General features: G+C 68.2%; 48 protein-coding genes (1 of these 48 running past the window's edge). 26 read left to right on the top strand and 22 right to left on the bottom strand.

The window, feature by feature from the left end; translation table 11 throughout:
• Positions 1-67, top strand: partial view of a hypothetical protein gene (locus K2R93_01480; protein ID MBY0488486.1) — the end only. Its footprint begins 542 nt before the window's first position; 67 of the gene's 609 nt are visible here — the last part of the coding sequence; its start codon lies off the left edge, out of view; its stop codon occupies positions 65-67.
• Between the two features lie 24 nt (positions 68-91).
• On the opposite strand, the gene K2R93_01475 is transcribed toward K2R93_01480, so the two are convergent.
• The 8 genes from K2R93_01475 to K2R93_01440 all read right to left on the bottom strand — a co-directional run bounded on the left by K2R93_01475 (position 92) and on the right by K2R93_01440 (position 11,595).
• Positions 92-2,107 carry a S9 family peptidase gene (locus tag K2R93_01475; protein ID MBY0488485.1) on the bottom strand — a complete coding sequence of 672 codons (2,016 nt, stop codon included), beginning with the start codon at positions 2,105-2,107 and terminating at the stop codon, positions 92-94.
• Positions 2,108-2,226: 119 nt separating this feature from the next.
• Positions 2,227-3,984 carry an amidohydrolase gene (locus K2R93_01470; protein ID MBY0488484.1) on the bottom strand — a complete coding sequence of 586 codons (1,758 nt, stop codon included), beginning with the start codon at positions 3,982-3,984 and terminating at the stop codon, positions 2,227-2,229.
• A 128-nt stretch (positions 3,985-4,112) separates the two neighbouring features.
• Positions 4,113-5,360, bottom strand: coding sequence for an MFS transporter (locus K2R93_01465; protein MBY0488483.1), 1,248 nt, complete (start codon positions 5,358-5,360; stop codon positions 4,113-4,115).
• Positions 5,361-5,363: 3 nt separating this feature from the next.
• Positions 5,364-6,242: an ABC transporter permease gene (locus tag K2R93_01460; GenBank protein ID MBY0488482.1), complete on the bottom strand. Its 879-nt coding sequence runs from the start codon at positions 6,240-6,242 to the stop codon at positions 5,364-5,366.
• Positions 6,239-7,354 carry an ABC transporter permease gene (locus tag K2R93_01455; protein ID MBY0488481.1) on the bottom strand — a complete coding sequence of 372 codons (1,116 nt, stop codon included), beginning with the start codon at positions 7,352-7,354 and terminating at the stop codon, positions 6,239-6,241. The genes K2R93_01460 and K2R93_01455 overlap by 4 nt, the downstream gene beginning before the upstream one ends.
• Positions 7,355-7,380: 26 nt before the next feature.
• A complete protein-coding gene (locus K2R93_01450; GenBank protein ID MBY0488480.1) occupies positions 7,381-8,919 on the bottom strand; it encodes an ABC transporter ATP-binding protein in 1,539 nt (512 codons plus the stop codon).
• Entirely contained in the window at positions 8,916-9,968 is a 1,053-nt protein-coding gene (locus K2R93_01445) for a BMP family ABC transporter substrate-binding protein (GenBank protein MBY0488479.1), read from the bottom strand. Before K2R93_01445 ends, K2R93_01450 begins: the two co-directional genes overlap by 4 nt.
• A gap of 106 nt (positions 9,969-10,074) precedes the next feature.
• On the bottom strand, positions 10,075-11,595 hold the full coding sequence (locus tag K2R93_01440; protein ID MBY0488478.1) for a hypothetical protein: 1,521 nt from the start codon (positions 11,593-11,595) through the stop codon (positions 10,075-10,077).
• Positions 11,596-11,708: 113 nt separating this feature from the next.
• On the opposite strand from K2R93_01440, the gene K2R93_01435 reads away from it, so the two are divergent.
• From K2R93_01435 to K2R93_01395, 9 genes are all read left to right on the top strand, one after another.
• Positions 11,709-13,232: an L-aspartate oxidase gene (locus tag K2R93_01435; GenBank protein MBY0488477.1), complete on the top strand. Its 1,524-nt coding sequence runs from the start codon at positions 11,709-11,711 to the stop codon at positions 13,230-13,232.
• 16 nt (positions 13,233-13,248) lie between these two features.
• On the top strand, positions 13,249-14,259 hold the full coding sequence (nadA, locus tag K2R93_01430; protein MBY0488476.1) for a quinolinate synthase NadA: 1,011 nt from the start codon (positions 13,249-13,251) through the stop codon (positions 14,257-14,259).
• The gene (gene nadC, locus K2R93_01425; protein ID MBY0488475.1) at positions 14,256-15,137 is read left to right on the top strand and encodes a carboxylating nicotinate-nucleotide diphosphorylase; all 882 of its coding nucleotides are present in this window, start codon (positions 14,256-14,258) and stop codon (positions 15,135-15,137) included. The genes nadA and nadC overlap by 4 nt, the downstream gene beginning before the upstream one ends.
• Before the next feature lie 5 nt (positions 15,138-15,142).
• A complete protein-coding gene (locus K2R93_01420; protein ID MBY0488474.1) occupies positions 15,143-16,084 on the top strand; it encodes a hypothetical protein in 942 nt (313 codons plus the stop codon).
• Between the two features lie 33 nt (positions 16,085-16,117).
• Positions 16,118-17,419, top strand: coding sequence for a fumarylacetoacetase (fahA, locus tag K2R93_01415; protein ID MBY0488473.1), 1,302 nt, complete (start codon positions 16,118-16,120; stop codon positions 17,417-17,419).
• Between the two features lie 56 nt (positions 17,420-17,475).
• The gene (locus K2R93_01410) at positions 17,476-18,864 is read left to right on the top strand and encodes a cytochrome ubiquinol oxidase subunit I (protein MBY0488472.1); all 1,389 of its coding nucleotides are present in this window, start codon (positions 17,476-17,478) and stop codon (positions 18,862-18,864) included.
• Between the two features lie 7 nt (positions 18,865-18,871).
• On the top strand, positions 18,872-19,924 hold the full coding sequence (locus K2R93_01405; protein MBY0488471.1) for a cytochrome d ubiquinol oxidase subunit II: 1,053 nt from the start codon (positions 18,872-18,874) through the stop codon (positions 19,922-19,924).
• Positions 19,925-19,989: 65 nt separating this feature from the next.
• Positions 19,990-20,685: a response regulator transcription factor gene (locus K2R93_01400; GenBank protein ID MBY0488470.1), complete on the top strand. Its 696-nt coding sequence runs from the start codon at positions 19,990-19,992 to the stop codon at positions 20,683-20,685.
• Positions 20,685-20,888, top strand: coding sequence for a hypothetical protein (locus tag K2R93_01395; GenBank protein ID MBY0488469.1), 204 nt, complete (start codon positions 20,685-20,687; stop codon positions 20,886-20,888). Before K2R93_01400 ends, K2R93_01395 begins: the two co-directional genes overlap by 1 nt.
• A 115-nt stretch (positions 20,889-21,003) precedes the next feature.
• Here K2R93_01395 and K2R93_01390 read toward each other — a convergent pair whose 3' ends face one another.
• Together K2R93_01390 and K2R93_01385 are read right to left on the bottom strand one after the other, a co-directional pair.
• Positions 21,004-22,875 carry an acyl-CoA dehydrogenase family protein gene (locus tag K2R93_01390; protein MBY0488468.1) on the bottom strand — a complete coding sequence of 624 codons (1,872 nt, stop codon included), beginning with the start codon at positions 22,873-22,875 and terminating at the stop codon, positions 21,004-21,006.
• Positions 22,876-22,961: 86 nt separating this feature from the next.
• A complete protein-coding gene (locus K2R93_01385) occupies positions 22,962-24,737 on the bottom strand; it encodes an Ig-like domain-containing protein (GenBank protein MBY0488467.1) in 1,776 nt (591 codons plus the stop codon).
• Between the two features lie 182 nt (positions 24,738-24,919).
• Here K2R93_01385 and K2R93_01380 point away from each other — a divergent pair, with 182 nt between their 5' ends.
• The 3 genes from K2R93_01380 to K2R93_01370 are packed head-to-tail and all read left to right on the top strand — an operon-like array spanning position 24,920 to position 28,334.
• Complete coding sequence (locus tag K2R93_01380) at positions 24,920-26,503, top strand: glycosyltransferase family 39 protein (GenBank protein MBY0488466.1); 1,584 nt, start codon at positions 24,920-24,922, stop codon at positions 26,501-26,503.
• A gap of 7 nt (positions 26,504-26,510) precedes the next feature.
• Positions 26,511-26,909 (top strand): fluoride efflux transporter CrcB, encoded by a 399-nt coding sequence (crcB, locus tag K2R93_01375; protein MBY0488465.1) that lies wholly within the window; start codon positions 26,511-26,513, stop codon positions 26,907-26,909.
• A 39-nt stretch (positions 26,910-26,948) separates the two neighbouring features.
• Entirely contained in the window at positions 26,949-28,334 is a 1,386-nt protein-coding gene (locus K2R93_01370) for a dipeptidase (GenBank protein MBY0488464.1), read from the top strand.
• 119 nt (positions 28,335-28,453) lie between these two features.
• Here the strand turns inward: K2R93_01370 and K2R93_01365 are convergent, their stop codons facing one another.
• Together K2R93_01365 and rho are read right to left on the bottom strand one after the other, a co-directional pair.
• Positions 28,454-30,640, bottom strand: a complete 2,187-nt coding sequence (locus K2R93_01365; GenBank protein MBY0488463.1) for a HAMP domain-containing protein — start codon at positions 30,638-30,640, stop codon at positions 28,454-28,456.
• A 235-nt stretch (positions 30,641-30,875) separates the two neighbouring features.
• Positions 30,876-32,837, bottom strand: a complete 1,962-nt coding sequence (gene rho / locus K2R93_01360) for a transcription termination factor Rho (GenBank protein MBY0488462.1) — start codon at positions 32,835-32,837, stop codon at positions 30,876-30,878.
• Between the two features lie 333 nt (positions 32,838-33,170).
• On the opposite strand from rho, the gene K2R93_01355 reads away from it, so the two are divergent.
• Entirely contained in the window at positions 33,171-33,764 is a 594-nt protein-coding gene (locus tag K2R93_01355) for a hypothetical protein (protein MBY0488461.1), read from the top strand.
• Positions 33,764-34,177, top strand: coding sequence for a carboxymuconolactone decarboxylase family protein (locus K2R93_01350; GenBank protein ID MBY0488460.1), 414 nt, complete (start codon positions 33,764-33,766; stop codon positions 34,175-34,177). The genes K2R93_01355 and K2R93_01350 overlap by 1 nt, the downstream gene beginning before the upstream one ends.
• 4 nt (positions 34,178-34,181) lie before the next feature.
• Here the strand turns inward: K2R93_01350 and K2R93_01345 are convergent, their stop codons facing one another.
• Positions 34,182-35,108, bottom strand: a complete 927-nt coding sequence (locus K2R93_01345; protein MBY0488459.1) for a polysaccharide deacetylase family protein — start codon at positions 35,106-35,108, stop codon at positions 34,182-34,184.
• A gap of 169 nt (positions 35,109-35,277) precedes the next feature.
• Between K2R93_01345 and K2R93_01340 the strand changes: the two genes are divergently transcribed.
• Positions 35,278-37,581 (top strand): PBP1A family penicillin-binding protein, encoded by a 2,304-nt coding sequence (locus tag K2R93_01340; protein MBY0488458.1) that lies wholly within the window; start codon positions 35,278-35,280, stop codon positions 37,579-37,581.
• Here the strand turns inward: K2R93_01340 and K2R93_01335 are convergent.
• Both K2R93_01335 and K2R93_01330 read right to left on the bottom strand, forming a co-directional pair.
• Entirely contained in the window at positions 37,478-38,755 is a 1,278-nt protein-coding gene (locus K2R93_01335; GenBank protein MBY0488457.1) for a DUF1501 domain-containing protein, read from the bottom strand. The two genes, K2R93_01340 and K2R93_01335, sit on opposite strands and share 104 nt — an antisense overlap.
• Before the next feature lie 16 nt (positions 38,756-38,771).
• Complete coding sequence (locus tag K2R93_01330; protein MBY0488456.1) at positions 38,772-40,535, bottom strand: DUF1800 domain-containing protein; 1,764 nt, start codon at positions 40,533-40,535, stop codon at positions 38,772-38,774.
• 100 nt (positions 40,536-40,635) lie between these two features.
• On the opposite strand from K2R93_01330, the gene K2R93_01325 reads away from it, so the two are divergent.
• The 3 genes from K2R93_01325 to K2R93_01315 all read left to right on the top strand — a co-directional run bounded on the left by K2R93_01325 (position 40,636) and on the right by K2R93_01315 (position 44,314).
• Complete coding sequence (locus K2R93_01325) at positions 40,636-41,121, top strand: hypothetical protein (protein MBY0488455.1); 486 nt, start codon at positions 40,636-40,638, stop codon at positions 41,119-41,121.
• A 194-nt stretch (positions 41,122-41,315) separates the two neighbouring features.
• On the top strand, positions 41,316-41,873 hold the full coding sequence (locus K2R93_01320) for a hypothetical protein (protein ID MBY0488454.1): 558 nt from the start codon (positions 41,316-41,318) through the stop codon (positions 41,871-41,873).
• Between the two features lie 344 nt (positions 41,874-42,217).
• The gene (locus K2R93_01315) at positions 42,218-44,314 is read left to right on the top strand and encodes an elongation factor G (GenBank protein ID MBY0488453.1); all 2,097 of its coding nucleotides are present in this window, start codon (positions 42,218-42,220) and stop codon (positions 44,312-44,314) included.
• 26 nt (positions 44,315-44,340) lie between these two features.
• On the opposite strand, the gene K2R93_01310 is transcribed toward K2R93_01315, so the two are convergent.
• The 5 genes from K2R93_01310 to K2R93_01290 all read right to left on the bottom strand — a co-directional run bounded on the left by K2R93_01310 (position 44,341) and on the right by K2R93_01290 (position 48,559).
• Positions 44,341-45,525, bottom strand: a complete 1,185-nt coding sequence (locus K2R93_01310) for a hypothetical protein (protein ID MBY0488452.1) — start codon at positions 45,523-45,525, stop codon at positions 44,341-44,343.
• A 166-nt stretch (positions 45,526-45,691) separates the two neighbouring features.
• Complete coding sequence (locus K2R93_01305; GenBank protein MBY0488451.1) at positions 45,692-46,819, bottom strand: hypothetical protein; 1,128 nt, start codon at positions 46,817-46,819, stop codon at positions 45,692-45,694.
• The gene (locus K2R93_01300; protein MBY0488450.1) at positions 46,816-47,754 is read right to left on the bottom strand and encodes a prepilin-type N-terminal cleavage/methylation domain-containing protein; all 939 of its coding nucleotides are present in this window, start codon (positions 47,752-47,754) and stop codon (positions 46,816-46,818) included. The genes K2R93_01305 and K2R93_01300 overlap by 4 nt, the downstream gene beginning before the upstream one ends.
• Positions 47,745-48,086, bottom strand: coding sequence for a hypothetical protein (locus tag K2R93_01295; protein MBY0488449.1), 342 nt, complete (start codon positions 48,084-48,086; stop codon positions 47,745-47,747). Before K2R93_01295 ends, K2R93_01300 begins: the two co-directional genes overlap by 10 nt.
• The gene (locus K2R93_01290; protein MBY0488448.1) at positions 48,083-48,559 is read right to left on the bottom strand and encodes a hypothetical protein; all 477 of its coding nucleotides are present in this window, start codon (positions 48,557-48,559) and stop codon (positions 48,083-48,085) included. Before K2R93_01290 ends, K2R93_01295 begins: the two co-directional genes overlap by 4 nt.
• Positions 48,560-48,817: 258 nt before the next feature.
• On the opposite strand from K2R93_01290, the gene K2R93_01285 reads away from it, so the two are divergent.
• Genes K2R93_01285 through K2R93_01270 form a run of 4 tightly spaced genes read left to right on the top strand, consistent with a single transcriptional unit; the run spans position 48,818 to position 52,849 of the window.
• Positions 48,818-49,369, top strand: coding sequence for a GspH/FimT family pseudopilin (locus K2R93_01285; GenBank protein ID MBY0488447.1), 552 nt, complete (start codon positions 48,818-48,820; stop codon positions 49,367-49,369).
• A complete protein-coding gene (locus K2R93_01280) occupies positions 49,366-49,743 on the top strand; it encodes a prepilin-type N-terminal cleavage/methylation domain-containing protein (protein ID MBY0488446.1) in 378 nt (125 codons plus the stop codon). The genes K2R93_01285 and K2R93_01280 overlap by 4 nt, the downstream gene beginning before the upstream one ends.
• Entirely contained in the window at positions 49,740-50,930 is a 1,191-nt protein-coding gene (locus K2R93_01275) for a prepilin-type N-terminal cleavage/methylation domain-containing protein (GenBank protein ID MBY0488445.1), read from the top strand. The genes K2R93_01280 and K2R93_01275 overlap by 4 nt, the downstream gene beginning before the upstream one ends.
• A 17-nt stretch (positions 50,931-50,947) precedes the next feature.
• Positions 50,948-52,849, top strand: coding sequence for a DUF4900 domain-containing protein (locus K2R93_01270; protein MBY0488444.1), 1,902 nt, complete (start codon positions 50,948-50,950; stop codon positions 52,847-52,849).
• A gap of 33 nt (positions 52,850-52,882) precedes the next feature.
• Here the strand turns inward: K2R93_01270 and thyX are convergent, their stop codons facing one another.
• Positions 52,883-53,650, bottom strand: a complete 768-nt coding sequence (thyX, locus tag K2R93_01265) for an FAD-dependent thymidylate synthase (protein ID MBY0488443.1) — start codon at positions 53,648-53,650, stop codon at positions 52,883-52,885.
• Between the two features lie 96 nt (positions 53,651-53,746).
• Between thyX and K2R93_01260 the strand changes: the two genes are divergently transcribed.
• Both K2R93_01260 and K2R93_01255 read left to right on the top strand, forming a co-directional pair.
• Positions 53,747-54,250, top strand: coding sequence for a MarR family transcriptional regulator (locus tag K2R93_01260; GenBank protein MBY0488442.1), 504 nt, complete (start codon positions 53,747-53,749; stop codon positions 54,248-54,250).
• A gap of 91 nt (positions 54,251-54,341) precedes the next feature.
• Positions 54,342-54,716 (top strand): nuclear transport factor 2 family protein, encoded by a 375-nt coding sequence (locus K2R93_01255; protein ID MBY0488441.1) that lies wholly within the window; start codon positions 54,342-54,344, stop codon positions 54,714-54,716.
• 24 nt (positions 54,717-54,740) lie between these two features.
• On the opposite strand, the gene K2R93_01250 is transcribed toward K2R93_01255, so the two are convergent.
• A complete protein-coding gene (locus K2R93_01250) occupies positions 54,741-56,402 on the bottom strand; it encodes an FAD-binding oxidoreductase (protein ID MBY0488440.1) in 1,662 nt (553 codons plus the stop codon).
• A 27-nt stretch (positions 56,403-56,429) separates the two neighbouring features.
• On the opposite strand from K2R93_01250, the gene K2R93_01245 reads away from it, so the two are divergent.
• Positions 56,430-57,494 (top strand): phytoene/squalene synthase family protein, encoded by a 1,065-nt coding sequence (locus K2R93_01245; protein MBY0488439.1) that lies wholly within the window; start codon positions 56,430-56,432, stop codon positions 57,492-57,494.
• Positions 57,495-57,671: the final 177 nt, after the last annotated feature.

Genomic DNA, 57,671 nt, shown 5'->3' with positions numbered 1-57,671 from the left:
CGAGGCGGTGAAGTGGAACGCGGTCGGCGCGCGCGTCGGTGTGCGTTACTGGGTGCGGGCGCGCTGACACGCGCGCCCGCACGACCCCGCATCAGGGCGTGACGCCCATCAGGTACTGCTTGTACCATCCGAGATAGCGCTCGTAGCGATCTTTCACGAAGCTCGGGCGTGAGATCCCGTGGAACTGCCCGGGATAGACGACGAGCTGCGTGGGCACGCCGAGTGACTTGAGCGCCTGATACATCTGCTCGCCGCCACCGATCGGTACGTTGAAGTCCTGCTGACCGCCAAGGAACAGCGTGGGCGTGGTGATCTTGGGCGCCTGATAGAACGGATAGCTCAGCTTCTCCCAGAGCTTGGGGTTCTTCCACGGCGCGCCGAGCTCGTTCTCGTACTGGTAGATGTACTGGTCGGTGCCGTACATCGTGGTCTGGAGCGCACTGCCGGCACCGCTCGTCGCGGCCTTGAAGCGCTGCGTGGTGGCCAGCGTGTAGTCGGTGAGGATGCCGCCGTAGCTCCAGCCGCCGATGCCGAGCCGGTTCGGATCGGCGATGCCGAGCCCGATGACATGGTCCACGCCGGCGAGCAGGTCCTGCACCTCCTTGTTCCCCCAGTCGGCGTAGATCGCCTTCTTCCACGCCTGCCCCTTGCCGCTGCTGCCGCGGTAGTTCACCGCGAGCACCACGTAGCCATTCGCCGCGAACAGCTCACGCTCGAAGTTGTAGAGGTGCTGGTCCTGCCCGTTCGGGCCGCCGTGAATACGCAGCAGCAGCGGATACTTGGCGCCGGCCTGATAGTTCGCGGGCTTCACGAGCAGGGCGCCGACCGTGAGCCCGTCCTTGTTCTTGAACTCGATGTCTTCGGTGGTGGCCACCTCGAGTGAGGCAAAGACGGCGTCGTTCACATGCGTCAGGACGCGCGGCGTGTCGCCCTCGAGCGCGTGGATCTCCGCCGAGCGCTGCGCCGTACCGGTGTTCACCACCATGCGGCCGGTCTTGCTCACCTCGTAGCTCGTGACCACCCGGCGACCGGCCAGCGGGCGCGTCACCGCGCCGCCGTTCACCGGAACGGTGGCCAGGTGCTGGGCGCGATCATCCCCCACGAGAAAGCGCAGCGCCTTGCCATCGGCCGTGAACGACAGCTGGGTCACATCACGATCGAGCTCCGTGGCCAGCAGACGCGGCGCACCGCCGCTGACCGGCACGACGGCAATGGTGTTCTGCGTGTAGGCCGACAGGTTGGGCGCACTCCCCTGCAGATAGGCGATGAACTGCCCATCCGGGCTCCACACCGGGCTGGCATCGGGGCCGCTCCAGGTGGTCAGCGCGCGCGGCGTCGCACCCGACTTGGCGTCCACGACAAAGATGTCGCTGTTGTTCGCGCGATCCGGGTCCTTCTCGCTCCGTTCACTGACGAAGACGAGCTTGGTGCCGTCCGGCGACCAGTGTACCTGCGTGTCATCGAAGTCACCGCTGGTGATCTGCTCGACCTTCCTGGTCGCGAGATCGAACACATACAGGTGATCGCGCCGATGGTCGAGGTAGCCTTCGACATCGCGCTTGAACGCATACCGATCGATGACGATCGGCTTGGGATTCTTGGTCTTGAGCGAGTCCGGCTTGGCGTCTTCGGGATCGGGATCGTGCGACACGATCACGAGGCGCTGCGCATCCGGCGACCATTCGTACTCGCCCACGCCGCCCTTGAGATCGGTGAGCCGCACCGCCTCACCACCCGCACGGTCGAGCAGCCAGATCTGGCCACCCTTGGACTCGTAGCGCCCCGAGACGAAGCTGAGATACCGATTGTCGGGGCTCCACCGCGGGTTGGACTCACTCTCCGGTGAGCCGGCCATCTTGAGCGTGCGCGTGCCATCCCAGCTGGTCATCCACACATCGCTGTCGCTCTTGTCCTTCGCCGAGTCGACGGTGGTGATGGTGTAGGCCACCCACTGGCCATCCGGACTGATGCGCCCGGCGCCGACGTCACGAAAGCGGTAGAGATCGCCGGGACGGAGTGGACGGCGCGCTTGGGCGTTGGCCGCGGAGAATGCGCAGAGCAGGGTCAGCAGCGCGGTGGCCGCTGAGCGTGAATGGGTTCTGGTCATGGGGAGGGGCTGGCTGGGTTGAACTGATCGCACAGAGGTCACAGAGGCACAGAGGTCATCGGAAAACGCCCCGGTGCTCTCTGTGTCTCTGTGTGCTCTGTGCGAGCAGTTCAAACAGATCAAAAACTCGCGTCGGTCTTGCGATATACCACGCGTCCATCAAACACCGTCATCAAACACGTCGCGTCCTTGAGCTGCGCCGTCGGTACGCGATAGAAGTCGCGATCCCACACCGCCAGATCGGCCAGCTTGCCCACCTCAATGGACCCGATCTGCGTCTCGAGGAACATCTGATGCGCCGCCCAGATCGTCACGCTCTTGAGCGCGGTGTGGACGTCCACCGATTCGGCGGTGCCGAACGGTGTCTTGCCATACGTGCCGAGCAGCGTTTCGCGGGCGACGGCGGACCAGATGCCGTAGCGGGCGGGGAAGGGCGTCACGCCAAAGTCCGAGCCGTTCGCCCAGATCATCCCCTTCTTGACGTAGGTCTGGAAGGGATTGAGCCGCAGGGCGCGGGCATCGCCGAAGTTGCCGGCGTAGGTGTCACCCAGCCACCAGTTGAAGGAGGCCGACGGTTCGGGATAGCCGGCGTCGAAGTCCTTCTGTAGCCGCGCCATCACGTCGATCGCGTGGTCGGTGGGGATGTTGGCGTGGATGATCCCATGCCGCAGCCCCTTCCTGGGGTTGGCGCGCATCGCCTGGTCGTAGCTGTCCACGACCCAGTCGATCCCCTGATCGCCGATCGAGTGCACCGACACGTGCATGCCGGCATCGTGGTACAGCTTGATCATCATCCGCAACGTATCCGGATTCGACGCCGGATAACCGTGGTTGTCGCCGTCCACTTCCTTGAAGTTCTTGCTCCACGGCTGATAGAGCCACGCGGTGCGCGCGCCGCCCGAGCCATCCACATAGAGCTTCACGCCACCGGCCACGACATGGTTGTCGCCCGTGCTTTCGTACGGGCGCGTGGTCGCGGCGCGCTCGGCGATCAGCTGCTTGGCGGCCTCCACGTTGCGGCCGCTGCTCCAGAGCGCAAAGATGCGCACCGGCAACCCACCGTCGGCGGCGATCTTCTTGTACAGATCAAAAGTGGTCCCGCTGATCCCCGGGTCCTTGGCGCCGGTCATCCCTTCGGCGACGAACGCCTTGGCCATCTCGCGAATCGCCTGCTCACTCTGTGCGGCCGTACGCGGCGGAATGAGGCGGCGCACCAGCCCCTGCGCGCCTTCTTTCAGCACGCCGGTCGGATTCCCCTGTGCATCGCGATCGATCGTCCCGGCTGGCGGGTCCTTCGTGTCCTTCGAGACGCCCGCGAGCTTCATCGCCAGGCTATTCGCCACGCCGTAGTGGCCGGTGGTCTGCGTGAGATACACCGGATGGTCCGGCGACACCGCGTCGATGTCGCGCGCGGTGATCAACCGCTGTTCGGCGAGCTTCCCTTCATCCCATCCGCGCCCGGCAATCCACGTCCCCTTGGGGAGCTCGGCCGCCTTCGCCTTGATCGCCGCGGCGACATCCGCCATCGACCTCACGGCGGGATAGCTCAGGTCGAGCACGAACAACCGGTCGGCGCCGCTCCCCGAAAAGTGCGCATGCGCGTCGAGCAACCCGGGCGTCATCGTGCGCCCCTTGAGATCCACGCGCTGCGTACGCGGGCCGGCGAACTTCAGCACCTCGGCGTTCGTGCCCACGGCGACGATGCGGTTCCCCTCGATCGCCACGCCCTGCACGACCCGATCCTTCGCGTCGACGGTAAGGATGCGGCCGTTGGTGAACACGAGCGTGGCGCGCGGCGTCTGCGCGCCAACGACCGCCTGGTGCCCGATCATCGCTACCGTGATAGCGGCGAGCACCTTCGACTTGAACGTGATCATGAGAGTGGGGCTGATTGAATGGAACAGCGCGCACAGAGCACACAGAGTCACAGCGATCACAGAAGAGCACGCCGCGGTTTCCTCTGTGACGCTGTGTCCTCTGTGCGATCAGTTCAACACACCATCAACTACGCCGGCTTCACCCGCGGCGAGTACTTCTCCAGATCGCGTCCCATCAACAGCGTGGAGAGCACGAGCGTCGCCGAGATCCAGAGCGGCGTCCGCTCGCCGGCGTACTGGAAGGCCGCGCCGAGGATCACCGGGAACGCCACGCGGGTGATGCCGCCGAAGGTTTGCTGCACGCCCATGTAGAGCCCGCGCTCGCTGCTGCTTACCACGCGCGAGAGCATCGCCGTCACGCAGGGGAACGTGAACGCCGTCCCGAGCGGCAGGAGCCCTACGGCCAGCGCGAGGATGACGTAGTTGGGCGCGAACGAGAGCCCCACGAGCCCCGTCGCGAGGAACACCAACCCCACGCGGCTCAGGCGCGGCTCGCCGAATTTGTCCACCACCTTCCCCAGGAACAGCGCGCGCACCACCACACTGAGGGTGCCGATGTACATGAAGAAGTAGCCGATCGTCGTCTCCGTCACGCCGAACCGCCACGCCAGGAAGAGCGCGAGAATGGCGGTCGTCCCTTGGAAGGCGCCGATCGAGATGGCGTAGATCAGAATGAGGCGCGACGCCGGTTCGCTCGGGTGACTGATCACCCGGAGTACCGCTTCGCTCGAGCCCTTGGGCTTCGTCTTGCCCGCCCCCGGCTCCTTCCGCACTTCGGTGAGGTACTTCCACGCGAAGGCCATGTTCATCACGCACATCGCCGCGGCCACGAGCCCCGGCGTATGTGGCCCCAGGTGACGCACCCAGCCGCCGATCACCGGGCCGAGGGCCACTCCGGCATTCGTGGCGGCCGAGAGCCAGCCGAGGCTCTTGGCGCGATCTTCGGGGCGCGTGGCGTCGGCCACGTAGGCCTGAATCACACTCACCGTGCCGCCACCCGCGCCCTGCACGATGCGCGAGAGGAAGAGCAGCCACAGGCTGTTCGCGTACGCGAACACGATGTACGCAATGGCACTGGCGGCGAGCCCCACCATGAGGGCCGGTCGCCGACCATGCTTGTCGCTGAAGCGCCCCCACATGGGCGCGCTGAGCAGCTGCGCCACACTGAAGGAGCTTACCAGAAACCCGACGACCAATCCGCCCGCGCCCAGGCTCTTCGCATAGAACGGCAGCAGCGGCAGGATCATCAACAGGCCGAGCATGTCGATGAAGGCCGTGATCATCAGCACGGCCAGCTTGCCGAAGGCCGTGCGACTATCCGGTGCAGCGTCGGGAGCGGCGGGCGTCGGAGAGACGGGAGTGGGAGTGGCGGTCACACGTTACTCGGTTTTGCCCAGAGCGGCCGGCGCCACACTGCGCCCCACCACGCCCGCCAGCGCCACGATCGTCAGCACGTACGGAATCATCTCCACGAACTGACTTGGCACGAGCTGAGCGCCCTGCAACTGGATCTGAAGTGTCTCGGCGCCTGCGAAGAGCAGGCAGGCCACGGCAACCCGCGTCGGTTGCCACCGGCCAAAGATCACGGCGGCGAGCGCAATGAAGCCGCGCCCCGCCGTCATGCTATCGGTGAACTGGTGCTGATCGAGCGACAGATACGCGCCGCCTAGGCTCGCGAGCGCACCGGCGATGTAGAGCCCCTTGAGGCGCAGCCCCATCACGTTGACGCCCAGCGACGCCGCTGCTTCGGGCTTTTCGCCCACCGCGCGGGCGCGCAGGCCAAACGGCGTGCGATAGAGCACCCACCCTAGCAACGGCAGCGCGGCCAACCCAATCCACACCACCGGATTGAGGAAGCTCGCCAGCATCGCATTCCCCGCGCCCTCGCCACCAAAGCCGGGCACGCGCGGCGAGTTGCTGGCGCTGTCAAAGACCAGGCGCAGGAAGAAGCGCGTCGCGGCCACCACAATGAGGTTGATGGCCACACCCACCACGACCTGGTTGGCCTTGAAGCGCAGCGTGGCGATCGCCAGTAGGCTCGTCACCACCGCGCCGGCCACCAGCGCGCCAATCAACCCGGCCCACGGCGTCTGGCCGTAGTAGCTGCCCAGCGCGGCGCCAAAGGCACCCGACAGCATCAACCCCTCGAGCCCCAGCGCAATTACGCCGACGCGCTCCGACATCACGCCGCCCGCCGCCGCCAGCAGATAGGGCACGGCGATGCGCAGGGCCTGGAGGATGAACGCCAGCACCATCATGCGCCGGCCCTCGTCTTCTTCACGAACGCGGCCGACATCCCGGCCGCGGCCTTGCGGAGCTGCTGCTGCACTTCGGGCACCGCAGTCGCCACCGCCAGAATCACCACGGCCGTCAGGATATCCGTGAGCTGCTTCGGCACGATGGCGTTCACCGCGAGCCCGCCCTGCGACAGCGTCGCAAAGAGCAGCGCCGCGCCAAGAATGCCGAACGGATGATTGCGCCCCACGAGCGCCACCGCGATGCCGAGGAAGCCCGCGCCACCGGCGAAGCCCTCTTCGTAGTAGCCCTTGTAGCCGAGCACGAAGTTGATGCCGCCGAGACCGGCGAGTGCGCCCGACAACGCCATCGTCACCAGCAGGACCCGCGACACCTTTACCCCGCCGTACTCGGCGGCATCCGGCTGCAGCCCCACCGCGCGCAGTTCATAACCGCTGCGCGTGCGGAACAGGTACCACCACGCGGCCACCGCCGCCGCCACCGCTGCGAGCAGTGTGAAGTTGGCGGCGCTGCCGGCAAAGACGGGGAACGCCTGCGAGAGCCGCGGCACGCCACCGGCGGTGACCGCCGGCGTGTGCAGGGTTTCCGGGACGTGGATCTTGGCGCTCACGAGCCAGTTGAGCAGCGCGAGCACGATGAAGTTGAGCATGATCGTCACGATCACTTCGCTCGCCCCGAAGCGCGCGCGCAGCCAGCCCGGGAGCAGGCCGATCAGCGCCCCGGTCGCCATCGCCGCGGCGATGCACAGCGGAACGGCCAACACCCCCGGCAACGCACTCGGCAGCAGCATGCCCATCACCGCTGCCCCGAAGCCACCGGCAGCGAGCTGCCCTTCAGCGCCCACATTGAACAACCCTGCGCGCCCGGCGAGCGCGAATGCGAGGCCGGTGCAGGTGAGGGTGGTCGTCTTGTACAGCACCTGGCCGATGCCGTACGCGTTCCCCCACGTGCCCTTCACCAGCAGGGCGTACACCGTGGCCGGTGCTTCGCCGAAGGTGAGGATGAGGAGGTCGCCCACCACGGCGGCGATGGCCAGCGCCACGATCGGCGGCAGCACCGCCTCCCATAGGCGTGACGGTTGCCGCGGGGCGGGCGCTTCGCTCGAGGCGCGCATTTCACTCGTCGTCTTGGCGGTGGCGCTCATGCGGCGGCTCCGGTCATGAACGGCCCCAGCAACTCGGCGGTGCACTCCGACGCCGGCAGCACGGTCACGAAGCGCCCACCGTACATCACGGCGATGCGATCGGAGAGCGCCAGCACTTCGGGGAGGTCCGCACTGACGAGCAGAAGCCCCTTGCCCGCCTCGCGTGCCGCGCGCAGCTGCTCGTGAATGAACTCGATGGCGCCCACGTCCACGCCGCGCGTGGGCTGCGCCGCGAGCAGCACACTGAACTCGCGCCCCATCTCCCGGGCGATGACGATCTTCTGCTGGTTGCCCCCCGAGAGCGCCCGCGCCGGCAGCTCGGCCATCGGCGGGCGAATGTCGAAGCGCTTGATCTGCTCACCGGCATTGGCCGCGATGCGCGCGCGATCGAGCGTGCCGCGCGACGCGAAGTGATGCTGCCGCCCGAGAATGAGGTTGTCGGCGATCGAGTACTCGAGCACGAGCCCGCGGCGATGCCGGTCTTCGGGAATATGCGACAGACCGCGATCGGCCCGCTCCCGCACCGACAAGCCGTTCAGGTCGTGACTGCCGAGCGAGATACGACCGCCATCCACCGCGCGCAGGCCGGCAATCGCCTCGAGGAGCTCCGTCTGGCCGTTGCCTTCGACGCCGGCGATCCCCAGGATCTCCCCCGGGCGGATGTCAAAACTGAGTCCCTTCACGGCCGCCGTTCCGCGGTCGCTCTTCACCGACAACGCGTCGACGCGCAGCACCGGAGCGATCGACGCGTCCGCGCCCTGACCCGCCCCCGCACGCACCGCGCCGAGGGCATCGAGATGCAGGTTCACGTCGCGCCCCACCATCGCCTTGGCGATATCGCGCGGCGTTACCCCCTGCGTCGGGAAGCGCGATACCGTTGCGCCGGCGCGCATCACCGTGATGGTGTCGGAAATGGCGATGACTTCGTCGAGCTTGTGCGTGATGAGCACCACGGTGCCGCCGTTCTCGCGCAGCGTACGCAGCACACCCCACAGCTCCTGCACTTCCGGCGGTGAGAGCACCGCTGTGGGTTCGTCGAGAATGAGAATCTTGGCGCCCCGATAGAGCGCCTTCAGGATCTCCACCCGCTGCGCTTCGCCTACCGAGAGATCGGCCACGACCGCCCGCGGATCGACATGCAACCCGCAGCGCTGGCAGAGCGCCTCCACGTCGCGTACGGCGCGCGCGAGATCGACCTGCAGCCCGTTGAGCGGTTCGCTCCCCAGCACGACGTTCTCGGCCACGGTGAGCGGCGGGACCAGCATGAAGTGCTGATGCACCATCCCCACGCCGGCAGCAATCGCGTCCGGGGTCTTCCACCCGGTCACGTTGCGGCCATTCACCGTGATGGTCCCCGCGTCCGGCGCATACATGCCGCTCAGCACGCGCATCAGTGTGCTCTTGCCGGCGCCGTTCTCGCCCACGAGTGCGTGAATCTCCCCCGCGGCTACGTCCAGCGACGCATCGCGGTTCGCGACCACGCCGCCGAACGTCTTCACGACCCCCGCTATCTGGACCGCCAGCGGCGCGCTCATCGCTTCTCCGCCTCACGCGTGCTCGGCACCGTGATCTTGCCGGCAATGATGTCGGCCGTGAGCGCGTCGAGCCGTGCACGCACGCTGTCGGGGATGAGTGCCTTGTTGTGCTCGTCGTAGATGTAGCCGACGCCCTTTTCCTTGAGACCGAACTGCTGCACGCCGCCGGTGAACGTGCCTTCCTTCACCGACTTGACGGCCTGGAAGACCGATTCGTCGATCCCCTTCACCATGCTCGTGAGCACGTACCCCGGCGCTTCGTTGTACTGATCGGCGTCCACGCCAATCGCCAGCTTGTTCGTGGTGCGCGCGGCTTCGAACACCCCGAGCCCCGTGGAGCCCGAGGCGTGGAAGATCACGTTCACGCCCTGGTTGTACATCGCCAGTGCCATTTCCTTGCCGCGCCCCGGATTGCGAAACGCTTCGGGCGTCACGCCCGCATAGGCGGCGATCACCTCGCAGTCGGGGCAGACATGCTTCACGCCGGCGCGATAGCCCGCTTCGAACTTGTGAATGAGGGCGATGTCCATCCCGCCCACGAAGCCGACCTTCTTGCTCTTCCCCACGAGCGCGGCGAGCGCGCCGACCAGGAACGACCCCTCTTCTTCGCGGAACTTGAGCGCCTTGAGGTTGGGCGGCATCGGCAGCGGATTCCCCACGCTGTCGGTCGCCACGGAGTAATCGACGTCGGCGAAGCGAACGTTCGGATACTCCTTCGCGAGCGTGTTCACATCGTCGGTGAAGATGAACCCGACGCCGATCACGAGATCCATCCCTTCGGCCGCCAGTAGGCGGAGCCCCGCCTCGCGATCAGAGCCTTCACCGGGCTCGATGTAGGTGACGCGCGCGCCCAGCGCCTTGGCCGCCCGGACGCCGCCCAGATAGGCGCCGTCGTTGAACGACTTGTCGCCACGGCCACCGACGTCGAACACGATCCCCACGTCGAGCCCCTCGGAGGAATCTCCAACGGTGGCGCCGGCGGGGTGAACGGTCAGAAATGCGAGGTGGGCCGCAAAAAGCGCCCCGATCAGGAGGAGGGTCCGACGCATGACCCACAAGGTTCGCCGCCGACTGGCTCAGTCGGAAGGGGTAGCCGACGTGAAAAAGCCCGGGGCACGAACCGGTTGGTCCGTGCCCCGGGCTGCTCGGAGGCGCTTACTTCAGCGCCTTGTAGCGGAAGCCGGCGATGTTCTTCCCGGCCGCCTTGAGCGTGATGTTCTTCTTGTCGCCCTTCTTGAGCGCGCCGGTGGACTCGGTGCCGGTCGCGATCACGGTGCCCGCGGCGTCCACGAACTCCACCGCTACCGTGTAGGTGCCACCCGCCGCCGCCATCTGCTCCACGCTCAGCTGCAGCGACACGTTGTCGTTGCCGCGCGTGAAGTTGCCCACGTCCACCTTGGCCGGCAGGTTCTCGGCGTACGTCTGGTACTTCACGAGCGAATCCGTCCAGGCCTTCTTGAGCACCGGCGTCTTCGCACTCCGCGCCATGCCCTGCGCCGAGTAGGCGAAGAACATCCAGGCGTCGTAGTTGTTCGGGTCCATCTCGACCAGCTTCTTGGTCGGCTCGAGCATGGCTTCGAACTGGTCCTTGCCGTAGAGCGTCGCCGCGAGATTGCGGAAGGCATCGCGCGCCACGACGTTCTTCTTCGTGGCCGCCGCGAACATCTTGAGCGCGTCATCCGTGCGATTGGCGCGCGTCGCGATCACGCCGCCCATCGTGTGCATGAGGTCGCTGTACTTGTCCGGCGTGGCCAGCAGCGCCGCGTACACCGTCGGGATCGCCGCCGTGTCCTTGGCCAGCGTGAGCGCGTCCGCCCAGTTGTTCAGCCAGTTCGACGCATCCGGGTTCTCCGGCTGCTCCGTCAGGAGAGTCTTGAACGACTCGGCCGCCTGCTTGCCCAGCGCCTGCGCGTCGGCGCCCTGCGCCGTCGACGCCAGCTCGAGCTGCGTCATCGCCGAGTAGTACTGGCTGTTGAACTTGAGTTCCTTGTAGTTCGAGTCGGCGCCGGCGTACTTCACGACGTGGCCCCAGTGCATCACGGCCGTCTTCTTGTCGTTCTTCGCGTTCGCGGCGTTGGCGAGCACGTAGTGCGCGTACGGGCTCGTGCCCACGAGCATCATCGCGCGCTTCGCGTAGAACTCCGCCGAGTCCATCTTCTGCGCCTGCATGGCGTCGAGCGCCGCGCGCGTGTTGGCGAGCCACACTTCGTTCTGACGGCCCGCCGTCAGCTCGGCCTCACACGCCGGCACCGCCGCCGCCTGCGCCTTGAACGCCTTGTCGAGCTCGACGACGATGTCGTACGCCTCGGTGGGGTTCGTCACAAAGCCGAGCGCGCCGCGCGTCGTGGGTGCCGTGGCCATGCCGGGCTCGTTCCCCCACAGCATCAGCGACTGCGACAGTATCGACTGATAACCCGCCGGGTTCTTCGCGAAGCGCTCCGGCTTCGTGTCGAGCTCCTTGTCCACTTCCTTGAGCAGCTTCACACGCGCTTCCGGCGTCGCGGCCGAACGCGCCTGCTGGAGCTTGAACCCCAGGAGTGCGAGCTCCTTCGGGTTGTTCTGATCGATGGAGCATCCGCTGGATACCCCGCCCGGCTGGGCGGCCAGGGGAAGGCCGGCGAACGAAAGCGCGGCAGCCAGCGCATACGCGCCACCGGCGGTGAACGTCAAACGCATGACGTGTCCTCGAGAGGTCGATTGGGGCAGGGGAGTCCAGGACCAGCCGGCGAGGAACGCCGCCCCGGTCTGGGGTGTCGATAGGGACCCGATGTCCTTTACTTGAAACTACTATGACCGATCGGATCCGCACCCGGTTCCTTGTGATCGGCAGCGGAGTTGCCGGTTTGCACACCGCCTGGCGTGCCTCCGGGCATGGTCCGGTGACGGTGCTCACCAAGCGCACGCTGTTCGACTCCGCCACGGCCTACGCGCAAGGCGGCATTGCCGCTGCCCTGGGGGCCGGTGACTCCCCCGAGCTGCACCAGCGGGATACCCTCGCCGCCGGCGCGGCGCTGTGCGATGCCGATGCCGTGAAGGTGCTGGTCGAGGAGGGGCCGGCCCGGGTCCGGGAGCTCCACGCTGCCGGCGCCCGCTTTGATCTGGACCCCGACGGCGACTTCAAGCTGGGGAAGGAAGCCGCCCATTCCAGAAATAGGATTGTGCACGCGCACGGTGACCAGACCGGCGCCGAGGTCGCCCGCACCCTCGTCCAGAAGGTGCGGGAGACGCCCGGGATCGACGTGCTGGAGACGGCCCGGGTCCTCGACCTGCTCCTGGTCGATGAGGGGGACGGGCCGCAGGTCGCCGGCGTCCGGGCGTCGATCGCCGGCCGGCCGGTCGAGATCGTCGCCGATGCCACCGTGCTCGCCACCGGCGGCTGCGGACAGATCTTCCGCTATACGACCAACCCGCAGGTGGCCACCGGCGACGGCTTCGCCATGGCCCACCGCGCCGGCGCCCGGCTCGCGGACATGGAATTCGTCCAGTTTCACCCCACGGCGCTCGACACGCCCGAGAACCCGCTGGCGCTGGTGTCGGAGGCGGTGCGCGGCGAAGGCGCCATCCTCCTCAACGCCCGCGGCGAGCGCTTCATGCCCGCGCGGCATCGGCTGGCAGAGCTCGCGCCCCGGGACATCGTAGCCCGCGAGATCTTCCGCGAGCAGCAGGCCCACGGGCGCGTGCTACTCGACGCCACCCGGCTCGGGGCCGGATTCGCCACGCGCTTCCCCGGGATCTACAAGCTGTGCCGCGCCCGGGGGATCGATCCCACGCGGGAGCCCGTCCCGGTCACCCCGGCGGCGCACTACATGATGGGCGGCGTCGTGACCGACCTGGCCGGGCGTTCCAGTCTGCCGCGGCTCTATGCGGTGGGGGAGGTGGCCCGCACCGGCGTGCACGGCGCCAATCGGCTCGCCTCCAACTCGCTCCTCGAAGGGTTGGTCTTTGCCGAACGCGTCGCGCGCGACCTGGCGATCACTCCCGATCACCTGCCGGAGCCGGACGCGTCAACCTGGGATGTCCCGCCGCTCGACGACCGCGGCGCCGCGCAGGTCGCGGCCGATGAGATTCGCCAGTTGATGTGGGACCATGCGTCCATCGCGCGCACCGCGCCTGGGCTGCGCCGCTGCCTCGCCGCGCTCGAACGGGTCGGCGAACGGTTGAGTGCGGGGGCCACGGAAGAGCGCAATCTGCTCACGACCGCCAGGCTCGTGACCGAGGCCGCGCTGCTGCGCAAGGAGTCGCGAGGAGGGCACTTCCGCAGCGATTTTCCGAAGACCCGCCGCAAATGGCAGGGACGACACATCACGTGGTAACGCTGGCCGACACCCGATGACCATCCTCGACGCGCACTACGATCAGGCGCTCGCTGACGAAATCCGCGCGCTCGCGGCGGCCAACAACGCCGTCATTCTCGCGCACAACTACGAACGCCCCGAAGTGCAGGATGTCGCCGACTATGTCGGCGACTCCCTCGGGCTCTCGCGGGAGGCGGCCAAGACCTCGGCCGATGTCATCGTCTTCTGCGGCGTGCACTTCATGGCCGAAACGGCGGCGATTCTTTCGCCGAGCAAGACGGTGCTGCTCCCCGATCTCGCCGCCGGCTGCTCGCTCGCGAGCACCATCACCGCCGAGCAGCTGCGGGCGTGGAAGGCCGAGCATCCGGGCGCCGTGGTGGTGGCGTATGTGAACACCACCGCCGAGGTGAAGGCGGAAAGCGATTATTGCTGCACCTCGGGGAACGCGGTGGATGTGGTGAACGCCATTCCACGCGACCGGGAGATCCTCTTTCTCCCCGACATGTTCCTCGGGGCGCACGTGCGTCGCGAGACCCAGCGCGACAACATCCACGTGTGGCTCGGTGAGTGCCACGTGCACGCCGGTATCGATCCGGAACACATCAGCCGAACGCGCGCGCAGTATCCGGGCGCCGAGTTTCTCATTCATCCCGAATGTGGCTGCGCCACGCCGGTCGTCGAGGCGATCAGTGCCGGCGCCGTGGATCGCGAGGGGGTGCACATCCTCTCCACCGAGGGGATGATCCGGCGGCCCGCGCAGAGCGATCACGACACGTTCATCGTGGCCACCGAGATCGGTATTCTGCATCGCCTGCGGCGTGAGAATCCCACCAAGCGGTTTGTGGCGGCCAACGATCGTGCGCAGTGCAGTTACATGAAGGTCACCACGCTCGCCAAGGTGCGCGACGCGCTGCAGCACCGGCAGCATCGGATCACCGTCCCCGATGCCGTGGCGGCGCGCGCGCGACTGGCCATTGAACGCATGGTGTCGATCGGTGGCACCAGCGGCGTCAGCCCCTTCGGCCCGGAGGATCCCGGCGAATGACCCCGTCATCGGTCTCGCTTTCGGCACTCGCCTTCCCGCTCACACCCGACCAGGTCACCACCCACGTGCGGGCGGCGCTGCAGGAAGACGAGGCGTTTCACGACGTCTCCACGCTGGCCACCATCGTGAGCACGCGCCACGTGCGCAGTGCCATCGTGGCGCGACGCGAGGGCGTGATGGCCGGCGTCCCGATGGCGATCGAGGCGTTCCGGCAGCTTGATCCCAGCATCGCCGTGCGCGTGGATGCGCCCGACGGCACCCGCGTCCGGCGTGGCGACACCGTGCTGGCGCTCACGGGGCATGCCCGCGGCATGCTGAGCGCCGAACGCACGGCGCTGAATTACCTCCAGCGCCTCGCGGGGATCGCCACGCTCACCGCGCGTTTCGTCGACGCCGTCAAGGGCACCCATGCGCAGATCCTCGACACGCGCAAAACCACGCCGGGGTGGCGCCTGCTCGAGAAGTATGCCGTGCGCTGCGGCGGGGGCACGAACCATCGTCTCGATCTGCGGAGCGGGGTGCTCATCAAGGACAATCATCTCGCCGCGGTGAATGGCGACATCGCCATGGCGGTCAGCCGCGCGCGGCAGCTGGCCGCCACCGGGACGCCGGTGCAGGTGGAATGCGACACGCTGGAGCAGGTGGATGCCGCGCTGGCGGCCGGTGCCGACTGGATCCTGCTCGACAACATGGATGAGACCCGCCTCCTCGAGGCCGTCGCCCGCTGCCGCGGGCGCGCCATCACCGAGGCATCCGGTGGCGTGACGCTCGACAGCGTGCGCCGCATCGCCGAAACTGGTGTGGATCGCATCTCGATCGGTGCGCTCACCCACTCCGCCCCCGCCCTGGACCTCGGCCTCGATTTCGACGGCCTCTGACCGCCATGCCTGTCCGCATTCCGCTCCTCACCGAGCACGCCGCGCGCATCCTGTTCGAAGGGCTCGTCGATTACGCCGGACTCTTTCCGCCAGCCGCGCTCAGCATGCCGCAGGTGGTGCGCAACTATGCGCACTATCGCGCCGGCGCGACCGGCTGGATGCTGGGCCGCTTCGTGTGTACCGCGTCCGCGCTCGAACTCTTCTCCGAGAAGGCCGACCCGCTGCTGCCGCGGGATGCGGGCGCGATCCCGTGGCGCCTCAGTGCGACCGGGACCGGTGATGTGACCAGTGACCTCGCGCAGATCGCCGCCTTCAACGAGCGGCACCGGGTGTGTTTCGAAGAATGCGGCGCGATCGCCGACGCGTACGAGGTGAAGGCCGCGAGCGTGGCCGATGTGGAGCGCATCGCGCGCGAGACCCCGACGGACCTCACCACGTACATCGAAGTGGCGCTCGATGCGCAGCTGGAGACCATGCTGGATGCCATTGCCGGCGTCGGTCGCCGGGCCAAGATCCGCACCGGCGGCACCACCGCGGCGGCATTTCCCGCCAGCGCCGATGTCGTGCGCTTCCTGCGCGGGTGCATCGCGCGCGAGCTGCCGTTCAAGGCAACGGCGGGGCTGCATCACCCGATCACCGGTCCCTATCGCCTGACCTATGAACCCGAGCCGCCCGTCGGGCGGATGTACGGGTTTCTCACGGTGCTGCTCGCCACCGCCCATCTCGGAAGCGGGGGCAGCGACGCTGAGGCCATCGCGCTGCTCGAGGAATCCGACGCCGCACGATTCGACGTGAACGATATCCATCTGGCATGGCGCGGCCCCGACGGGCCGCTCACCTTCAGTCGTGATACGTTGCTCGCCGTGCGGACACGCGCGCTCATCAGCATCGGCTCCTGCTCCTTCACCGAGCCGGTCGACGAAAGTCGCGCCCTCGGGTGGATCTGATCTGTCCTTCTTCCTTTCGACAGGACCCCTCCCGTGTCGCTGACCTCGTGGGTTGCATCGGCCAACGGCCACGCCGATTTCCCCATCCAGAACTTGCCGTTCGGTGTGTTTCGTCGCGCCGGGACCAACGAAGCACCTCGGGTGGGTGTCGCGATCGGCGACCAGATCCTCGATGTGGCGGCATGTCTCGCGGCCGATCTCTTTGATCACGTCGACGAGCTCGTGGAACGTGGTGGGCGCGCCTGTGCATCGCCCAGTCTCAACGCGCTCATGGCGCTCGGGGCACCGGTGCGGCGCGCGCTGCGCGCGGCCGTCACGCGCCTGCTGGCGAGCGATGCGTCGGTGCATGATCAGCAGATCGCGCAGCATGCACTGGTTTCGCAGGTGGAGGCCGAGCTGTTCCTGCCGGTACAGGTGGGCGACTACACCGACTTCTACGCGTCGGTGCATCACGCGACCAACGTGGGCTCGATGTTCCGCCCCGATAATCCGCTGCTGCCGAACTACAAATACGTCCCCATCGGCTATCACGGCCGCGCATCGAGCCTCGTGGTGAGTGGCACCCCGGTGGTGCGCCCGTGCGGGCAGCGCAAAGGGCCGAACGACGCGGAGCCCACGGTGGGGCCGTCGCGCTCGCTCGACTACGAACTGGAGCTGGGGGCGTTCGTCGGCACCGGGAACGTGCTGGGCGACACGATCCCGCTGCGCGATGCCGAGACCCATCTCTGGGGCGTCTGTCTGCTCAACGACTGGTCGGCGCGCGACATCCAGAGCTGGGAGTATCAGCCGCTTGGGCCGTTTCTGGCCAAGAACTTTGCCAGCACGATCAGCCCGTGGGTCGTGACGATGGAGGCCCTCGAGCCGTTCCGCGCCCCGTTGGCGCCGCGGGCCGAGGGCGACCCGGCGCCGCTCCCCTATCTGGCCGACGCGGGCGACGCCGCGCGCGGCGGGCTGGCCCTGACGGTCGAGGTCTGGCTTCGCACGGCGCGCATGCGTGCCGCGGGCGAGGCGGCGGTGCGCATTTCGCAGGGGAGCAGTCTCGATCTCTACTGGAGCTTTGCGCAGATGCTCACCCACCATGCCAGCAGCGGGTGCAATCTCCGTCCGGGCGATCTGCTCGGCAGCGGCACCATTTCGGGTGCTGCGGTTGACAGTCGCGGTTGTCTGCTCGAGTTGACATGGCGCGGCGCCCAGCCGGTGTCGCTGCCAAATGGGGAAACCCGCGGGTTCCTCGAGGATGGCGACGAGGTGATCATGACCGCGTATGCCGAGCGGGACGGGGCGGTGCGGATCGGGCTGGGTCGCTGCGTGGGAGAGGTGCGTCCCGCCCGGTGACGCGCGGGGGAAGACGGCGGAAACGCCGGTCGTGCTGCCGTCGTTGAATGGGCATCATGACTGATCTGCTCTTTGCGCGTTCCCAGATGGCCATGTCGCTGGCATTCCACATCATCTTCGCGGTGGTGGGGATCGGCATGCCCGTGCTCATGGTCATCGCCGAAGGGCGCTGGCTCAAGAGTGGCGACCCGGTGCTGCTCGAGCTCACGAAGCGCTGGGCCAAGGGTACCGCCATCATGTTTGCCGTGGGCGCCGTCTCCGGGACCGTGCTGAGCTTCGAACTGGGGTTGTTGTGGCCCACGTTCATGGAGCACGCCGGGCCGGTCATCGGCATGCCCTTCTCGCTCGAGGGGTTCGCGTTCTTTACCGAGGCCATCTTCCTCGGCATTTACCTCTACGCCTGGAACCGCATCTCGCGGCGCGCGCACTTCCTCGCCGGCGTCGTGGTGGCCGTGAGCGGCACGCTCAGCGGCATCTTCGTGGTGTGTGCGAATGCGTGGATGAACGCGCCGGCCGGATTCACCTTCGAACGCGGCATCGTGTCGAACGTTGATCCCATTGCGGCGATGTTCAATGCGGCGGCGCCCACGCAGGTCGTGCACATGACGCTTGCGGCGTTCGCGGCGACGGGCTTTGCCGTGGCGGGCGTGCATGCGTTCGCGCTGCGTCGTGGCACGCCCCACCGCGCCTTTCATCGCGCGGCGCTGCAGATCGCGATGTGGATGGCGCTTCCGTCTGCGCTGCTGCAGCCGCTGAGTGGCGACTGGAGCGCCCGCAGCGTGGCGAAGCGACAGCCGATCAAGCTGGCCGCCATGGAGGGGCATCTCCGGACGGGCCCGGCGAACTTCGTGATCGGCGGCTGGCCCGACGCCACCACCCTCGAACACCGCGGCGCCATCGAGATTCTCGGCGGTCTGTCGTTGCTGCTCCATGGCCGCCGCGATGCCGTCGTGCAGGGCGTCGATGCCGTACCGGCGAGCGATCGCCCACCGCTCGCCATCGTGCACCTCGCCTTTCAGATCATGGTCGGGTGCGGCACGGCGATGGCCGCGCTCGCCGCGTGGGGGAGCGTGCGCTGGTGGCGTCGCCGTCGCGGGCAGGGCAGCGCCTTGCCCGACGATCGTCGCTTCCTGACCGCCGTGATGCTCGCGGCCCCCTTGGGCTTCATCGCGCTCGAAGCCGGGTGGACGGTCACCGAAGTGGGGCGGCAGCCGTGGATCATGCACAACGTGCTGCGCACCGCCGACGCGGTGACGCCGATGCCCGGGCTTGCCGTGCCGTTCGTGATCTTCACGCTGCTCTATCTCGGCCTCGCGGTCGTCGTCCTCTTCCTCCTCTGGCGTCAGCTGCTCAAGACGGGGATCACGCAGCAGCCGCTGGGCCTCACCGGCGAGATGCCGATTCCCCCCGCGCCGAGTCGCACCGGCATCTACCACACGCCGTGAGCGCGTCGTGACGGAACCCACGGCGCTGACCTGGACACTGCCGCACGTCGTGGCGGGCACGATGGTGCTGTCGCTCAACGCCTATGTACTGCTCGCGGGCGCCGACTTTGGCGGTGGCGTGTGGGATCTGTTCGCGCGCGGACGCCATCGCGACGCCCAGCGGCATCTCATCGCCGATGCGATCGGGCCCATCTGGGAAGCCAATCACGTGTGGCTGATCCTGGTGGTGGTGCTGCTGTTCACCTGTTTTCCAAAGGCGTTCGCCCATCTGGCGACCGAGCTGCACATCCCGCTGACCGCCATGCTCGTGGGGGTCGTGCTGCGCGGATCGGCCTTCACCTTTCGCACCTACGACCGTTCGCACGACGAGGTGCAGCGCCGGTGGGGGCGGATCTTTTCGGTCGCGAGCCTGCTGACCCCAATCGTGCTGGGGGTCTGCTTGGGCACGGTGGCCGGGGGCCGTCTGCCGCTGCGCCCGATCAGCGCCCTCGCGGGCGTCACGTTCCGGGAGCGGTTTCTCGACCCGTGGCTGACGTCGCCGTTTCCGTGGGCCGTCGGTGGCCTCACGCTCGTGCTCTTTGCCTATCTGGCGGCGGCCTACCTCACCTGCGAAACCACCGACCGCGAGTTGCAGGAGATCTTCCGTCGGCGGGCCCTGCAGACGCAGGCCATTCTCTTTGGCATGGCGGCCGCGACGCTCGCGCTGGCCCGGGCCGAGTTCCCCGAGCTCTATGAGGGGCTCACCCGGGGGACCGCGGCGCTCACCATGCACGCCGTCACCGCACTCGCGGCGGTCACCGCGCTCTGGGCCATCCGCACCCGTCGGTATCCCCTGGGGCGCCTCGCGGCCGCCGCGCAGGCCTCGTTCATCCTGTGGGGGTGGGCGTGGACCCAGTTCCCCTGGCTCCTGCCTCCGGATCGCACCATCACCGAGCTGGCGGCGCCGCGGGTCACCCTTGAGCTCGTGATGACCGCCCTTGGACTGGGGACGCTGATCCTGCTGCCGAGCTTCGTGTACCTGTACCGCATCTTCAAGGGCGGGCGGGCCGCCGCCGAGTAGCCACCGCCCCGGCGCGGAGGCGCGCCGTGCATTGCGAAGTGCCGTCCGGGCCGTAGTTTGCGGCCATGCGTCCAGATCTCATTCGTGTTGTCCTGGTGGACGATCACCAGATCGTTCGGGCCGGTCTCAAAGCCGTGCTCTCCACCGCCAAGGATATTGCCGTGGTCGGTGAGGGGTCGAGCGGGAAGGATGCCCTCGTCCTCGCCGAGCGTCTCGACCCGCACGTGATCGTGATGGACCTCTCCATGCCCGACATGGATGGGCTCACCGCCACGCGCGAGTTGCACAAGGCCAACGCCGCGCGCACGCAGAACCCCGATGAGCCGGCCACGCGCCGCGTGCTCGTGCTCACGATGCACACCGAAGACGAGCATCTGGTCGCGCTGCTCGAGGCGGGCGCCGGCGGCTATCTCCTCAAGTCCGTCGCCGATCGCGAACTCGTCGACGCCGTGCGCACCGTGGCTGCCGGCGATGTGTACGTGCAGCCCACGGCCGCGCGCGCCCTGGCCCGCGGCCTCGCCAAGCGCGACGGCAACGCCGAAGAACGCGCCCGCTACGACAAGCTCACCGACCGCGAGCAGGTCGTGCTGCGCATGGTCGCCGAAGGCTACACGGCGCCGGAGATCGGCGAGCATCTCACGATCTCGCCCAAGACGGTGGATACCTACAAGCAGCGCATCGGCGAAAAGCTGGGGCTCACGCACCGCACCGACTACGTGAAGTTCGCGCTCAAGCTCGGGCTCCTGAAGACCGACGCGTAATGAGTGCGACCTGTCATCTCGAGCGCGTGGCGCTCTACACCCACGGCAAGGTGGACGCCGCCACGGTGACCCCGCTCCCCGTGGAGCGCACCCCGGCGGTGGAGTGCTGCGAGTACTGCGACTCGCCCACGCTCTCGTGGCGCAAGTGCAAGCAGATCTGCCTGAGCTGCGGACAGATCAACCGAAGTTGCGCGGATCTTTGAACTGATCGCACAGAGTACACCGAGGACCAGAGTACACAGGGGCGCGCTTCGAAGATGCCGAAGTGCGCCCCTGTGTACTCTGTGATCGCTGCGCCCTCTGTGTGAGCGGTTCGTCTCACCCCTCTGGGTGGGCACCACGCGAAACCGCCCGGATCTGCTCATCGCGATGCAAGCTCCACGCCGGGAGCGGCGGCACCGGCACATCAAGCAGCGCATCCGTCGTCGCGTAGCCCGCCTCGGCACGCACACGCGCCGCGACCGTACGGCGCAGGTCGTCGATCGTCTCCCCCGCCGAGCCGTCGAGCTCCATGCGCGTGGCCCGGAACCGGCGCCCACTCTGCACGCAGAAGAGGGCACAGAGCGCGATCTCTCGGGCGCACGCATCGGCGCCGCGTTCGAGAATGAGCCGCTGTGTGCGCGACACCGTCGTGGCCCGCGCGTACAGCTCGATCGCCATGTCGGCGAGACGCTCCACGACGAGCTGCCGGTGAATCAGGTCCTTCCTGTGCGTGGTGATCGCCTTCTGCGTCGCCTCGGCCAGCTCCGCCACGTGGCGCTCGATGTACGTCGCGTGCGGCTTGAGCGCGGCGTGCAGCTCCACCGAGAAGCGGTCGCGCTTGCCGAAGGCACTCGCCACCCGCTGCGCCGCAAAGCTCGAGACCACGCCGAGGTTCTGCAGCGGACTGCGGAGCGCGCCTGCGAGCTCCTTGAGCTCCTCGGCGGGTCCCTGAATACCGTTGAGCCCCACGAAGAGGCGGAGAATTTCGTTCGCGCCCTCGAAGATGCGCTGGATGCGCGCATCCCGCAGATAGCGCTCGTACGGCCACGGCTTCACGAACCCGCGACCGCCGGCCAACTGCACCAGCTCATCGGCGCTGCGCCATACCAGTTCACTCGCAAAGACCTTCGCACACGCCGCCTCGAGCGAGGCATCGACATCGGTGCGATCGAGCGCCGCCGCCAGCGCGCCCACCATCGCGTCGGCAGCGTACGTCTCGCTGGCGATGCTCGCCATCTTGCGCTGCGTGATCTCGAAATCGGCGAGCGGGGCACCGAACTGGGTGCGTGCCTCCGCATAGCGCGTGAACTCGCCCAGCAGCCGCTTGCACGCCGACGCGCAGCCACTGGCGAGCGACAAGCGACCGGCATTCAGCGCGTTCACCGCCACGCGGAACCCCTTGCCCACTTCACCCAGCACATGGTCGTCGGGCACGAAGAGATGTTCGAACACCAGCTCGGCCTGCGTCGAGGCGCGAATGCCCAGCTTGCGCACGGTGCCGTCCACCCGGAACCCCGGCATATCGGGGCGAATGATGAACGCGGTGGGGCGCATCACCGTCTGCCCGTTCCGCTCCACCGGCGTCTGGGCAAACGTCGCGATCACGCCGGCGCGCTGCCCGTTGCCGATCCAGTGCTTGCGACCATTCAGCACCCACCCGGTGTTGTCGGCGCTGCGGGTGGCCGTCGTCACGACATGCTGCGCGTCCGAGCCGGTTTCCGGTTCCGTGAGCGCGTACGCGGCCAGTGTTTCGCCACGCGCCAGCATGGGCAGATAGCGCGCCTTCTGCGCGTCGTTACCGGCGATGACGATCGCCTTGGCGCCGAGCCCGCAGTGCACGCCAATCAGGACGCCGAGTGAGGCATCCACCGCAGCCACGGCCCCGAACACGCGGGCATACGCGCTCGCCGAAAGCCCAAGGCCGCCGTACGCCTTGGGAATCGTGAGCCCCAGCAGTCCCGCCGACGCGAACGCGGTGATCACCGCTTCGTCGAACCCTTCCTGTTCATCGGCGCGATACGGATCGATGAGCCCCGAGGCCACCATCCCGTTCAGCGCGCCCACCAGGCGCTGCACCACCGCGGCCTCCTCCGGATCGCGAACCTCGAGGGTGGCCGGATACGGGAAGAGCAGGGCGTCGTTGATTTCGCCCCCGAAGAGATCGCGCAGAAATGACGGCGGCGTGGACGTGGCGGTGTCGGCAGACATGGCGTGCAGCGGGCGTGAATGACAACGGGGCGTCTTCATGCGAAGACGCCCCGTGCAATCTAGAAGGCGGTGCGACCCGCCGGGGATCAGTTCTTCTTGATGGCGGCACCGCTCGGGGCGGTGCTCGGCGGCGCACTCACACCGCTGCGCAGCGGCGTGACCGACGGATTGATCGTGATGACCACCGTGGACGCCTTGCCTTCCGGCTGGCTGTTGCTGTTCAGCGCGCGCAGGGTGAAGGTCGCGGAGCCCGCCTTCGACGCCGATACCGTCACAATCGTGCCCTGACCGTTCGCCGTACCGGTGGCGACGCTCGGATCGCTGCTCGTGACGCTCACCGAGCGGTTGAAGAGCGTGTTGCCGCTCGCATCCCGCAGCGTGATGGCGAACGACTTGTTGGCGTCGCTGAGGGCGGCGGAGTAGGTGCCATTCACCACGATCGTATCGACCGGGATCTGCTGCACCGTCACCGAGGCCGTGCCCGACCGCGTCTCACTCGTCGCGGTGATCGTCACCGTGCCCGGGGCCAGCGTCGTCACCAGACCGGTGCCGCTGACCGTCGCCCGCGTCGGGTCGCTGCTCGTCCACTCGATCGTGCGATCGGTGACCGTCGCGCCCGTCGAGTCGGTGAGCGTGGCCGTCAGCTGACGCGTCTGCCCCTGGACCACGCTCGAGGAGCTCGGCGAGAGCTGGATCGTCGCCACCGGCACCTTCGTGATCGTGAAGCTCACCGTATCCACGGCGCCTTCGGCGTTGACCGCGATGCGGGCATTGCCCAGCTGCAGGCCGGTCACCAGACCGGTCGCCGAGACCGTCGCCACCGAGGGCGTCACACTCGTCCAGTTCACCACGCGGCCCGGCGGAATCGCGCCGCCGACCGAGTCACTCAGCGTGACCGAGAACTGACGCGGGATGCTCAGGCGGAGCGTGGACGGCCGCGGCGAGATCACCGCCGAGACGATGCGCGCATCGACCGTTTCGACCGTGGCCGTGCAGCTGACCGCCGGATACTCCACCGAGGCCGCCGTGATGGTGGCCGTGCCCGCCTTGACCGCCGTGACGAGGCCGGTCTGCGACACCAGCGCCGATACCTGGTTGCTGCTCGACCAGTTCATCTGCCGGTTGAGCGACGGAATCACGTTGTTCGCCGTATCGCGCAGCACGAGCGTCGGCTGCGTGCTCGCGGTGACGGTGAGCTTCTGGCTGGCCGGCGAGAGCGAGCACGAGCCGATGGGCACTTCCGTGACCGTGATCGTGGCGCTGCCCGTCTGCTGGTCGGCTTCGGCCGAGACAACCGCCGTGCCGGTCGAGAGCGCCGTCACGTTGCCGTTCTGGTCCACCGACACGATCGAGGAGTTGCTGGACGCCCAGCGGAACGTGCGCCCGGCAATCACCACCTGCTGCGCGTTCTTGGCGACCGCCGTCAGCTGGCGCGCGTTGCCGCGGCGCAGCGTGATCGTGGCCGGCGTCAGCGTCACGCTCGCCGCCTGCTCCGGCGTCACCGTGACCTGCACCGCCGCGCTCTTCCCCTGCGCCACGGCCGAGATCGTGGCGCTGCCCACCGCCACGGCCAGCACATTGCCGCCGGTCGTCACCGTCGCGACGGCCGGATTGCTCGTCGAAAAGGTGATGGTCTTGTTCTTGATCGAGTTGCCCTTGCAGTCGAACGCCGTGCCCACGATGGTCGAGGTGCCATTCACCGGCAGTGTGAGCGTCGCCGGAGCGACCGTAACCGAGCAGGCGTCGGCTGTGGTCTTGAGATCGAGGCAGCCGGCCAGACCGCCGAGCAGAAGCAACGCGGCGCCGGTGCGATACGTCGATCGGCGCGCGGCAGACAACACATTGTGGGCAACGACCCGCATGCAGGTCCGTCCTGAGAACAAGAAGTGGAGAGCGACGCCGCGGAGCGGCTCCGCGGAGCGGCGCCGAATGGTGGTGCCGAACAAGGACGCGCGGTCGCTGGCAGCCGTAACTGTTACAGTCCCGGCACAGCGATGCAAGAGCTTGGCCCGGGCGTCCCCCTCGGTACAACTTACCTGCCGCAATGTTTCCGCCGGCCTCGTCCACCTCGTCCCGCGCCGCCTGGCGGGAGACGCTCCTCTGGGTGCTGGGGGCCCTCGCGCTCCGCGCGGCACTGGCCAGCCTCGTCCCGCTCCTTCCCGACGAGACCTATTACTGGGAGTGGTCGCGGCGCCTCGAAGCCGGCTATTTCGACCATCCGCCAGGCATCGCCCTGCTGATCGCGATGGGGACGGCCCTGGCCGGCCCGACCACCCTCGGCGTACGTCTTGGCCCGGCGATCGCCGCCCTGCTGACGCACCTGGCCGCCGTCGGCTGCGCCTACCACCTCGCCGGTGGGGCCGAGCGCGGCGCCACCGCAGCCCGCCGCGCGGCCCAGCTCGTCACGCTTCTCCCCATCGCCACCCTCGGGCTCGTGCTCGCCACGCCCGACGCCGCCCTGTTCATGGCGGCCATGGTCGCGCTGCTGGCCGTGGAGCGCGCCCTCGCCGCGCCGGTACGCAGCGCGGCCAGCGTCGGCTGGTGGACCGCCGCCGGGGTGGCCCTCGGTGCTGCCTTTGTGGCCAAGTACACCGCCGTGCTGCTGCCGATGGGGCTCGTCATCGCCTGTGTGGTGCACCCGGCGCTGCGCCAGCGCTTCCGGGAACCGGGCCCCTGGCTCGCCAGTGTCATCGCCCTCGCGCTCTTCGCTCCGGTGGTGGCGTGGAACGCGCTGAACAACTGGGTGTCGTTCCGCTTTCAGCTGGGACACGGCTTCACCCCCAGTGCGCGCGGCAATCCGCTGTCACGCGAACTCGAGATGATCGGCGGCCAGGCGGGCCTCGCCTCCCCCATCCTGTTCGGGTTGATGGGGCTCGCCGTGGCCCACGCGCTGCGCGACGGCTGGCGCACGCGCCACACCAGCGCCCCGACCGACGAGGCGCCACGCCGCTTTGCGTTGGCCCTCATTGCCGCCGCGCCGCTGGGCTTCTTTGCCATCAGCGCCTGGCGGCGCTCGGTCGAGGCCAACTGGCCGGCGATGATCTATCCGGGGGCGATGATGCTCCTCGCCACCAGCCCGCGGCCGGTCGCGCAGGGCGTGTGGTGGCGCCGAGGCGCGTGGTTCGCGGCAGGGCTCCTCGCGATCGTGGCGCTGCAGGCGTGGCGCCCGCTGCTGCCGCTCGCCCCGCGGAAGGACCCCATCGCGCGGGCGCACGGCTGGACGACCCTCGCCGATTCGGTGGAGGTCGCCCGTCGCGATCCCTTTCTCCAGGGCACGGTCGATCAGTTCATTGCCGCCGACCGGTATCAGGACGCCTCCGAACTCGCCTTTCATCTCACCGGGCAGCCCACGGTGTTCGCGCTCAATCTCGGCGGGCGCACCAATCAGTACGACGTCTGGAAGAACGCCTACCAGAGCATCCATCCCGGCGACGGGCTGATCGCCGTGTTCGACGCCGATGCGAAGGGAGATTCCCTCGCCGCCGTGGTGGGCGGCTGGTTTGCGGCCACCAAGCCCGGGGCGCGCGTTTCGCTGCAGCGAAACGGGGGCGAGATTACGGCACGTCGCCTCTGGCTCTATCGCATCGCGCGTGATGTGCCGCGCGAGCGTCCCACGTCTGCTCCCTGATCCGCCCATGTCCACGCCCACCCCGCCGCTCAGTGCCACCGTGCTGCTCGTGGTCGCGGTTGGTGGCGCCATCGGATCGGTAGCGCGGTACGGCGTCGGGGTCGTCATGGCGCCGGCGACGTCCACGTTCCCCTGGGCGACGCTCGTCGTGAATGTCCTTGGCGCGTTTCTGATCGGCTGGTTCGCGCGCCTGTTCGCCGCGCCCGACGCCGATCATGTCCTGCGCCTCGCGCTCACCACCGGCTTCTGCGGTGGCTTCACCACCTTCTCCACCCTGAGCGCCGAGACCGTCTCGCTGCTCCAGCAGGGCAAGGCCGGGCGCGCCGCGGCGTACATCGTGCTGTCGCTCGCGCTGGGGCTCGCCGCCACCTTCGCCGGCCTCTCCGCTGGCACCCGCACCAGCTGAGCCCTCCGCGTCCCCTCCGCTCCCTCCGCGACCTCGCGAATGCCCATCCCCGCTGATCTCGCCGCGCACTGCGCGGCACACGACGCGCGCGCGCTCGAAGAACTCTTCGCCTTTCTTCGCATTCCCTCGGTGTCGGCACGCACCGAGCACAAGGCCGACTGCGCCGCCGCCGCGCAATTCGTGGCCGACGCGCTGACGCGCATCGGCTTCACCGCCCGCATCGAACCCACGCCCGGGCATCCCATTGTGGTCGGCGAATGGCGACAGGCGCCCGCGGGTGCGCCCACGCTGCTCATCTACGGGCATTACGATGTGCAGCCCGCCGAGCCGCTTGAGCTGTGGACCTCGCCGCCCTTCGAACCGACCACGCGCGACGGGCGCATCTACGCCCGCGGATCGGTGGACGACAAGGGCCAGCTGTATCTCCACATCAAGGCGCTCGAAGCCCATCTCGCCGCGCGCGGGACCTTGCCGGTGAATGTCATCGTCCTGGCCGAAGGCGAGGAAGAAGTCGGGAGCGAGAATCTCGAGGCGTTCCTCGAGCGCGAGAAAGCGCGGCTCGCCTGTGACGCCGTGGTGATCTCCGACTCCACCATGTTCGCCCCGGGCATTCCGAGCATCCTCTCCAGTTTGCGCGGCATGGCCTATCTGCAGATCGATGTGCGCGGCGCCAACGGCGATCTGCATTCGGGGATGTACGGCGGCGCGGTGGTGAATCCGGCCATGGCGCTGGCGCGCATTCTGGCCACGATGCACGACGACACCGGCCGCATTGCGATCCCGGGCTTCTACGACGCCGTCAAGCCGTTCCCCGACCATGTGCGGGCGCAGATGCGCGAGCTCCCCTTCAGCGACGAGGGCCTGATGCACGAGGTCGGCGTCACCGCGCTTGGCGGAGAGCCCGGCTACACCACGCTCGAGCGGTTATGGACGCGCCCCACCTGCGAAGTGAACGGGCTGCTCAGCGGCTACACCGGCGAAGGCGCCAAGACGGTGCTCCCCGCCGTCTCCATGGCCAAGGTGAGTTTTCGCCTCGTGCCCGATCAGGACCCGCAGGAGATCGCACGGCTTGTGCAGGCGCATGTCGCGCGCGTGGCGCCGCCGGGCGTCAGCGTGACCGTGACCAACCTGCACGGCGGGCGCCCGTGGCGTGCCGATCTGCAGGGACCGATCATCGACGCCGGCAAGGCCGCGCTGGCCGCGGCCTTCGGGCGCGAACCCGTCATCACCGGTGAAGGTGGCAGCATCCCGGTGGTCGGCGATTTCGAACGCATCCTGGGCGCGCCCGTGCTGCTCATGGGCTTTGGCTTGCCCGGCGAAAACGCGCACGCGCCCGACGAATGGATCAGCGAGGAGAACTATCGCCTGGGCATTCGGGCCGCGGCGGTGCTCTACGACGAGTACGGGCGGCGTTCAGGCGCCTGAGCCTCACCCGCGCCACCGATCCCAGAAACATTCCGGGCTCGTTGCCATGCTGGCAACGAGCCCGGTGGTCATTGATGATTGGATGGCGTCACCCGAATCCGTGGTGATCGCCCCACGGCCTAGAAGCTGCCCAGCACGTCGTCGCCGCTGTCGTCGTCATCGAAGGGGATGAGCGTCGCCGCCGAGACGGGGAACACGTCGTCCGACTTCTCACCACCGCGCGGCGCGGCCGACTTCGCCGCCGGTCGCGCCGGCTTGCTCGCCGGGCGAGCCGCCGACGGGCGCGCCCCACCGAACGAGGCCGTGCTCGACGCGCTGCTGGCGCGGCGCGCGTTGGCCGACGTCTGACCACGATGCGACTCGGCCACGCCCTGCGCGATGGCCTGCGCATGCTTGCCGTCGAGCGTGAACTGGATGGCCAGCTCCTGCATCTCCGACGACTGCGCCGACAGCTCGGCCGCCGCACTCGCCGACTCCTCGGCGTTCGCCGCGGTGCGCTGCGTGAGGCCGCTGATCTGCGACATCGCCACCGTCACTTCGGCGAGTTCCTTGTCCTGCTCCACCGCGCCTTCGGCGATGTTGTGCATGATCGTCGCCGCGCGCTGCACACCGGTGCGGATCTCTTCGAGCCGGCGCATCACGCTTTCGTTCAGGCGCACGCCCGTCTCCGCCTTCTGCACCGATTCCTCGATGAGCGTGGACGTGTTGCGCGAGGCCTCCGACGCGCGGATGGCCAGGCTGCGCACTTCGTCGGCCACGACCGCGAAGCCCTTGCCGGCGTCGCCGGCGCGCGCCGCTTCCACGGCCGCGTTGAGGGCCAGCAGGTTCGTCTGGAAGGCGATCTCGTCGATCGTCTTCACGATCTTCGCCGTCGCATCCGCCGACTTCTTGATCTCGGTCACCGCTTCGGCGAGCGCCGTCATGCGCTCGACGCCCTGCTCGGTGGTCTCCGACGTCTTCTCCATCGCCGCCCGCGCCTCGGCGGCGTCGGCCGCGTTGGCCTTCGTCCGCTCGCTCACCACGGTGATGCGGTTCGACACCTGATCGATCGCGCCCGCCTGATCGGCCGCGCCGCTCGCCAGTTCCTGGCTGCCGTCGCCGATCTCGCGCGCCGCCGCATTCACCTGGCCGATGGCCATCGTGAGCGACGCAAACACTTCGCTGATGTTGTCGAGCGCCGTGTTGAGCGACGCCTTGATCGCCGCGTGCTCACCCACGTAGTCGCCGCGGACGCGCGCCGACAGGTCACGCTGGGCCACCTTCGCCAGCACATCCTTGGCCTCCGCGATCGGCTGCACCACCGCATCCAGCGCCGTGTTCGTGCCGCTCACCAGCTCGGCGTACGCGCCATGGAAGCGCTCGGGGTTGCCACGCTTGGCGAGATCGCCTTCGGTGGCCGCCGCGATCACCGACTTCACCTCGCCGGTCACTTCGCGCAGCGTGTCCGTCGCCCCGTTGATGTTCCGCGAAAGCGCATCGTGCTCCGAACGCACGTCCACGTGGGCACTGAGGTCACCCACCGCGAGCCGCTGGGCCGCTTCCGACACGCCGCCGATGTACGACAGCATGTCGCGGAACGCCTCGCCGAGCTCACCGATTTCGTCGGTGCCGCCCACCGCCACATCCACATCCAGCTTGCCGCGCGCAATGTCATGCGCCGTCGCGGAGAGTGCCCGCATCGCACCGATGATGCTCGTCACCGTCCCCCAGGCGATCACCGCCAGCGCGATCAGCGACACGAGCAGCGCCACCGTCGTCACCAGCCGCGACGTCTGCTGCATCTTTTCGGCCTTCGCGAAGGCCTCGCCGATGGCCTGCTCCTGCTGCGCCGTGTTCGCATGCAGCTCCTTGCCCAGCGCGGCGAACTTCTCCTTCACTTCCGTGGCGCCACCCATGAGGTCTTCCATCGACCCGGTGATCATGCCGCGGCTCGAACTCTTGGCCGCCGACGCGTACGCCGTGAAGCTCGTCTGGATCTTCGCGATCTCCGTCGAGTCCACGACCGACGTGTGCGCCAGCGAGTCATTCACCTGGGCAAACTTCTTGACGAGCGAATCCGCCAGCGTGATCGCGGCCGTATCGCTGGCGCCCACCGCGTCGCGCAGGGCGCGCTGGTAGTTCTCCAGAATCGACTGCTGCGTGCGGCTCAGCTCGAGCGCCGGCTGATAGCCATGCTCGATGGCCGCGAGCTGTTGCTGTGCGCGCGACCCCAACACGAACGACGCCGTGAGGGTGACCACGAAACCGATGGCCGACACCAAGGGCAGGGCGATGATTTTCGCCCGCAGAGACAGAGAACGGAACATGGGATTCAAGCAAGGACAAGACCGAGAGACCAGGCCACGGTGCCTGGTTCGGGTACACGGTCTCGTATCGGCCACCAGCAGGTCGCACTTGAGCGAATGCCGGTCGGAGTGTCACACCGCTGGCACAGGCATCACCATCGGTGCGCTTTGGGCCATCTCCCGGCTGGAAAACACCACGCCCCGGGACATTCCGTAAAACGGGACGTCCCGGGGCGTGGTGGCGATCGTGTTCCGCTTAGAGCCCGTCGAGCAACGAATCGTTGTTCTGCGTGGCCGCGATGCGCTTGATGAGCCACTCCATCCCCGCCTGCGGCGGCAGCTGATGCAGCCCGCGGCGCAGCAAGTGCACCTTTTCGAGCTGGTCAGGGCGATAGAGCTTCTCTTCGCGGCGGGTGCCGCTGGTGGCGATGTCGAACGCCGGGAAAATGCGGCGGTCGGCGAGCGAGCGATCGAGCTTGATCTCGCAATTGCCGGTGCCCTTGAACTCCTCGAAGATCACGTCGTCCATGCGCGAGCCGGTTTCGACGAGCGCGGTGGCGATGATCGTGAGGGAGCCGCCGCCGTGCTGCGGCGCAATCATGCGCGCCGAGCCGAAGAAGGCCTTGGGCTTCTGCATGGCGGTGGCATCGAGACCGCCCGACATGGTACGGCCAGTGCCGCGATCCACGGTGTTGTGCGCGCGGGCCAGGCGGGTGATGGAATCGAGCACGATGACCACGTCGCGCCCCTGCTCCACCATGCGACGCGCCCGCTCGAGCGTCATTTCGGCCACTTCCACATGGCGCTTGGGCGGCATGTCGAAGCTGGACGCCACGACCTCGCCGTAGCCCCACGTGATCATCTCGCTCACTTCTTCCGGGCGCTCGTCCACCAGCAGCACGAGCAGGGCCGCCTGCGGATGATTGACCGCGACGCCTTCCACGATGGCCTGAAGGAGCGTGGTCTTACCGGCACGGGCCGGGGCGACGATGAGCGCGCGCTGCCCGTAGCCGATCGGCGCGATGAGATCGATCGCGCGCCGCGTCAGTTCGGGACCCGTCTTGGCGGGGCGCCCGGTCTCGAGCGTGAGCTTCCGGTCGGGATAGCTCGCCGTGAGCGAGTTGAAGTCGGGGCGCTTCTCGAGAATGACCGGCGACCCGTCGTTGAGCTGCTGGACCTCGACGACCACCAGGCGACCGCGATGATCACGCCCGTAGGTGACGTCGAGCTTGTCGCCCCGACGCAACTGGTGCAGCCGCACGAGGGCGGGGGGCACGAACGGATCGGTCGGATCGGGGAGGTAGCTGTTCACCGCGCGGCGCAGGAACCCGCTGTCGCGCGAGGCATCGAACCAGCCGGACATCGTGCCTTCCACGGCGACCGGCTGCTGCGGGCCGCGATCGAAACCGGCATCGGCATTGGGCGCCCCACCCGGCGCGCCACCGCCACCGCCACCGCCACCACCGCCACGACGGAAGCGGTTGCGGCCGCGACGGCCACGGCGGAAGCCGCGCTCGTCGCCCTGATCCCCGCGGTCGGGGCGATCGCCGCCGAACGGCGCCGCCTCACCGGCCGGCGCGGCGTTGACCGGGCGTTCTCCGCCCCGATCGTCGCGCGGCCCCCGATCCTCACGCGGGCCACGGTCGTCGCGATTGCGATGCCGATTCCGGCCGCGCCGGCGCCCGCCACGCTCGCGACGCTCATTGAACGGGCGTTCGGGGCGATCCGGCCGCTCCGGACGAGCCTGGCGCTCCGGACCGTCGGTCCGGTCGAACGCGCGATCGTATCGGTTCTCCGGTTCACGGCGCTCGCCGTTCGGGCGCTCCACCGGACCGTCGAAGGGCGAGGGGGGCATGGCGGCGCGGGACTCGACGCGCGGCTCACGCGGTTCACGTGGCTCGCGCACCTCACGCACGGGCGCCGTCGGGGCGGCGTCGCGTGGCGCCTCCGCGGCGGCGGGCGCGCTGTCGGCGTCCTTCACTTTGCGCGTCGAGACGCGCGGACGGCGGGGGCGGGCGACCTCGCCGGCGTCAGCGGCCGGTGGTGGAGGCGGTGCCGCGGGAGCGGCCTCGGCGGCCGCCGGGGCGGCCTTGCGAGCGCGCGTTGGGCGCGGAGCAGCCGCGGGCGCATCGAGATACGGATTGTCGTCCCCGGTGGACTCCGGGGCGGGCCGCGCCGTCTTGCGGGCGCGGCTGGCAGGACGCTTCGGTTCGGTCATTCGACTACTGCGAGTGGTACTGAAGGCGCTCGTCCGATCGGACGGCGCGGTAACGCATGGGACGGCACAGCGAAGCGAGGCCCGCGAACGGGCGTCGGGGTAACGCGGGAGTGCGTGGCGCGATGGCGATGCGCGATAGCGGTGCGCGAGTGCGCGGGGATTGCGGACTGCTCAGGACGGGGAAAGGAGATCCGTCCGAGCGAACGGCCCGCGTCATACGGCGGGCGCGCGTGGAGCCGCTGCTTCCTTCATGGCAGGGCCCCGCAGTGATCCACTCGGAGTATTGCCCCACCGACGCTGCCGCGCAACCCCGATTCCTCTAGCTTTAACGCCATGATTGCTCCTCCGATCGACCTCCCCGCGGCGCTGGCCGACGCCATCGCCGCGTATGAAGCCTCCGGTAACGTGGGCGCGCTCATGGAACGCCTGCACCACCTGCGTGACGGCGCCATGCCCGATGCCCTCGTCGCCGCCGCCGAACCCTGGCTGCACATGCCCGAGGTGGCCGGCCCCCTCTATGAGAAGGTGGTCGACGACCAGCCGACCAACGCGCGGGCCCTCGTCATTCTCGCCAACGCCTACTGGCTCTCCGGTCGCGGCCCCGAGCTCGTCGGCGAGCTGGCCAGTCGCGCACTGGCCGTCGACCCCGCCAATCGCGGGGCCTGGCATCTGTGGGCGCTCACCGAAGGCAATCAGCGCGATCGCACCGTGCGCTGGCTGCAGGTGACGCAGCGCTTTCCCGATGATCTGCTCGCCAAGGCCGCGCTCGCTGACAATGCCGCGTCGCTCGCCGCCGCCGAGCACGACAAGGAAGCGCTGGCGATGGCGATCAGCGCCTACGAAGACCTCTGGGCGAACTCGCCCACCGCTGAACAGCGCGCCGCGCTCGAAACCGCGCTCACCACGCTCCGCAACTACACGTTTTGATGACTGACGGTCCCCCGCACGATCACGCGAGCATGGGCGACGCCGCCCCCGGCGAAAGCGCCGCCCTCGCCGAGTTCCGTCAGTTCCGCGAGCGCATGAACACGCGCATCCTCGGCGAGAACAATCTCGTCATCAATCGCTTCTTCAATCTCGATGGCCGCGCGTACGAAGGCGGGGCGCTCTCGGTCAAGACGAAGGAACTGCTCGGCCTCGTCGCCTCACTCGTGCTGCGCTGCGACGACTGCATCACGTATCACATCGTCCGCTGCGCCGAAGAGGGCGTCACGCGCGACGAGATGTTCGAAACGCTGAGCATCGGCCTCATCGTCGGCGGCAGCATCGTCATCCCCCACCTGCGTCGCGCGGTGGACCGATGGGACGACTGCGAGCGCATGCGAGCGGGCACGTCCTGAGTCCCTATTTCCCCTTCGCCACCGTCTTCGGGTCCCCGTCCGACACATACCGCGCCAGCGGTCCCGCCTTGTCCATCGCGTCCAGCGTGGGCGTCAGCTTCGTGCCCCCCTGCAGCGGCACGCGCGGCAGGGAGCGCGGATTGAACTGCGGATCGTAGGGGCTGCGCGCCGGCCCGCCGGCGACTTCGAAGACGGCCTCGTTGCTGTACCGCACTTCGCGCTTCGCCTTCTTGTCGTACCACGCGCCGCTGAAGGCGAGCGCCCGGTTCTTGGGCCACAGGCCGTACGGCAAGGCCATGCCGCGGATCTTGTAGCCCGGCACGGCGCTGTCGATCGCCATCGCGCCGCGCGCGAGCTGCTCCTGCACCACGGCGTCGGGATACTTGTTGAGCTGTGCGTGCCACAGGGTGTGGTTGCACAGCTCGAAGCCCTGCGCGTGCAGGAACTGCACCTTCTTCAGGCGCCACTCGCTCTTCTGGCCGTCGATGCCCTTCTCGCCAAAGAACGCGTGCCCCTGCGCCGCTGCCGGGAGCATGCAGAAGAGCCCCTTCGCCTTCCAACCGGGATGCGACTTGATGAAGTCGAGCAGAATACCCACCGCACTCGACGGATCCACCACCAGCTGACCGTTCTTCTCCAGATAGCGGAACTGGCTTGGCGAGGCGTCATCGAAGGTGAACAGCACCGGCGACTTCCCGGCCGGCAGATCGATCCGCTTGTCGAGAATCTCCGACAGGTTCACCGGCACGTAATCCCGCTTGTACAGCTCGGCGAGTTCCGCCTTGAAGCGCTCCCGCGAGACTTTGTACGACCCGTCGGCATCCACCACCTGATGCCATTCGACGATGGGAATACGGCCCAGCTCGTTGGGTGTCCGCGGGCCTGCCGGCGGCTGCGTCGGTGCGGGCGTGGCACTTTGCCGCCCCGACATACGTACGAGAGGGCTCGGGGTGGCGTGCGCCGGGGTGGCAACCATTTGCCCCAGTGACGCCATCAAAAGACCAGCCACCACCGGCCAACCCCGGCGGGCGGTACGAACAGTGCACAGCTGAACAGCCTTGGACACGCGATCGGACGGCAAAGAGTCAGACGGGAAAGTGATGTCCGGGGAAGCTAACGCATCGGCGCCCGCACCACGGAGCCATCGCTGGCGGCGCGCATCACGGTATGCGCTCGCCCTGCTGGTGGCGGGCGCCTGCACGACCGCGAGTTGGTGGTGGTCATGCGGGTGGCAGGGGTGCCCCACCACCACCGAGCTGCGCGCGTGGCGCCCGACCGAGGGCGGCGCGCTGCTCGGGCGCGACAGTGCGCTCGTCAGCGCGCTGGCGCCGGTACGCCGCGTCAATGTGCCGCTCGCTCGGGTGCCGGCGCACGTGCGCGCCGCGTTCATCGCCGTCGAAGACCGCCGCTTTCGCGAGCACCACGGCGTCGATTGGCGCGGCGTCGCGCGCGCGCTGGTCAGCAATGTGCGCGCCGGCGGCGTGCGCGAAGGGGCCAGCACCATCACCATGCAGCTCGCCCGCAACGTCTTTCTGGGGAACCGCGCGAGCGAGCGCAGCTGGGGGCGCAAGTTCCTCGAATGGCGCTTTGCCATGTTGCTCGAGCAGGCGCTCAGCAAGGACGACATTCTCGAGCGCTATCTGAACGCCATCTACCTCGGTAATGGCGTGTATGGCGTGGAAGCCGCGAGTCACGATCTCTTCGGCAAGCGCGTCGGCGAGTTGTCGCTGGCCGAGGCGGCCATGCTCGCCGGGTTGCCCAAGGCGCCCTCGAGTTATTCGCCGCGGAACGATCGCCGCAAGGCTCTGCTGCGGCGGGCCGTGGTGCTGGAGGTCCTCGAGCGGGAGCAGGTCGCCTCAGCGGCCGCAGTCGCGACGGCGCGCCGCGCGCCGCTCAAGATCGTCCGCGCCGAATGGACCTCCACGCGCAATGCCGATTCCTGGGCGGTCGAGGCGGTGCGGGTGACGCTCGACTCTCTGCGCGAGGTCGGCGTCATTCCGCCGGCGCTCAACGATGGGCAGCTCCGCGTGTGGAGCACGATCGATCGTCGCGCGCAGCTCGCGGCGGAACGCACCGTGGCGGTCGGCGCTGCCGCTATCGATGAGGAGCGCCGTTGGAACGGCGACGATCTGGACGGCGCGGCGCGCACGCAGGGCGCCCTCGTCGCGATCGATCCCTTCACCGGTGCCGTGCGCGCGATCGTCGGTGGCCGCCGCATGGAACGGCGCGGCTTCAATCGCGCGCTGCGCGCGCGCCGGCAGCCGGGCTCCACCTTCAAGCCCTTCGTGTACGCGGCGGCGTTGCAGCAGGGCTTCACGCCGGCCAGCATGATCGAAGACGAACCGGTCGAGATCGGGGCTGGTCGCACAGTCTGGCGTCCGGCGAACTACGGCGACGAATACGCCGGTCGCATCACCATGCGCGATGCCCTCGCCCGATCGGCCAACGCCGCCACCGTGCGCCTCAGTCGCGACGTGGGCATGTCCCGCATCGTCGCGCTGGCGCACGCGCAGGGCATCGCCTCCGATTTGCCCGATGTGCCGGCGCTCGCGCTCGGCGCCGGAGCGGTGACGCCCGTGGAGCTCACCACGGCCTACGCCCCGTTCGCCAACGGGGGCCGGCGCATCACGCCGTATCTCGTGGAGAAGGTGGAGGATCCCTTCGGCCGCGTGCTCTGGCAACGCCCACCGGCCACGTCGAGTCAGGTGCTCGAGGCGCCTGATGCCTTTCTCGTCACGTCGCTGCTGCAGGGGGTCGTGGATCACGGCACCGGCTACGCCGTGCGTTCCGCTGGCATTCGCGGGCCGGTCGCCGGCAAGACCGGCACCACCAACGATGGCACCGACGTCTGGTTCGTGGGCTATACCCCCACCCTCGTCGCCAGCATCTGGTTCGGCGCCGACGCGCCGACGCCGCTTGGCGGCAACGCCAGCGGTGGCCGCCTCGCAGCCCCGCAGTGGGCGCGCTTTCTGCGCGACGGATGGCACAGCCCCGAGGAGGACGCGCCCTGGATGCCACCGCCAGGCATCGAATCGCGGCAGATCGATATCGGGACCGGCAAGCTCGCCAGCGACTGGTGCGGTCCGTCGCGGCGCGAGTACTTCAAGCTCGGCACGGCCCCCAAGGGCGCGTGCGAAGACGATCAGTGGTTCGCGATGCGCGAGGCCAATCCGCCCGATTGGGATCCGCCCGAGCCCCCTGAGCCCCCCGAGATCGTCGGCGCGATTGTAGATGAGGCGCTGCAGGCGGCGCACGCCAATGATCGCGCGCGCATGATCACCCGTGACGTGGCCGCCGAGGTCATGCGCGCAGTACGCCAAGCCACTCGCGAGGCGCGCCGGCGTAGCCCGGAAACACCGCGTCCACCTGCGCCCCGCCCAGGTGGCGGGACACCACCTCGCTGAACACCGCACGGAAGTCGGTGGTCAGCGCGAGATCGCGCCCTTCGTAGAGCTGCTCGGGGGCGAGCCCCGGCCACCGACCGAGCACCCGCTTCGACGCGCCGAGCGATCCACCGATCACGAACATCGCGCCTGCATGCCCGTGATCGGTGCCGCCGGTGCCGTTCTGCCGCACCGTGCGCCCGAATTCGCTGCAGGTGAGAATCACGACGTCCTCCATGCGATCGCCCAGGTCGGTCACCAGCGCGGCAATGGACGACGAGAAGTCGGTGAGCCGATTGGCCAGCTGCCCCTGCGCGCCCCCCTGATTGACGTGCGTGTCCCACCCGCCGATATCGGCGAAGGCCACTTCGAGCCCCACGCCCGCCTTGATGAGCTGGGCGATCTGCAGCAGGCGGTTGCCGAACTCGCTGCGCGGGTACACGGCACCGTTCTGTGGCGTGTACTGCTGCGGGTTGGCCGCCTTGAGCACCTTGAGCGCTTCGAACATCTCGCTGCCGCTGCCGTGCACGAGATCGGCATTACCGGTGCGATAGAGGGCCTCGAGCCGCCGCTCGGCGTCGCTGCCGGCCGAGCGAATCGAAAACTCGTCGATCGAGTTCATCGCCACGACGGGGGCGTTGCCGCCGAGAATGCGCGGGGTCTGCGCGCTCATCGCCACGGCACGGAAGGGCGCCGACTTGCTGGCGGGCGTACAGGCTTCACACGTCCCCTGCACGGCGAGGTAGCGATTGAGCCACCCATCGCTCGTGCCTTTGCGATCCGGCGTGCCCGTCTCCATGTAGTCCTGGGCGTCGAAATGCGATCGGGTCGCACTCGGGCTCCCCACGGCGTGAATCGGCACGAGCAGCCCGCGATCCCAGAGCGGCTTGAAGCTTGAAAGCGCCGGATGCAAACCGAAGAATCCGTCGAGATCGATCGCCCCGACCGCGCCGTTCGCGCGCGCCGGTGAACCAATCGCGAGTTGCGGGCGCGCCGCGTAGTAGCCGCGATCACCAAACGGGATCACCACGTTCAGCGCATCGGCCGCGCCGCGCTGGAAGAGCACGATCAGCGTCTTGCCGCGCGCGGCGCGCGGCAGGTCCATGGCAAAGGCCGTGCGCTTGAGAAAGCTCGGGGACAACCCCAAGGTCACCAGCGACAGCGCGCCACCCTTGAGAAAGACTCGGCGATTCATCGATCAGCTCCGGCGCTCAGCGCCGCTGAAATTCGGGCGCGCCCAGAGCGAGCCCCACGATTTGGGCCAGCCCGCTGGCTGGCTTGGCTGGACCGAGCACCGGGGCGAGGGAATCGCCGGCGGCGCGCGTAGCCAGAAACGGATTGGTTCCGGTGAGCAGCACCTGTCGCGTATCCGCGGATGCATCGCCGCCCAGGACCGTGCGAATGACGCCATCCACCTGCTGATCGCGCGGGAGCCCGTTCAGCGACTTCGCTGGTGCCCAGTCGACCAGCTTCACCCCGGGGACGCGCCCGCTCGCGACCGACAGCCCGAAGTTGATGCGGTTGAGGATCGCGCCGGTGTTCATCCACGCGTCGCCCGTCTCCGGATACCCATTGGGCGCCTGATGGCCAAAGAGCGGTTGTCCGAGCCGGTTTACGAGCTGCGCGGTGCGGGGCGTCGGATCGGGGGCGGCGTTCATGGTGCGCAGCGCGCTCGTCACCAGTTCGAACGGGCTCTTCACCTTGCTGCGGTACGCGCTCGCCGAGAAGAACTCCGGACTCGTGATGATGGTGCGGACGACCTCACGGATGTCGCCGTCGGTGCGGCGGAACGTCGCCGCCGCACGCTGCACCAGCGCCGGGGGCGGCGTGTCGCTCACGAGGCGGCGGGCGAGCTTCGTGCTGATGAACTCCGCGGTCTTGGGGTGCCGCGCGAGCAGATCCAGGACGCGTTCCCCCTCGTCTTCGCCGTGCCCTCCGGGGAACTTCTGTCCGAGGATCACCTTCGCGCCGGCATCGTGCACCTGCGGCCGGAACACGAACCCGCCCCCCTGGGCGCCCCGTTCGAGCGTCCAGCCGGTGAGCGCCCGCGCGACCTCGATCACATCCTGCTGGGTGTAGCCCCCGTCCACGCCAAGCGTGTGCAGCTCCATCAGCTCCCGGGCGTAGTTCTCATTGAGGCCGCGCTTGCGCTGGGCCAGCGCGGCGAGCTGCGGCCGCTGCTGGGCCACCCGTTGCACCACCGCCGCGCGTCGCCGCGCGATGCGGGGGTTCATCGGCTCGAGCACCGGACGCCCGCTATCCGCCACACTCTGCCAGTTGTCGAGATAGAGCAGCATCGCCGGGCTCTTCGCCACCGCGCCCAGCAGGTCGCGGAACTTGCCCATGGCATGCGGGCGAATGACCGACGCCTCGTACTCCGGCAGGAAGTAGCGCAGCCGATCCTTGCCGGCAAAGACGGTGAAGTGATTCTCCCAGAAATCCACCAGCACTTCGTTGAGCTGGCGCTCGGAGAGCACGGCGCGCGCCACCCGGCTCGACGCCAGCTCGCCAAGCGCCACCGTCGAGCGTCGCCCGAGCTCGCGCACCTTGGCCGAATCCTCGGCGGTGGGGGCGCCCCCGCGGCGGGCGAGTTGCGCCAGCGCCTGCGCCGGCGGCGGATACATCTCGAGGAGCTGGGCGCCCGTCAGCGACAGCGCCTGAAACTGGGTGAGGAACTGATCCACCGCCGCATCGTCGATGCGTTCGGGGTGCAGCTGCCGCTCGATCCACGCGTCCACGCCTATGGCCCGAACCGTCTCCACATCCCCCGGGCGGGCGCCAAACGCGAGGCGATTGAGCACATGATGGACCTGCTGGTCGGCAGTCTGTTCGCGGGCGCCGGTCCCGCCGCGCGTCGCCATCGACGCGTCAGGCGATCGGGCAGCCGGCGCGCAGGCGGCCAACACGACCGCCGGCAGCAGTGCGCGCCAGGGGGCAACGAGCAGGGGGCGGATCCAGCGAGACAAGGGCGACACGCAGCGCTCCTCAGCGAAAGCGGTGACAGGAGCTTGGACGGCGCACCTGTCCGGCCGTTAACGGCCCCATCCCAGTGCGACGCACCCTTATGTTACCGACATGGCCGCCCCTCGTTCGTCCCCACGCTGGCAGGATCTGGTTGACGCTGCGTTCGCGGTGGGGACGCTGACCACCATTGCCACCGGCGGGGCGCTTCTCGGTCTTGGCATTCGCGATGGCGAAGCCGGCCGCGCCTTTCGGCTCGCCGGCCGCGGGCTCCTCGAAAGCATCGGCGTGCCCTCTCTCTCGGCGCCGCTGACCTCGGTCGCCCTGGGCTACCTCCACCATCTGCTCGTCGCGACCGCCTGGGGCGTGCTGCTGGCGCTGCTGGTGCTGCCGCAGCGCGGGCTCTGGCGTCTCGCGGCGGCCGTCGTGGCCGCAGCGGTGTACAGCGTCGTGTCGGCCAGCGTGCTCCCGGCGCTGTTGCGTATAGGCTACGGTGTGACCGGAACAATCCCCGGTGCGGTTCCTGTTGGTGTAGCCATGGCGCTGTCGCTCGTCGGGGGCGCCTGGGTGGCTGCTGACGCCTCACCCGCAGACGACTGAGCCCATCCGTCCCCCGGACGGGGTCGGCCGCCGATGTCGCCGGATCGTTGCACAACCGGTGACATGTGTCACTCGTGGCACGGCTGATGCTCTACGTAGGTTGCCCTGTACCGGATGGCACGTCTATCACGTGGACGGCGCACGTGACGCAGCGCACTCCGGTACGCCTTCTGACCCTAGCAATGGAGGGACCCATGGACGTCCTCGTACGACTCGAGGCACGTCCGAGCGATTCGCCGGTGCTCGCGCACGTGAACTCGATTCCCGTGCTCCCCTTCGGCACTCGCTCGCGGCGTGAAGTGGTGACGCTGTACGGTGAGGCCGATGCGCAGGCCCTCGCCCTGGCCATCGCGGCCACGGTCGAGAGTGAGCGATTGGAAGCCGTGCAGACGGGTGTAGTGCGCCACCTGGGCGTGTGGCCGGACCGCGGTGCGGTCGGAGATTCGGCGTGGCGGGATGTCGCGACGGGTCGTCTGGTCACCCAGGATCTCGATATTCCGCTGCCGACGCTCGAGGCCCGCGCCTCCGAGCTCCTCGGCGCCTGCGGCCCCACGCTTCGCCGCGTGGCTGCTGGTCTGGCGATGCCCGACTGGCCCGAAGGCACGGAACGCGCGCTGACCTTCTCCCTGGTGTCCGCCTCGGCGGCCAGCGGCGGAGCGGGACGGAGCCTCGAGGACGACGCTGGGGTGGAGAGCTGGCTGGATTCGATTCGGCAGGCCGATGCCTTTACCTACGAAGTGGAGGGAGACTGAGACGCCCCTGTCTTTGTCTGTGAATACCGGAAGGGCGACGCCAAGGCGTCGCCCTTTCTTGTTGTCGAGACCGTGTTTGCCGGGGGGTCAGAGAGACTCGGAAGTCGGAGGCGAGATCGGGGCTCCGACCTCCGAATCCCTCCCAAGTCTGAATCCCAGCTATAGGGTTTCCCCCGACCCCACGTCCTCCAGTCGTGCTTGCCTCCCCGCGGTCCCGCCCACACGCTAGACCACGGGCCGCAATTATCGCGCGGACCCGGTGAGGACCCCACCCAGCGGGCTCCACGCGCCTCCAGCGCGCGCGTCCCGCGCACATCCGCGGCCTCGGGCCGCGTGGAGGGACGATGCGGGACTACGACTCCGCCGGCATCAGAAACGTCGCCGTGGTTGGCCACGGCGGCAGCGGCAAGACCAGCCTCGTCGATGCACTCTGTTTCGCTGCCGGCTCCGGCAAACGCCACGGCACCATTCGCGAAGGCACCACCCTCACCGATCACCTCCCCGAGGAAGTCGAGCGCGGCTACTCCATCAGCCTGGGCTGCGCGTACGCCGAATGGCAGGACAGCAAGGTCAACTTCATTGACACCCCGGGCTCGCTCGACTTTCAGGGCGATGCCATGGCGGGATTGGCCGCGGCCGATGGCGCGCTGTGCGTGATCGGGGCCGCGAGCGGCGTCGAAGTCGGCACCGAACGGATGTTCCGCGCCGCCGTCGCCAAGCAGGACCCTGTGCTTTTCGTCGTCTCGATGATGGACAAGGAGCACGCGAACTTCGATCGCATCTACCAGCAGATCAAGGACCGGCTGACCAGCAAGGTCATCCCCGTCGAGATTCCCTGCGGCGAGGGCGCTGCCTTCAAGGGCGTGATCAATCTCTTCACGCAGCGCGCGTACATGTATACGAGCGGCACCAAGGGCGAGTATGTCGAGACCGACATCCCCGCCGAGTGCCAGGAGGCGTTCACGCGCTACCGGCAGGAGCTCATCGAAGCCATCTCCGCCACCGACGATGCGCTGCTCGAGCGCTATCTCGAGGGGCAGGAAATCGAGCGCGACGACGCTATCCACGGCATGAAGGACGCCATGGCGCGCCTCGACCTGTTCCCGCTCTTCTGCGTCTCGGCCGAAAACATGATCGGGGTGCGCGCGCTCCTCACCGAGCTCGTGCAGCTGATGCCCAATGCCTACGAGATGGAGGAGATCCACGCCCTCACCGGCGCCGAAGGGCATGAGACGGTGCAGCTGCACGCCAAGGATGACGGGCCGTTCGCCGCGCTGGTCTTCAAGACGCTCGCCGAACCGCACGTCGGCGATGTGAGCTATTTCCGCGTGCTGTCGGGCAAGGTCGTCAACGGGCAGGATGTGTTCAACGCCACCCGCGACGGCATCGAAAAGCTGGGGCACCTCTCCGTGCCGCTCGGCCGCGAGCGCGTGGAAGTGAACGTGCTCCACGCCGGCGACATCGGCTGCGTGGCCAAGCTGCGCAATACACACACCAACGATACGCTCTCCACGCGGGAGCATCCGGTGCGGTTGCCGGCGATCGCCTTCCCCGACAGCGTGGTGCACTTCGCGATTCACGCGTCGGTGCGCGGCGAAGAAGACAAGCTCCAGCAGGGGCTCCACCGGCTGCACGACGAAGATCCCACCTTCACCGTGCAGTACAACACCGAGACGCACGAAACGCTCGTCGGCGGCATGGGTGAGCGGCACCTCGACGTCTGCATGGCGATTCTCAAGCGCAAGTTCGGCGTGCAGGCCGAGCTTGGGAAACCGCGCATCGCCTTCCGCGAAACGATCACCGCCAAGGCCGAAGGGCAGGGGCGGCACAAGAAGCAGTCGGGTGGGCGTGGGCAGTTCGGTGACTGCTGGATCCGCATGAGCCCCATGCCGCGCGGCGAAGGCTATCTGTTCGAAGACAAGATCGTGGGCGGCGTGATTCCATCGAAGTACATCCCGGCCGTCGATCGCGGCGTACAGGAAGCTGCGGCACGCGGCGTGCTGGCCGGCTTCCCGCTCGTGGACTTCCGCGTTGAGGTGTACGACGGCTCCACGCACTCGGTGGACTCGAACGAAATGTCGTTCAAGATGGCCGGCATCCTCGCGTTCAAGGGCGTGGCGAGCAAGTGCCGTCCGGTGCTGCTCGAGCCGCTCGATCACCTCGAGATCACGGTCCCCGATGCCTTCCTTGGCGACGTGATGGGCGATCTCTCCGGCCGTCGCGGCAGCATCCTCGGCACCGACACTAACGGCGACCGCACCGTGATCCGCGCCGTGGTGCCGCAAAGCGAGCTGCACCTCTACGCCACGCAGCTCTTCTCACTCACGCACGGCTTCGGCACGTTCGTGCGCCGCTTCAGTGGCTACGAACAGGTCCCGCACGACGCCGCGCAGAAGATCATCGCGGAGCACGCCCGCGAGATGGAGGAAAGCAACGCCTAGCCGCCGGCGCCGGGCGCAGGTCGGATTTAGTAGACCTGCGCCCAGCTCCGCGTCTTGGTGCGCGTGACCGTGCCGCCGCCCAGGGCCGCGGCCGCCTTGCCCAGCGCGCAGTGACTGAAGCGCATGGTCGCATTGCCAATGATCTTGGAATCTTCATTCGTCGGCGCATTCACCATCACGGCGCCGTACACCTGCGACGAGCCTTCCATCTCGAAGCGCTGGCCCACGAGAATGAGACCGTAGAACTCGAAATTGCCCCGGATGCGGAGCCGCCCGTCCACGATCAGGATGCCCTGCCCGCGGCCATTGCCCTGCAGGTCGAGATCCCCGGCGGAGTAGATCAGCGGGAAGTAGTTCTGGCACCCGGCCACCGAGCCATTGCCGCGATACGGTTCGCCCCAGTTGCTCGACGACATCGTGCACGACGTCGCGGAGCCCACCGGCGCCGGGTTGAGATTGCCCGACACTTTGATCCCCGCACGCGCGGCCAGCGCGGCCCACGTTTCGCCGCCAATGTCGTTGTACGTGTTGGGGTCGGCCGCCAACGGATTCGACCGCAGCGCGCCCACGGTCTGGTTGGCCTTCTGCACCTGCGGCACGGTCGATGGATCATACGCGATCGCGGTCGTGTCACCGGTGGGAAACGTGGCGCAGTCGGTCCACCCCGGCGGCGCCGTATTGCGACCGTCCACGAGGGCCGAGCCCTGGATCTGCACGTCGTCGTTCATCGTGAGCAGCCCCAGCGGCCTGAGCCGGCCGCCGCCGCTCACGCGCACGAGCATGCTCGTCTGCCGTTGCGCTTCCAGCAACCCGCTGCCGATTGCTGCGCGACCAATCGACACGACGTTGTACGTCTTCGCATTCAGACGCTGCACCCGCACGCGCGCGGTGTCGCCCGTCTGAATCACGACCACCGACGAATCGATCGCGCCGTTCGCCATCGAGCTGCGCGTGGCCGGCCAGTTGGCCAGCTCATTGGTCATGCCAAACTCCGCCGCGGCCTGCGCTCGCTGCTGCATGGCCAGCGTGCGACTGATGCGGAGCTCCTGCATGCTCCCCATCATTGCCCCGCTCGACAGCACCAGCAGCACCACCATGGCCACGAGCACGAGAATGAGCGCCGAGCCGCGACGGTCGCGGCGCGGGGTCGCCATCAGCGGCGACGGATGCGGAAGAGCACGACGGCGGCGTCGTGCGGACAGTCGGGACATGGTGCCGTGAGGGCCAGGGAGCGTCGAAAACTGGAATCCGACGTGCAAGTTCATGAGCAATGGCTCATGAACTCCTGCACACCTCAGACGAACGACGGGAAAAACGCGTCACAGCCCGGGGGGCGGTGACGCGTCGGATGGGTCGAGCGCTCGAGGAGCGCGCCCCTCAGTACAGCTGGGTCCAGCTCCGTTGGGCCGTGCGTCGTGGCGTCGCGAGGCCGGAGAGCGCCTGCCCCGTCGCGCAGTGGCTGAAGTTGAACTCGGCGTTGCCCAGAATACTGGACGCCGCGCCATTGGCACCCCGCACCATCACCGATCCGTAGAGCGTCGGCGTACCGGCCACGTCGAGGTTGTTCCGCACGAGAATGATTCCCGCAAAGACGAAATTCCCGCGAATGGTGAGCGAGCCGTTCACCAGCAGAATCCCCTGACCTCGGCCGCCGGTGATCGAGAGATCACCGGCCGAGTACACGATCGGGAAGTAGTTCTGACAGCCCACGATCGGATTGCCGCTGCGGTTCGGTTCCCCCCAGTTCGTGGACGACGTCACGCACGTCGTGCTCGTCCCCACGGGCGAGGGATTCCCGCCGCTGGTCGTGACGTTGGCCTTGGCAATGAGCGACGCCCACGTTTCCGTCCCGAAGACCGAGTACGTGGAGGTGTCGGCGGCGGCGGCCGTGGCCCGTGTGCCGCCCACGGTCTGGTTGGCCTTCTGAATGGTCGGTACCGCTGCCGGATTGTACGCGAGCGCCACCGTGTCGGTCGTCGGGTAGCCGCTGCACGCGCTCCAACCGGGCGGCGGCGTGTTGCGCCCGTCGAGCACCGGTGAGCCCTGCACGTTGATGTTGTTGAAGATCGACATCAGGCCGAGGGGCATGATCGACGGACTGCTCACGCGGACCAGCATGCTCGTCTGCCGCTGCGCTTCCATCAGCCCGTTGCCGATCGCCGACCGGCCGATCGATACGATGTTGAAGGTGCGCGCATTCAGGCGTTGCACCCGGACGCGCGCGGTGTCGCCAGTCTGCACGGCGACCACTGTGGAATCGATGGCGCCGTTCGCCATCGCGTTGCGGGTGGTCCCCCACTGCGCGAGCTGCTGATTCAACCCGAACTCGGACGCCTGCTGCGCGCGCTGCTGCACCGACGCGTTCCGACTGGTGCGCAGCTCCTGCATGGAGCCGAACATCGCGCCACTCGACAAGACCAACAGCACGACCATCGCGACGAGCACGAGAATCAGCGCCGAGCCTCGGCGCTCACGAACCAGCGGGCGGGGCATGACGGCGGTCATCGACGGTTCCGGATGGCAATACCAATAGACATCGAGTCGCGGACGCCCGCACTCGACACACCGAGGCCGCTGGTGCCGGAGCTGCTCCCGCCGAGGGCGCGCAGCACGACATCGACGCGCGCGATGCGGGCCGCCGTCGCGGTCACGGCGCCGGTGGAGTCGTAGTAGGCGAACACCATCCCTCCCGAGCCGTTGAGCCCTGGTGCCACGAAGGGACCGGCCACCGGGACACTCGCCTGCCAGGCGCCACCCACCTGCTCGGTGCGGTTGATGTACCAGTTCCCCGACGTCGCCTGCGTCAGCGAGTAGCGCGCGCTGCGCACGAAGCGCAGGGCCGACCCCGGCACCACGGAATCGGGAAGCGCCGGCGTGACGGTGAAGCGATAGCGCAGCTTGCCGGCATCCAGTGTGGCATCGGTGTACGTCGCGGTGGGGCGGTACGCGCTGCTCGACGCCACCGCCGTGATGCGGTGCGCCGACCAGTAGTCCCCGTCCACGCCCGACGAGTCGTTGCGCAGCGCGTACAGCGTATCGCCAACGGCGGGGAGCGTGTACCAGCTCGACGTCGTCGTGCGCGCCGTGTTCACCGGGGGCACGTCGATCTGCGTGGAACTCCCCTTCGCGCACACGAGCGATGAGCCAAGAATGCTGTGGAAGGTGATCGCACTCGTGGAGAACGCGCTGATGTCGCCACCGGGCGTGGACACGCCCTGCAGTTCGGTGGGGAGCATCGCCAGCGCTTTGCGCAGGTTGCGGCGCACGAGCATCTCCTCGTTCGTGCGCTGATAGAAGCGCTGCTGCTTGAGCATCATGTCGGCGACGGCCGTCCCGAGGAGCCCGAGGATCACGATGGTGACCATGAGCTCCGGGAGCGTGAAGCCCCGGCGGGATCGTGCCCCAGTAGGGCGCGCGGCGTGCGAGCGGCTCAGACGCATGGCACGAGCGCCCGATAGGTCTGGGCGTTGGTCATGCGCGGCAGGCGCATGGTGAGCACGATGGTGCGCGTGCTCCCGGTCCCGCTCACGGTCCACGTCTGGGAGATTCCCTGGCGCGTGGACGACCCGGCCACGATGCCACTGCACGGCAGGCTGCGCAGCGAATCGAGCCGCTGTTGCGCCATGCCGGCGGCCTGAATCTGCCGACGGCTGTTCCCCGTCTGCTTGCTGATGCTGGTCGCCGCCCCCACGATGCCCATGACGGCTACGGTGAGCAGCACGCAGGCAATCAGCACTTCGATGATCGACACACCGGCCCGCGGACGACTCACAGCACGCACCCCTTGGGCAGCACCAATCCGCCCCCGGAGACGCACACCGTATCCGCACCACCCGGCACCGTCACCACATAGCTGTTCGTTTGCGTCGTGGCCGGCGTCACCAACCCGCGCGCATCAAACGACAGCGCACTCGGCGCGGGCGTGAGCGGCGTCAGCGTGGCGCCGAAATCGGCGAAGCGAATCGGGCCCAGCACGGTGACCGTATTGCCCGTCAGACCACTCAGCGCGGTGACCGTGATGCTGTTGCCACTGATCGTGAGCGTGGCCGTCTTCCCCTTCTGCATCGCGGCTTCCTGCGCCGACGAGAAGGCGGCAATGAGCTCCGTCCGCGCTGCGCGCAACGCGCTCCGTCGCTTCAGATCGGTGATGATGGGCGCGACGCGAAACATGATCGCGCCCATGATCGCGATCACCACCAACATCTGAACGAGCGTAAAGCCGCGGCGCGGCGCGTGTGGGGACATGGAGAGGTTAGCGGGGACAAACCGTCTGATCTATGACGGTTGGTGCCGGTAGCGTGTAACGCCGAACGCGCTGGAAATGCATTTCAGAGTAGGAAATTTCTCTGAAGTGGAAGAGTGAGTTAAGTGTTTTCGTATCAGTGCTTTATACGATCATGAGTAAAGCTTCACGTTTGGACGTGGCGAGTGACCGGGGTTACATGAAGAACGTTTCATCGTCATCTGGCGGGTCCACCCCGTCTCATTCCCCAGCACCGGTCGATGCGTCGCGCCTTCACGCTCATCGAGCTCCTCATTGTGATCGTCATGATCGCCGTCCTCTCCGGCCTCGCCCTGCCGCGCCTGCGGGTCGAGCGGTCGCAGGTCGACGGAGCCGCGCGCACGATCACGAGCGCCATGCTCGCGGCCCGCTCGGATGCCATCGCGCGTGGGCACAACGTGCTGATCGTCTTCGATACCGCCGCGCGGATCGTGCGCACCGTGTGGGATGCGAATAACAATCTCCAGATCGACGCGAACGAGAAGACGCGCCCCGCCTTGCTCGGCGAGCGGGTGGCGTTTGCGCGCGGCGCCGGCATTCCCTCGTTCAACGGTGCCACCGCCCAGTTTCCGACGCTCCAGTCGATCGGTGGCAGGCCAGCGTTGGTCATCCAGCGCAATGGGGCGCTCGATCGCGCCGGGACGCTTTACCTCACCTCGCGCCGTGGACAGGCCGGCGGACCGTTCGTGGATTCGCGGGCGCTGCGCCTCGATCGGGCCACCGGGCGGGCTACCGTGTTTCTCTACGCGAACACCGGATGGCGGCTGCAATGACCCCGCGTCGCGGCTTCACGCTCATCGAAACCATCATCGCGCTCACCATCCTCTCCGGCCTGCTCCTGGCCATGGGGATGGGCACCACGAACATGCAGCGCAGCATCGGCGCCTCGAACATCCGGACGCGCGCCTTTGCCCGCGCGGACGTGCAGATCGGCCTGGCGCGCGGATGGCCGACGTGGTCCACGCTCGACCTGCTTGCAGGGGCGTCCTACAACGGCACGCAAGACGGTCTGGTGACCACCACCACCGTGACGACCGATACGACCAATCGGCGGCGTCTCAAGCGCATCGCGGTTACCGTGACGGCCGTGCAGGCCGGTGCGCTGGCGACGCCGGTGCGCCGCACCATCTCGGTGTCCGCGCCATGACCCCCCGCCTGCCCGCGCGCCGTCGCGGCATGTCCCTGCTCGAGGTGCTCATCTCGATCACGATCTTCGGCGTCGTGTTTGCGGGCGCGATCAATTTCGTGGTCGCCCAGTCCCGCAGCTTTCGCCTGCTGGCCGACCGCAACAACGCGGTCCAAAGCGGGCGCTTTGGGCGCGATCTGCTGCGCACCGAGTTGCGCACCGCCGGCACGAATGTGGGCGATGTGCAGCCCATCATTGTCCTGGCCAACGACAGCGCGCTGGCGTTCAACGCCGATCTGACGACCACCAACAAAGACTCGGTTGCCCTGACCGGCGCCGTGTATGTGGATCGCTACGCCGAGGCCGGCACCACCACCGCCATTCGCGTCAGCAATGCCATTGCGGTACCCGGATCGCGACCGGCGCTGACGTATCCGCTGCAGGATTACTCCCAGTCGCCCAGCGTGTTCATCAATAGCGACGCCGAGCTGTTGAGCTACTGGTTTGCCCCGGATACGACGGCGGGACCCGGCAAGTACGCGCTCTATCGGCGCGTGAACGACGCGCCCCCCGAGGTGATCGCCACCGGCATCAGCAAAGCCACGAACCGGACCTTCTTCCGTTTCTTCTACGATCCGTCGCGCTATGGGGTCGTGAACGCGAGCCTCGACACGGTGCCGCGGGGCTGGTTGCCGCTCACCAAGAGCGTCGCCCAGCGCGGCACCGGCGCCGACACAGGAACCGCCATCACCACGCGCGTCGATGCGCTCCGCGCAGTGGAAGTGAACTATGAGGTCACGCCGGCCCGCGGCGGTACGCGCGAAACGGTCCGCTATGTGATTCCGCTGCCCAATGTCGCCAACGCGCGGCAGTCGCGGGCGTGTGGGCGCGTCCCCTTGGCGCCCAGCGCACCCACGGTGACCTGGCGTGCCGATTCGAGTTTCGTGCAGCTCGTCATTCCCAAGGCGACCGACGACGGCGGTGGCGAGAAGGATGTCATTCGCTACGTCATCTGGCGGCAGCAGAACGGGGCCACTGGGTGGGGGGAACCGATCACCACGGTCGCCGCCAATCAGGCCGCCACGTACACCATTCGCGATACCGGATGGCCCATCCGACCCGCGTCCTATCGGTACGCGCTCGCGGTGCAGGACTGCACCCCGAACGTCTCCGCGCTGGCCATCTCGGCGTTCGTCAACGTGCCATGACCCTCTCCTCTTGCGTTGTGCCCTCCCGCACGCGGCCGGTGCACCGGCCGACGACGCCCGCTCGCCGCGTGCGGCGCGGGATGGCGCTCGTCACGGTGCTGATCGTGAGCGTGGTCGGCATTACCCTTGCGCTGGCGTCGTCGATGCTGGTCATGGGGAACACGTTGGTGCAGAACGCCAGCGAGCGCACCGCCATGCTCGACGACGCGGCGTTGAGCGGTCTGGAAGAGGCGCGTGATCGCCTCAACGCCCGGCTCGACTCGGTGCCCCTGACCGGCTACGCCACGCTCGAGAGCAACGTGGCCATCGCCAACAGCAACGGCATCCGGCGGACCACTTGGGTCGGGCGCATCGGGAACGCCGATTCGCTGGGCAACGCCGGCGAGTTCGGGGTGCAGGCCGAGATCCTCTCGCGGGTGGTCGACGCCGCCGGTAATGCGGCGGTGCGACGCGCGCTCGTCTATCAGACCTCCTTCGCGCGCTATGCCTACTTCACCGACGACGGCAACAGCGCGAGTGGTGGCATTCTCTGGTTCGCGAATGGATGGACCGCCCAGGGGCCGTTCCACTCGAACGACTCGATTTACATCTTCAGCGGCTCGCCGCCGCAGGCCATCTTCAAGGACGTGGTCACGACCGCGCGCGGCGTCTACAACGCCGGCAACGCGCAGTGGGACAAGGGGCCAGCGCAACGGGTCGCGCCGATCGACATGCCCGGCACGGCCGACCTGAACATCCTCAAGAGCATTGCCCAGAAGGCGGGCTACGTGTTCACGCCCAGCGTCGTGGTGGGCGACAGCGCCACGGTGACCATGCGTATCGAGTTCGTGGCCGTGGATGCCGACGGGGATGGCACGACCACTGGTCCCGATGACGGCTACTTCCGGGTGTACCAATCGCGAGCCACGAATCCGTACGGGCACGGATGGACGGCGGCGCGCACGCAGGTCCCGCCGGCGGGCGTGACCGGCACGCAGGATAGCGCGCTGTACTCGCCGAACTGCGGCGTGACCACCACGGTGGCGGGGCTCACGGCGGTGCCGACGACCTTCCGACGGATCCCGGAGGTGGCGGGCAGTGGCTATCGCACGAAGATGATCAACAAGCAGACTGCCTTCGACAACGCGAGCGCGCGCTGCTTTCTCGGCGGCGATCCGCGGCTGAATCCGACGGGAGTGTTCACCCCTACCGATTCGGGAGGCAGTTGGCTGCCTCGGACGGCGGGGACGGTACCACCGCTGGTCGCCGCTCGACCCGATGGCGCGTATCTCTGGCCGCTCAGTCCGACCTATAACCCCGTGTTTCGCGGCGCGATTTTCGTGGAAGGTCGCGTGGGGGTCAGCGGAGTGGTGCGTGGGCGCGTCACCCTCGCCACCCGCAACAACCTCGTCGTGTTATCCGATGTGACCAACGCGACGAGCCCGGCAACGACCACCGGATCCTGCCGGGCCGACGATGATATTCTCGGTCTCTTCAGCGGCGAGAATGTGCTGTGGGCCGACAACATGATTCAGAGTCCGCAGCAGCGCCGTGACAACAGCAATGCGTCCTGGCTGCTGCCTCGCAAGGACTTCAGCGCCTCGACCAATCGCCCCGACATGAACGTGCACGCGGTGATCATGGCCCTGCGCTCGATCGGGACCGAGGACCCGGTGCCGCCCACCGGCCTGTCCACGGCGTACTGGGTGGACCGAGGCACCATTCGGCAGATCGGCGGGCGCATCCAGAGCCGCGCCGGCCAAGGTGGCACGATCAGCGGCTCGGCGCGCCACGGCTACGTCTCGGACATTTCGTTCAACCGCTGCGCGATGAGCTTTCCGCCGCCGTACTTCCCCACCACGGGGCGCTGGACACTCAGTCAGTTCTTCGAGGTGGATCCGCAGGGCTTCAACATCGCGGACTGGTTCGCGCGGCGCTGACGGGGATGCGGCGCGCGAACCGGATCGCGCCCGTCAGACCTTGTGATACGAAATGCGCGCGGCCTCACGGCGATCACCCGCCGTGTAGATCTCGAAGTCGCTGAAGAACGCCGGCGCTTCCGCCTGCAGCACCCGCAGCACGGCCACGGCCATGCGGCGAATCTCGAGCTCGGCCGCCTCGCTCGAGCGCAGTTCGAGCATGGTGCGCCACGCCCGCGCGTTGCCGGTCACGACGATCTTGGTTTCGGTGCTGTTGGGGAGCACGCCGCGCGCCGCTTCGCGGGCCATCTTGCGGCGGTGCACCTTGTCGTCCACCCACGCATACCGCGTCATCAGGCTGTCCACGAGCGCCACATAACTCGCCTGTGCCGATTCCACCTGCGCGCGCCATGCCGCCTCGAGCGGTTCGTCGCCGATCATCGCCGGTGGCATCACGAACTGCGCCTCGCTCTCGTCCACGTAGCGCTGCGAGAGCTGGGAATAGGCGAAGCCGGCGCGGTGGCGCACGAGTTCATGCGTCAGCGAGCGGCTGATCCCCTCGAGCAACAGCGAGTAGGTCGCGTGCTCCAGCACGCTGCCGTGGCCCTGCTTCTTGATGTTCTCGAGATAGTCGCGCGTCGTGCGCCCGGCCGGATTCTTCTGACTCATGTAGCAGAGTCGCCCGGCAAACTCCGCGAGCCGCTCACCGTCCGTGCTCTCACCAATCCACTGCACGGGCAGGTGGGCGGGCTCGGCAAACTGCGGGCGGGCCAGCACAGTGACCGTGGGTTCACGAAGAATCGCGGCGTCGGAGAGCGGCATGCGGGAGGACCAGTCGGGTTGAGGATTTGCGGCCACGCTGCACCTTATGTGGCGGGAGCGGTGCCGCTCCCAAACATACCCTCGGCTCCCCCTCCGATGAACGAGCCCCACGCGACCAGCGCGCCCGCCTCGCTGCCGTCGCTCCGTGACGAGATCAAACAGACCCGCCCCTTCCGCTCGGACGCCCAGGAGGCGGCGATCGCCCTCCTGCGCACCGCCTCCGTGGTGTCGCGACGCTTTGCCCGCGTGGTCGAGCCCCACGGGCTGAGCCTCGCCCAATACAACGTGCTGCGCATTCTCCGCGGCGCCGGCCCAGCCGGGCTCCCGACCCTCGCGATCCGCGATCGCATGATCGACGAGGGCTCCACGGTCACCCGGTTGCTGGACAAGCTTGAGCAGGCCGGGCTCGTCACGCGCGACCGGAGCCGCCCCGACCGACGACAGGTCCTCTGCCAGATCACCCCGGCGGGCGAGGTCCTCCTGGCCAAGCTCGACCCCGAGGTCGATGCGGCCGACGAGGCGGCGGTCGCCATGCTCAGCAAGCCGGAACTGCACACGCTGATCGAGCTGCTGGGGGCGATCCGGAACCGGCAGGCCTAAGTTTAGACAAAAGTTTTCATAGCAGTACTTGCTTAAGCAACTAAATGGCGCTATCCTTGGGGTGTTCACTCAACCCCAAGGAGCGTGTGTCATGAGTCAGAGCACCCCGGAGCGCGCCAAGGCGCTCGTCGAGTACGTCACGGCCGGCCGGATCCTCGACGCGATGCAGGAGTTCTACGCGCCCGACGTCGTCATGCAGGACAACAACAACCCGCCCTGCGTCGGCAAGGACGCGAACATCGAGCGGGAGAAGGGCTTCCTGGCCTACGTGAAGGAAATCCACCAGAACGTGGCCACCACCGTCGTGGCCTCCGGTGATGAGGCGGCGATTCACTACATCCTCGACTTCACCGCCGTCGACGGAAAGCGCATGCGCCTCGATCAGGTCGCGCTGCAGACGTGGAAGGACGGCTACATCGTCCGCGAGCGGTTCCTCTACGACTCAGCGAGCGCCGTCCAGGTCTGACGTCCGCCGGTGGGAGGGGGCGGGTCAGGCCGGCAGCTCGGCCAGTCGATACCGCCCCCAATCGCGCGTCCGTTCCACCTCGGCCAGCAGCGCCTGCGCCGCGGCCGGCAGCGCCGGCGCCTCCGGATCGTGGCGCAGCATCGTGAACGGCTCGGCGCCCGAGCTGGCGACCTTGCACCCTGGGTTCAGCACTCCCGACGGGTCGCCCGCCTCCTTCACATGGGCAAAGGCGGCCCGCGCCTCGAGCCCCCAGACCTGATCAAGCAGGGGGGCGCGCAGCCGCCCATCGCCATGCTCACCGGCCAGCGTCCCACCGAGCTTCGCCGTGAGTCCGCAGACCTCCTGCAGCACGCCGTGCACCCGGTCGCGCCAGCCGACCGCCGAGGTGTCCACCAGCGGGTTCACATGGGCATGGGCGTCGCCGGCGTGGCCAAAGATCACCCCCGGCATTTCGAACCGCCGGAGCGCCGAGCGGACGCCGCGCACGTAATCGGGGAACGCGGCCGGCGGTACACACCCGTCTTCGATGAACTGCATCGAGCGGAGCCTCGGGGCCAGCGAGGCGAGGATGGGGCTGGCGGCATGGCGGAGCGTCCAGAGCTTGTGCTCCGTGTCCGGATCGCTCGCTTTTCGCGTCTCCATCGCGCCATGTTCGTCGCAGATATACAGCAGTTGATCAAGCAGCGACCCCACCGCCCCCGGGCCTTCGCCCTCCACTTCGCACAGCAGCACCGCCTCGGCGTCCCCCGGCACCCCCGTTGAGCCACCCCGCGCGGCCACGTCCAGAAACGTCCGGTCGAGCAGCTCACACGCCGTCGCGCCGGCCGCGCCGATCGCGACCGCACAGGCCGACGCCGCCTCGAGCGAGGCAAAGGACGCCAGCACCGTCGCCGTGCCCCCCGCCGTGGGGATGAGCGCGAGGTCGACCGCGGTGAAGAGCGCCAGCGTCCCCTCGCTGCCCACGAGCAGGTCCACCAGATGGCCGTCCGGCGCGAGCGCCGCCGCGACCCCGTAGCCGCTCGACTCCTTGCGGACCCCCGCGTGGGTGAGCGCCGCCGCTGGAAGGGCCCGCAGCTCCTCGAGCGCGCGAACCAACCGGGCGACCGCCGGGACGTGCAGCGGCGAGGGTTGGTCGCGATGCACCCACGCCACCGACCCATCATCGAAGACGCACTCGAGCCCGCGGACCCATGGGCGTGTCGCGCCGAAGCGTAGCGTGCGGGCGCCGGCGGCATTCGCCGCGACCATGCCACCCACCGTGCAGAACGCGCCGCTCGAGGGATCCACCGGGAAGCGCAGCCCGGCGCTCCCGGCCGCCGCGTTCACGGCGCCGCGCAGGGCACCGGCGCCCACCCGCACCCGCCGTGCGGCGACGTCGACCGGGGCGATGTCGCGGAACCGACTCAGATCGACCACCACCCCCGGCCCGACCGCGCCGGCCGCCATGCCGCTCCCCGACCCGCGCGGGATGAGTGGCGTCCCAGACTGCTTCGCCCAGCGGACCAGGTGGCTCACATCCTCCACGTCCGCGGGGACCGCCACCGCGCGCGGCACACAGCGCGCAATGCCGGCGCCTTCCGCGTACACCGCCCGGGCCAGCAGGTCGGTACGGAAGACACCGCGAAAGCCCGCCGGGCGCTCCACGTGCGGCGCGGCGAAGGGATCGGAAGCAGACAGACCAGCCATCCCTGCAAGCTAGTATCTTTCGACCCCATGTCCGCTCTTCCCCCCGCCGTCAGCGACGCCCTCGCCCAACGGGACGCTGCCCGGTTCTGCCATGCCATCCTGCCGGCCGTGTCGCGGACCTTCGCGCTCGGCATCAAGGTGCTGCCCGGCGATCTGGGACAGGCGGTCCTCGATGCCTATCTCCTCTGCCGCATCGCCGACACGGTGGAAGACGCCCCCGGCATCGATCCCGAGGTGAAGGCGGCGCTGTTCGATCGCTTCTTGGAGGCGTTCGACCGTCCGGACTCGCTGGCCGCGTTCACGGCCGGGGTGCAGGACCTGACCGGCGATCTCGCGCATCTCACGCTCACGCGCAACACGCCGCTCGTCTTCGAGCACTTCCGTGCGCTGCCGGTGAACACGCAGGCCGTGGTGCGCAAATGGGTCGCCGAAATGGCCGTGGGGATGCGCAAGTTCGTGCTGCTGTATCCGAACGGCATTCGCATCCAGACGCTCGACGAGTACCAGGAGTACTGCTACTACGTCGCCGGCACCGTGGGGTACATGCTCACCGATCTCTGGCATGAGCATTCGCCGAGTATCGGTGAGCGGCGCTACGCCATCCTGCGCGAGCGCTGCCGCGCCTTTGCCGAAGCGCTGCAGACGGTGAACATCCTGAAGGACGTGGCGGTGGACGCCGAGCAGGAGAACTCGGTGTACATCCCCGAGGAACTGCTCAAGGCGCACGGCAGCACGCAGAGCAGGATCCTCGCGCCGGAGCTCCTCGCCTCCAATCGCGAAGCGCTCACGCAGCTCATCAAGCTCGCGTGGCACGATCTCGAGGAAGCGCTCACCTATCTCCTCGACATCCCGCGCCGGGCGGTGCAGATCCGTCTGTTCTGCATCCTGCCGTTGCTCCTGGCGTACGCCACATTGCGCGATCTCGTGCAGAGCACGGCGATGCTCAAGCCGGGCGGCAGCGTGAAGATCTCGCGCCGCGAGGTGAAGTCGCTCCTCATGACCGGCGCCATGCTCGCCATCAGCAACCGCGGCGTCCGCTGGCTCGTGGCCCGCGTGCGCCAGCGCAGCTTCGAGCTCGCCTTCGCCGGGTGACGCGAACAGCCGACGTGAGCAGGGAGAAAAACTGATCACATCCGAGTCATCCAAGCGGTCCACGCCATCCGACGGCCGTGCGTGGACGACTTGGATCTCCCGGATGCCTTCTATGAGAAAGGCCAACTAGTCAAGGCCACCGTGGTGGCCTCGCGGCTGGGTCCTGCGCGAGAATCG

Source organism: Gemmatimonadaceae bacterium (assembly GCA_019752115.1).
In the GTDB taxonomy this organism is placed as follows: domain Bacteria; phylum Gemmatimonadota; class Gemmatimonadetes; order Gemmatimonadales; family Gemmatimonadaceae; genus Gemmatimonas.
The sequence above is the reverse complement of the archived record's forward strand: the minus strand, read 5'-3'. Positions and strand labels throughout refer to the sequence as shown.

Coding starts and splice junctions, on each gene's coding strand:
- K2R93_01475 (MBY0488485.1), bottom strand. CDS start 2,107: ATGACCAGAACCCATTCACGCTCAGCGGCCACCGCGCTGCTGACCCTG.
- K2R93_01470 (MBY0488484.1), bottom strand. CDS start 3,984: ATGATCACGTTCAAGTCGAAGGTGCTCGCCGCTATCACGGTAGCGATG.
- K2R93_01460 (MBY0488482.1), bottom strand. CDS start 6,242: ATGATGGTGCTGGCGTTCATCCTCCAGGCCCTGCGCATCGCCGTGCCC.
- K2R93_01455 (MBY0488481.1), bottom strand. CDS start 7,354: ATGCGCGCCTCGAGCGAAGCGCCCGCCCCGCGGCAACCGTCACGCCTA.
- K2R93_01450 (MBY0488480.1), bottom strand. CDS start 8,919: ATGAGCGCGCCGCTGGCGGTCCAGATAGCGGGGGTCGTGAAGACGTTC.
- K2R93_01445 (MBY0488479.1), bottom strand. CDS start 9,968: ATGCGTCGGACCCTCCTCCTGATCGGGGCGCTTTTTGCGGCCCACCTC.
- K2R93_01440 (MBY0488478.1), bottom strand. CDS start 11,595: ATGCGTTTGACGTTCACCGCCGGTGGCGCGTATGCGCTGGCTGCCGCG.
- K2R93_01435 (MBY0488477.1), top strand. CDS start 11,709: ATGACCGATCGGATCCGCACCCGGTTCCTTGTGATCGGCAGCGGAGTT.
- nadA (MBY0488476.1), top strand. CDS start 13,249: ATGACCATCCTCGACGCGCACTACGATCAGGCGCTCGCTGACGAAATC.
- nadC (MBY0488475.1), top strand. CDS start 14,256: ATGACCCCGTCATCGGTCTCGCTTTCGGCACTCGCCTTCCCGCTCACA.
- K2R93_01420 (MBY0488474.1), top strand. CDS start 15,143: ATGCCTGTCCGCATTCCGCTCCTCACCGAGCACGCCGCGCGCATCCTG.
- K2R93_01410 (MBY0488472.1), top strand. CDS start 17,476: ATGACTGATCTGCTCTTTGCGCGTTCCCAGATGGCCATGTCGCTGGCA.
- K2R93_01400 (MBY0488470.1), top strand. CDS start 19,990: ATGCGTCCAGATCTCATTCGTGTTGTCCTGGTGGACGATCACCAGATC.
- K2R93_01395 (MBY0488469.1), top strand. CDS start 20,685: ATGAGTGCGACCTGTCATCTCGAGCGCGTGGCGCTCTACACCCACGGC.
- K2R93_01390 (MBY0488468.1), bottom strand. CDS start 22,875: ATGTCTGCCGACACCGCCACGTCCACGCCGCCGTCATTTCTGCGCGAT.
- K2R93_01385 (MBY0488467.1), bottom strand. CDS start 24,737: ATGCGGGTCGTTGCCCACAATGTGTTGTCTGCCGCGCGCCGATCGACG.
- K2R93_01380 (MBY0488466.1), top strand. CDS start 24,920: ATGTTTCCGCCGGCCTCGTCCACCTCGTCCCGCGCCGCCTGGCGGGAG.
- crcB (MBY0488465.1), top strand. CDS start 26,511: ATGTCCACGCCCACCCCGCCGCTCAGTGCCACCGTGCTGCTCGTGGTC.
- K2R93_01370 (MBY0488464.1), top strand. CDS start 26,949: ATGCCCATCCCCGCTGATCTCGCCGCGCACTGCGCGGCACACGACGCG.
- K2R93_01365 (MBY0488463.1), bottom strand. CDS start 30,640: ATGTTCCGTTCTCTGTCTCTGCGGGCGAAAATCATCGCCCTGCCCTTG.
- rho (MBY0488462.1), bottom strand. CDS start 32,837: ATGACCGAACCGAAGCGTCCTGCCAGCCGCGCCCGCAAGACGGCGCGG.
- K2R93_01355 (MBY0488461.1), top strand. CDS start 33,171: ATGATTGCTCCTCCGATCGACCTCCCCGCGGCGCTGGCCGACGCCATC.
- K2R93_01350 (MBY0488460.1), top strand. CDS start 33,764: ATGACTGACGGTCCCCCGCACGATCACGCGAGCATGGGCGACGCCGCC.
- K2R93_01345 (MBY0488459.1), bottom strand. CDS start 35,108: ATGTCGGGGCGGCAAAGTGCCACGCCCGCACCGACGCAGCCGCCGGCA.
- K2R93_01340 (MBY0488458.1), top strand. CDS start 35,278: ATGTCCGGGGAAGCTAACGCATCGGCGCCCGCACCACGGAGCCATCGC.
- K2R93_01335 (MBY0488457.1), bottom strand. CDS start 38,755: ATGAATCGCCGAGTCTTTCTCAAGGGTGGCGCGCTGTCGCTGGTGACC.
- K2R93_01325 (MBY0488455.1), top strand. CDS start 40,636: ATGGCCGCCCCTCGTTCGTCCCCACGCTGGCAGGATCTGGTTGACGCT.
- K2R93_01320 (MBY0488454.1), top strand. CDS start 41,316: ATGGACGTCCTCGTACGACTCGAGGCACGTCCGAGCGATTCGCCGGTG.
- K2R93_01315 (MBY0488453.1), top strand. CDS start 42,218: ATGCGGGACTACGACTCCGCCGGCATCAGAAACGTCGCCGTGGTTGGC.
- K2R93_01310 (MBY0488452.1), bottom strand. CDS start 45,525: ATGTCCCGACTGTCCGCACGACGCCGCCGTCGTGCTCTTCCGCATCCG.
- K2R93_01305 (MBY0488451.1), bottom strand. CDS start 46,819: ATGACCGCCGTCATGCCCCGCCCGCTGGTTCGTGAGCGCCGAGGCTCG.
- K2R93_01300 (MBY0488450.1), bottom strand. CDS start 47,754: ATGCGTCTGAGCCGCTCGCACGCCGCGCGCCCTACTGGGGCACGATCC.
- K2R93_01290 (MBY0488448.1), bottom strand. CDS start 48,559: ATGTCCCCACACGCGCCGCGCCGCGGCTTTACGCTCGTTCAGATGTTG.
- K2R93_01285 (MBY0488447.1), top strand. CDS start 48,818: ATGCGTCGCGCCTTCACGCTCATCGAGCTCCTCATTGTGATCGTCATG.
- K2R93_01280 (MBY0488446.1), top strand. CDS start 49,366: ATGACCCCGCGTCGCGGCTTCACGCTCATCGAAACCATCATCGCGCTC.
- K2R93_01275 (MBY0488445.1), top strand. CDS start 49,740: ATGACCCCCCGCCTGCCCGCGCGCCGTCGCGGCATGTCCCTGCTCGAG.
- thyX (MBY0488443.1), bottom strand. CDS start 53,650: ATGCCGCTCTCCGACGCCGCGATTCTTCGTGAACCCACGGTCACTGTG.
- K2R93_01260 (MBY0488442.1), top strand. CDS start 53,747: ATGAACGAGCCCCACGCGACCAGCGCGCCCGCCTCGCTGCCGTCGCTC.
- K2R93_01255 (MBY0488441.1), top strand. CDS start 54,342: ATGAGTCAGAGCACCCCGGAGCGCGCCAAGGCGCTCGTCGAGTACGTC.
- K2R93_01250 (MBY0488440.1), bottom strand. CDS start 56,402: ATGGCTGGTCTGTCTGCTTCCGATCCCTTCGCCGCGCCGCACGTGGAG.
- K2R93_01245 (MBY0488439.1), top strand. CDS start 56,430: ATGTCCGCTCTTCCCCCCGCCGTCAGCGACGCCCTCGCCCAACGGGAC.